Source organism: Bacillus sp. P4_D3, from assembly GCF_056401855.1.
The window spans coordinates 1-41,926 of sequence record NZ_JBFUIN010000014.1 but is presented as its reverse complement, the minus strand read 5'-3'; the positions used below and the strand labels follow the sequence as shown (position 1 = coordinate 41,926).

Genomic DNA, 41,926 nt, shown 5'->3' with positions numbered 1-41,926 from the left:
ATATATTATAGAATGGATTTTTAATACGGGTGGTATTTTTATGTTTTTGAAATCGTATGAGGGTATTAGGGTTGAGGTTTTCATCGTTAGTGTGCTGCTTATTTATATTCCAATTTTTATTTTATTTAAATTGTTTCATTACCTCATTCCAGCTGCGATGAAGGAGAGATTATAATATGTGGACGTATATAAAACGCGATAAAAGGTTTTGGATAAGCATTGGGTTTCTTCTCATATTAGTTCTTTTGAGCATCGGAAATATGATATGGAATKATGGACAGATTAAAAAAGTTACACTGCAATATGATGCGTCAGGAAACCCAGAAGTGCCACCATTTTCACCTTCATTACAATTTTTACTCGGGACAGACCGGAAAGGATATGACCTTTTACATTTAGTCATTGAAGGCGCGAAGTGGACGATTGGTATATCTATTTTAATTGCGGCACTTAGAATGGTAATAGGTGTGTTTTTCGGTGTTGTACTCGGAACATATATAAAAAGAGGCTTTTCAAAGATTGAGGCTTTTTTTGATAGTTTCACAGTTATTCCGACGGTTATGATTGCGTATTTCTTTCTTCAATCTGTGAATAGATTTGGAAGTGGAGAGGAAACAACAACTTTTTTTGAAAGGGCTTCGTTTCAAGTTGTATTACTTGTAATGCTTGTGATGCCAGTTATTGCACTGTATGTTGCGAAGGAAGTTCGTAAATTACAAACGGAAGAATTTATTGATGCCGCGCGCATATTAGGTGGATCAAGAAGACATATTGTTATAAAGCATCTTTTTCCGCACCTATATATGACGTTTATACTTGTATTTCTTCAGCAGTTTACGCAGACTCTTACTATTTTACTGCACTTAGGGTTACTGGAAGTATTCTTTGGCGGAACTGTTAAGTTTTTAGGACCGGTAGAAGAAATAGACTCTTACACACATGAATGGTCAGGTTTAATTGGAGTTTATTTTAGATCATTAACAGTGCATCCATGGATTCCTCTCGTTCCAATTACATTTTTTGGACTTACTATCTTTTCAGGAAATATGATTGTGAAAAGCATAGAAGAAGCGATGATGAAAGTAAGGTTAGGCGGTGAGATAAAGAAGACAGATGTAGAAAAGGAACAACCTGCTGTGCAGTCAAAAGAAGAGCTATTTACTTTTAAACATACGATGTGAAAATAAAAAAGAAGCAAGCATAATCAATGCTTGCTTCTTTCTATTTTGCAGAAACTTCACCTTCAGCTTCTGTTTGCGGAATAAAGTATCCGATTATACCACCGATTATTGCCGGAACGATCCAGCCGATTCCTAAGTTATAAAAAGGAATCGTGTGTACGATATTAGCGATAAAGTTTGGAATCATTCCCACATTATCAAGTGCATGAATACAGCTAATAATGAATGCCGCGATCATCGCTCCGATATAGACAGAAGGTTTACGTTTCGTATATTTATCAATAAATGATACGAAAATTAAAATGATGGTAATTGGATATAAAATAATTAATACAGGTAATGTAATTTTAATTAATAAGCTTAAGCCTAAGTTTGAAATGATGAAGCTAAAGATACAAACGTATAGTACCAGTTTCTTGTATGAAACATTCGTTAACACTGTTGCGAAATAGTTTGCGAATGCACTTACAACACCGATTGCAGTCGTTAAACAAGCAAAGATAATTGCGATACTTAATAAAACATTCCCGCTTGTCCCAAAGAATTGATACATAACAGTAGCTAATAGCTGACCGCCGTTTTCAAATTGTCCTAAGTTTCCGTTTGAAGCGCCAATATAACCGAGTAAGAAATAAACAATTGTTAAGAAAAGGGCAGCAATGCTTCCGCAAATAATTGTATATTTCGCAATGGATTTCTTATCTTGTATACCGTTTTGGCGAATTGCATTTACAACAATTGTTGATAATACGAGAGCTCCGATTGCATCTAATGTTAAAAAGCCTTCGAGAAATCCTTTGAAAAATGGGATTTCTTTATAGTCACCAACAGGTTCTGCGAACGATCCTGGTGAAAGAATCGCCTTTGTTGCCATAATTGCAATAATTCCAAGTAAAATTGGCGTTAATATTTTTCCGATATGATCTACTAGTTTGGATGGATTTAATGATAAGAAGTAGACGACTGTAAAGAAAATCGCACTAAAGACTAACATAGAGTACCATTGATCCGGGAAGAGTGGTGCGATTCCAATTTCGTAAGATACAGTTCCAGTTCGTGGAATAACAAATAGTGGGCCGATTGAAAGATAAATAATGATAGCGAATACTGCTGCGAATTTTGGATGAACACGGCTTGCTAAAGTATTAAAGCTACCACCAGCAAGGGCAACAGCCACGATAGCTAGTAAAGATAAACCGACGTCCGTAATAATAAATCCTGTAATGGAAACCCACATATTTTCTCCGGAAGAAAGACCAAGAAGGGGCGGGAAAATCATATTACCAGCACCGAAGAAAACTGCGAATAGTAGTAAACTAATCGAAAGTATTTGCGCTGGTTTTAAAGTTGTACGCATATAAAGAAAATCCTCCTAATGAGTGTTTTTGTCGAAAATTCAAATAATTTGTCGAGTAACTGTTATTATTTTAAAGGTCTGATGACTAGAAAGCAAGAGGGAATTTTAAAAATATTTTAAAATAATGCGTAAAATTGAATAAATATACTATTTGTATGTTAATGAAGGAAGGATTTGACTTTTAACGTAAAAAAACACATATCGCTAGGATATGTGTATTAAAAATAAATTTGCCTATCACGTTCTTCTTTTAAAATTTCTACAGCCTCTCGGAAACGTTGAGAATGGACAATTTCTCGTTCGCGTAAAAAGCGTAAGCTATCATTTATATCGGGATCGTCTGATAAATCAATTAGCCATTGATAAGTCGCTCGTGCTTTTTCTTCAGCTGCAATATCCTCGTATAAATCTGCGATAGGATCTCCTTTCGCTTGAATGTAAGTGGCAGTAAAAGGAACACCACCTGCATTATGATAAAACAAAGCGCTGTCATGATTCGCATAATGCGCGTCTAATCCGGCAGCTTTCATTTGTTCAGGTGTTGCATCTTTTGTTAATTTATAAATCATTGTAGCAATCATTTCTAAATGGGCGAACTCTTCTGTACCAATATCAGTTAGTAAGCCAACGACTTTGTCAGGAATAGTATAACGCTGATTTAAGTAGCGAAGAGCAGCAGCTAGTTCGCCGTCCGCACCACCGTACTGTTCAACTAATAATCTTGCGAGTGCTGGATTACAAGTACTCACTTTAACAGGATATTGTAATTTTTTTTCATAAATCCACATAGTTTCTCTCCTTTATCCCGCTATTTGCGGGCAGTAAGACTCCCCCCTCAAAATTCGGCTGGAGCAAAGAAGTTGGGTGGAAGCCCTGCTGCCCGTAAACGCTCGATTGGTGAAGGCTAATAATCAGTGGGGGATGAACAAAACCCCCACTGATTAAAGTTTCACTTTATATTTGCCATGGCCAAGGGCCTTTGCTCCATTCCCATGGAGCGTTAGAATAACTGTTTCCAAACTGCTGAAGTGGTCCGTATCTTTCTTCAATTTTTTGTTTTAATACTCTTCGTTTATAAGAAAAATCGTTGAATTGATTTATAGCTGCAGTATCCTCGGGATGCGTATCTAAATAGAGAGTAAGTTCAACTAATACAAAGTCTAATTCTTGCAGCTCTTCAATCCATTTGTAATATTCATCAGGCAATGTTTGTGTCACGTTTTTATTCACCGTCCTTTTTTGTAAGGATTTTCATAATAATCATAAAAAGCAGGCCATAAAGTCCCTTTTCTTAAAGCTTCTTTTGGTGTGAATTGGGGTAAATTAGTTGGTTGAAAACCCATATATAAGTGCGGGGGAGTTGAATAATATTTCTTTCCAATTGGAGGACAAGGATCGTTTGGACCATGATAAGGTATGTAGGATTTCATGAATTTATCCATGTTACAACCCTCCTTTATAAATGAAATATCCATTACTATGTATTGTATTCGTACATAATTGTAAATTATGACTCATATAGAAAACTAATAGAGACAGGGGGAGTTGAGGATGGAAGGCATTACAACATGTATCGTATTAGAATCAAAAAATTTAAAGGAAACATTGTATTTTTATGAAGGGATTTTAGGCTTTAAACCAAGCAAGGAGAGACCTCAACTACATGTAACAGGTGTTTGGTATGATATTGGTTCAACGAGAATTTGTTTTGTGGTAAATCGGAATTTACGAGGGCGAGAGAAGGTTGCTAATTCTTCGTGTGAATTAATAACCTTTTCAATTCTTGATATGGAAAAAGTAAAGAGAAAATTACAGTTTTACAAAATATCTTTTGCGGAAGAACAGCATGCGGATGGGGTGGTAATTACTCTTTATGATCCAGATTGCTATAAGCTTCAAATTTCATCAGAGGCATGAGTAACCATAGGGGGGATAGCGTGGATAGAATGTATGAAGAAAGCGCACTGTTTGAACATAAATTTTGGCTCAAAGTTCTCGGGGATCATGCTCAGTTTTTACTAGATGCTTTAGCTCCACAGGAGAAAGAAGATATACAGAAAGCCACCTATTTTGTAGGGAAATTCACGAACTTTTTAAATGAAATTCATACTGTAAATTTTATTGCATTTTCAAAAGATGCAGAACAAGCTGCAGAGGAGATTCGAGCATTTAAATTAAATATTATACAAAAGCAATTGGAAGGTAAAATTGTAATTCATTTTACTCCGACTTTTATTAATCATATGGTAAATGAAGTRGAGGAATATATAACAGTATTAGAATACTTAGGGAGGGGAGAAGTCCCGCCCATTTTTCATGAACTACACTATCATCTCGCGTGGTTAACGGATGCAGCAGGGCATGCTGGTTCTATTTCAGGTGGATTAGATGTTGTGGAAAAAAGATTGAAGGAGAAAAGTGATTTGTTTGCTAAACATTTTGAACAATTTTATTTAAAAGCAGTTGAAATGACAGGTTATTTACGGGCAGAACTGAAACATTTTCCAGCTTTGAAGAAGTTTACAAAAGACGTTTCACTAGAGCTAAAGTTATTCTCGCATTTCCTTCGAGAAGTAGAAGAATTAGAGTTGTCTGAGCAAATATTAAGTTCATTATCAGCCAGGATGGCGGATCATATGGCGAGGGAGGAGTGTTACTATTTATTGAAGTTAGCACAATCCTCAGGGTTAGAGATACCGAAATGTAATCCGCTTTAAAAATAGATTGTAGGGAAGACTAAGTAGACAAATTGTAACAGTGATAGAGGTATGCGAACAGGTTTCATTATGAAAAAAATATTGACAAGCCCCTCCAAATATCTTAATGTGATTGTATAAAATTGTGTATCTAAAGGGGAGTAACTTATTACAGTAAAGTCGTCATTACAGGGAGAAACCCTCGGCTTTATTGGCAACGTTTTGTTGTTAGTGAGACCTTTACCAGCAATGGTAAAGGCCCCTTATTGTCTTTTTTAGGACCCTTACCATATTTGGTAGGGTCCTTTTTGTATACAAAGAGAGGAGCTAGAAAATGAAAAAACTTTTTAGTAGATTAAGAGTTGTATTTCATGTCCGCCGTTTTGTTCCATTCTTATTTGACTTTTTTACTTCAAAAGAGGTTTCCATAAAGAAGAAAATTTTATCTATTGCTTTTTTAGTTGGGTATGTTGCGATGCCACTCGACTTCATTCCAGACTTCTTGCCGTTTATTGGTATTTTAGATGATATTGGAATTGTGTTATTCATTTTGAATCGAATCGTAAAGATGGCACCAGTTCAATTGCAAGAAAAGCATAATATAAATATAGGATAGGGGTTAAAAGTATGGAGCAAATTATTTTAGATATAATTGAGTATTTAAAGCAGTTTTCTTATTTTGGAGTTGTGTTAGCTTTAACTTTTGAGTTTATTCCAGCAGAGGTAGTTTTGCCGCTTGTTGGGTATTGGGTGTACGAGGGAGATATGAATTTTTGGCTTGCGGTGTTAGCCGGAACACTTGGTGGAACGACAGGACCATTAACGTTATATGCGCTCGGTTATTACGGCGGGCGCCCTGTATTGGTGAAATACGGTAAATATTTCTTCATTAAAGAAGAACAAATTCAAAAAGCAGATGATTTCTTTGAGAAATATGGACCGGTTGTAGCATTTGTTGGACGCTTCGTCCCGGGAGTTCGAACGCTTATTTCCATTCCATGTGGTATGGCGAAAATGAACATATGGAAATTTAGCATATATACATTTGTAGCAATGTTCCCGTTAACGACTTTGTATATTTATTTTGGAATGAAATTAGGTCCGCATTGGGAAAAAGCAGCGGGTGTTGTTGGACAATATATGTTACCTATATTAGTGGTCGTTCTTATTGTTGTAGGTAGTATCTTTATCTATAAATTTATGAAAAAACGAAACAAAACTGAATCTATCTAGTCATTAGCGCTATGGTTTGATTATTTTTTGAAAATAGATGAATAGTACAGGCAAAAGACTCTGAAGGACATACACATATAGGGAATATAAAAGAGAGAGGGGAAACAACTATGTCTTGTGAGTGCTCAGGGTCAGCGTTAACTTGCTGTCCAGATAAAAATTATGTGCAAGATAAAGTGTGTAGTCCGTGGTCTGCTACTGTAGCTACAACAGCAATTGATAATGTTCTCTATACAAATAATATTAACCAAAATGTAATTGGTACTGGCTTTGTTAAATATGATGTTGGACCAGGCCCAATTACTGTAGAAGCACTTGATTCTGCTGGGGCTACAATTGATACACAAACATTAAACCCAGGAACGAGTATCGCGTTTACGTATCGCCGCTTTGATAGTATACAAGTTGTGTTACCTGCAACACCTGCTGGAACGTATCAGGGAGAATTTTGTATTACGACACGCTATTCACTTTCGTAGAAGAATAGGAGAGGGTTGAAATGGGAATGAGAAGTTCCAGTTTGTCTTGTTGTACTAATAAAACACTTGTGCAAGATCAAGTATGTGCAGACTGGTCAATTACAGGTGCGGGTACTCAAATTGTATATACGAATAATCTTACACAAGAAATATACGGTTCAGGTTATGTAAAATATGATACAGGTGCGAATCCAATTACAGTGGATTTTTTAGTAGGTGCTACAGTAGTCGATACGATTACTGTACAACCGCAAAGTAGTGGTACTTTCACAGTGAGGCACTTTACTACTGTTCGAATTACAACGACGGGAACGACTGTTAATCAAGGAGAGTTTTGTATTACAGTACGTTACTCAATTTCATAACAAGGCATACCTTAAATGGTATGCTTTTTTGAATAGAGGGAGTAATGAAATATTTATTTTATAAGCAACATGTAAATTGGCAACAGTACTTGCCTTCTAAATATAGAGAAGGATTACTTTGTATATTAATAATACTGACGGATTGTAAATCCTTACCCATATAAGATATTGTATTACCAGGAAATACAGTGAAAATATTGGTTACTGCTCCGACGATTTGAATTGTAATTGCTTCGGTGCTGCTAGTACTATTGTAAACCGAGACAGTACCTGATATAAGTAGTATCCCATCACTTTGCCACAGTATCATTGATTGTGATGCACCTTTGGCAGAGGGAATGGTGTTATTAGTTATGAGGAAATTTCCTGCAAATTCATTTGTTACTAGCTCGCAATTTGGATTTGGAGGAGGGGGCGGTGGACAAGGGTCTGGGCAAATGATAGATAAAGGAGCGAAACAGCCAATATTTTTTTTGTTTTTCAATATAACCCCTCCCTTTTAATTTATCTTTTACTACTATTAAATGTAACAGCATGGCCGATGTGCTAAGAATGGACAAAAAAAATAAAATCGTGATAGTTTCATAGGCTCATACCTCGTAATAGTTTTTATAGGGAAAAGTTAGTTGTCTATTAGACAAAACGTGCTCGTATAAATGTGGCAGTTCACATAAAGATAACTGTATATTTACAAAAATGAAACAAATTTCATTTTTAGTTTAAACGAAGTTAATATACGTTCGATACAATAACCATTGTAATTAGTTTATTATATGAGGAGGATTTACGTGGAAAGAACTGCTTTAAGAAAAGTAAAAGGACTTATTGGATTATTAATGGTTTTTGTATTAGCATTCGTGTCATTTCCGTGGAGTGCGTCGGTTAAAGCGGAAGATAAAAAGCAAGAAAAGGCACCAAGTGAGAAGAAAATCGTTTTTCCAGTTGTAAGTGATGTGCATATTAAAGATAGTGGAACAGATGATACGTTCCGCTGGAAACGAGCGATTGAGCAATTTAATACGCTTGCACCAAAGCAAGATGCGTTTGTCATTGTAGGTGATTTTACTGATTCGGGTTCAGTAAAGCAATATGATCGTTTCATGCAAGTGTATAACGAAAATGCAAATAAAGATGCGGTACGAATGAATTCTCTTGGTAATCATGATTATTGGAACGGCTTATCTGTAGAGGGAGCACAGAAGCGTTTCTTAGAAAAGACAGGAATGGAATCGATTTATTATCATAAAGTGGTAAAAGGGTATCATTTCCTTGTTATGTCTCCAGAGGATGGTACAACACATGGCTATTATTCGGACAAGCAAATTAATTGGTTAAAAGAAGAAATGGCAAAGGCACAAAAAGATGATCCAGAAAAACCGATTTTTGTGTTTTTACATCAACATATTAAAGATACAGTGTACGGTAGTCAAGAATGGGGAACGAAAGATAGTGCAAAAATTAATGCGGTATTAAAAGAATACCCACAAGTAATTACGTTTTCAGGTCATTCACATTATCCGTTAGATGATCCGAGATCGATTCATCAAAAAGACTTTACGTCTGTTGGAACATCTTCTGTAAGCTATATGGAAGTTGAAGGCGGTAAAGTACAAGGGAATATCCCCCCAGGAGCTAGCACATTAAGTCAAGGTTTATTAGTAGAAGTAGATGATAAAGAAGTAACAATTAATCGCCGTGATTTCCATACAAATTCTTGGACAGGCGAGCCATGGAAAATTCAGTTGCCATCAAAGAAAGAAACATTTACGCATGTAGAAGATCGTGATAAAGAAAAGCCATCTTTTGCGAAAGATGCGAAATTGTCAGTATCAAATGTAACGGAAAACGCAGCAACAGTAACATTCCCACAAGCGGTGGACAACCTTCTTGTTCATTCTTATCGTGTACAAGCGAAGGATAAACAAACAGGTGAGATTAAAAATAAGTTATTAGCATTCTCAGAGTTTTATCGTGATCCAGTTCCAAAAGAACTTACATTTACACTTGCAGGATTAGATGGCGGGAAATCATATACACTTGAAGTAGTTGCGATTGATTCGTTTGGCAATGAAAGCGCGCAGCCGTTAACGGCTGAAATTACTACGAAAAAAGATAATATTGATCCGAATGTAAAAGTGCCAAAGGCAGACGTTTTTGATGTGAATTTCTTAGATGGTACATTTAAAGATAACTCACCGTTTGGAACAAAAGGTGATGTGAAAGGGAATGTATCTATTGAATATGATAAAGCGTTGAAAACAAATGTAATGAAATTAAATGGAAAAGCAAATACATTTGGGTATCTTCCATTTTCAGCAGCACAAAAAGAAAAAGTAGCAAATTCATTTACGTTAGAAACTGTATTTTCAATGAATGAAATTCGCGGACAAGGTATTTTGCAAAATACAGAGAGTGGTGGAATTGGTTTTGAGTCTACAGGAAGTGGCTATGTAGAATTATGGGCTCATATTGGCGGAAGCTATAAACGTGTTGGCGTTCAATTAGAAGCAAACAAAACGTATCATTTAACAGGAACGTATAACGGAAGTGAAGTAGCAATTTATGTAGATGGTAAAAAAGTAAATAGTCAGCCAGCTAGTGGGAAAGTGTATCATCCGAACGTGCCATTTGCACTTGGTGCAGATCCAGACAGCAACGGAAATGGCGGTATTCCGTTAAATGGACAAATTGCATTAGCAAAATTATATAGTAAAGCATTAAGTTCTTCAGAAGTAGTAGCAGCATATAACGAGTTTTCTAATCGTACAAAATTAGAGCAAGTAAATGCGTTATATGAAGAGATTGCGAAAGTGAAAGAAGTATTGGCAGGTACTTATGAATTTGGTGAAAAGCCAGGTCAATATTCACAAGAAGCTTTTAATGAATTACAAAAAAACTATGACAATGCTAAGAAAGTGTTTGGGAATATGACAAGTACAGGTGAGCAATTTGTTCAAATGTATAATGAATTAAAAACAGCAAACCAAACATTTGTACAATCAAAAGTGGCAGAAGAACAGCCAAAAACACCGAAAGAAAAATTACAAGTGAATGTTGAAGCTGCAAAAGCAGTAGTGAAAAAAGCACAAGCTGCAAATGTAACGGACGGTTCAGTGAAATCATTGAGCCAAAAAATTACAGTTGCAGAAGCTGTATTAAAAGATGTGAAAGTAAAAGATGCACAGGTAGAAACGATGAATCGTACGTTAGAGCACGCTATTTCACTTGTTGAAAAAAGCATCAACAAGTAAGGTATAAGAAAAAGAAGCTTATCATGATAGGCTTCTTTTTTGTTATACTAAAAGTAGTATAGAAAAAGGGAGCGAATAATTTGGAAGAGAAAAAGCTAAAAAGAATTCTTGAATATGTATGGATCGCCGTTGTGCTCCTTGTAGGATATTATTTATTAAAAGATAAAAGTATATGGGTTCTATTTTTAATGACATTTGTATTAGCGGGATTAGGAACGCTATTTATTAACTTTTTCTTTGATAGTTTGAATGCATGGAGAAAGAAAAAGAAAGAGGCGAAGTAAGGGAGAAGAAGTATACAAAAGTTGCAGGTTATGTACGAGCTTGCATCGGTATATTTTTCCCGCTATTAACGGGCAGTAAGACTCCCACCTCAAAATTTGGTGAATACGAGGAAGGTAGTGGGGAGACAACTGCCCGTAAGAGCCCGATTGGTGAGGGTTAATAATTAGTGGGGGATGGACAAAACCCCCACTGATTAAAGTTTCACTTTATCGTTTTACAAGCGTTAACGAAAAAACATAATAGAACGTGAAAATAGCTCGCCTTTATTATAGGCGAGCTATTTTTTATGCTTCTTTTTTCTCATCATTTGTTTTTTCAGTAGCTAAATGACTATGTTTTCTAGAGTAGAAGAAGTAGACGCATAAACCGACTATAAGCCAGACTGCAAAGCTGATCCATGTCGTTTTAGACAAATTAAGCATTAAATATAAACAACAAATAATAGCGACAACTGGTAGTGCAGGTACGAGTGGTGTACGAAAGCCTCGTTTTAAATCAGGATGAGTTTTCCGTAAAATAAGTACAGCAAAGCAAACGAATGAGAAGGCTGTTAACGTACCGATGTTTACTAAATTTGCTAGTAAATGTAGGTCTAAAAGTCCTGCTAATAAAGCTGCAAATACCCCAGTAATCCATGTGTTTAGTAAAGGGATTTTTACTTTTTTATTTACGCGTGATAACGCTTTTGGGAGCAAGCCGTCTCGGCTCATTGCATAAGAAACACGAACTTGTCCATACATAACGACTAAAAGAACGGTTGTCATTCCTGTCATCGCACCAACTGCAAGTAGCCCCGCAATAGTATCTTCGCCAACGAAATGCAGTGCAAATGCAACTGGATCAGAAACATCTAATTGCGTATAAGGAACCATACCTGTTAAAACGAAAGATACGATCATGTATAAAACCGTACAAATAAGAAGGGAACCGATAATGCCAATTGGTAAATCACGCTGCGGTTTTTTCGTTTCTTCTGCCGCAGTTGCGATTGCATMAAAACCTAAAAAGGCGAAGAAGACAGTGGCAGCACCAGTAATAATACCGTCGTACCCGAATGGAATGAACGGTGTCCAATTTTCAGGCTTTACATATTTTGCGCCTGCTACGATAAAGGCGATAATAACTGCTAATTTTATAAGGACCATAATATTATTAATGCGTGCGCTTTCGCGTATACCAAAACTTAAAAGACCAGTAATGAGAAGTAAAATACAAACAGCCGGTAAATCAATGAGACCACCTTTTCCTGTTCCAGGGGCCGAGGAAATAATGGCGGGAAGGTGTATATTGAACCCTTGAAGCAATGATTGTAAATATCCAGACCAGCCAACAGCTACCGCTGCAACTGCGAGTAAATATTCGAGCATTAAACACCAACCAACGATGAAGGCGACAACTTCTCCTACGGTCATGTATGCATAAGTATAAACACTTCCTGAGACTGGTATAGAAGAAGCGAATTCGGCATAACAAAAAGCTACACAAGCACAAGTAAATGCAGCAATAAGGAATGATAGCATAATACCAGGACCAGAATGTTTCGCCGCTACAATACCTGTTAATACAAAAATCCCTGTCCCAATTACGGCGCCGATTCCTAAAAACGTTAAATCGAGTGCCGTTAATGTTCGATCTAGCTGCCTTGGTGATTCAGTACTAAGCGCTTTTTTTCGTAATAATGACTTCACTTTGGACTCTCCCCCCGTTTTTCATTTCCATAACTGCGAATAGTAAAGAGTACGTAAGTGAATGAAGGTACAGTTATGGTATGTAGTTTTTTGAAATTTCTGGATTAATTTTAATATAATTCAGAATATTTTGTCAAACAAAACTTTAACAAATAAAATGCCAGTTGTAAGGAGAAACTATGTGCAGAAATAGATGCGGGTTAACAATCAGTAGAGATGAAGAATAATCCACGGATTAAAGTTTCACTTTATATAGTAGGAGAAGATGTTATGTTATTTTATTTCGAACTTGTTATCATTTTACTTTGTACGAAATTAGCTGGTGATATTAGTGTTAGGCTTGGCCAGCCTTCTGTACTTGGTAAATTAATCGTTGGTATTATTATCGGTCCTGCTGTGCTTGGTATTATTAATAGCTCAGAACTTATTGATGAGCTTAGTGAAATTGGTGTTTTGCTACTTATGTTTATGGCGGGACTCGAAACAGATTTAGAAGAGTTAAATCGGAATTTAAAATCATCATTTGCAGTGGCGGCTGGTGGAATTATTTTACCTTTCATCGGTGGATATGTGGCAGGGTTGTTGTTTGGATTAATGCAATCTCATGCAATTTTTATAGGGTTATTACTTTGCGCAACATCGGTTAGTATTACAGTGCAAACGTTACGTGATTTAGGGAAGATGAATACGAGAGAAAGTACTACGATTTTAGGTGCTGCCGTATTTGATGATGTGATAGTCGTTATTTTATTAGCGTTTGTAATGAGCTTTTTAGGAACGCAAGATGTGAATATAACACTTGTCATTGCAAAGAAAATTATTTTCTTTGTAAGTATCGTTTTTATCGCATGGAAAGTAGTTCCGTGGATTATGAAAATGCTCGTACCACTTCGCGTGTCGGAAGCGTTAATTAGTGCGGCTCTTATTATTTGTTTTTCATTTGCTTATTATAGTGAGCAAATGGGAATCGCAGGTATTATTGGGGCATTTGCAGCAGGGATTGCGATTTCGCAAACAGAGTACAAGCATGAAGTGGAACATAAAATTGAACCGATTGCGTATGCGATATTCGTACCGGTTTTCTTCGTAAGTATTGGAATGGAAATTACATTTCAAGGTATAGGAAGCCAACTTTGGTTCATTATCATTATGACGCTCATTGCGATTTTCACAAAGTTAATTGGATCAGGTTTAGGAGCAAGACTAACAGGATTTAACTTACAATCTTCTATTAGTATCGGTGCAGGGATGGTATCACGCGGAGAAGTAGCGCTCATTATTGCAGCAAATGGATTAACGGCAAATTTGTTAGCGAAAGAAAATTTCACAGCTATTGTCATTGTTGTTATATTGACAACGATTATTACGCCGCCACTTTTGAAGAAGTACTTTGTATAGAAAGGGCTTATCTGATGTAGGTAAGCTCTTTTTTTTATCGCAAAAAAGCAATGGTTATGCAGCATGAACAGGTTGTAATTATGGTAAAATCTACGTATATGCTAGGGTAAGGAGAGAAATAGGTGAAGATTACGAGGGGAAAAGTTATAGGTGTAGTTATACTTCTTTTACTTTGCATACCATTTATTGTAGGAAAAGAATCAAAAGTGAAAGGTTTTCCGGTTTCTATTTTTTCTTCCTATGTGGAAGGGGATAATCCGAAAGAACATAAGTACACCGCATTTTTACCTGACTTCGCAATTTGGATAGACGGATGGGAAAAACAGAGATCTGAAGGTGAAATAACTGCATATAAAAAAGGGAATCGAACTGTAATTGTTCAGCATCCTCCTGGTGATGATGGCTATTATCTCCATGAAGAAGAATATGCGAAATAAAAAGCAGCTGTAAGAAGTGGAGGTGAAATGGTGAAAGCTTCAACATTACTATTTAAAATTGAAAATAATATGGATCAATTTTCACCAGCTGAAAAGAAGGTTGCCATGTACATAATGGAGAACGCAGAGATTGTTCCAAATTTAACGACAAAAGAAGTGTCTACAAATGCGGGATCGAGTGAGGCGAGTGTTGTACGTTTTTGTAAAACAATCGGTATTGGAAGCTTTAAAGCATTTAAGATAGCGCTCGTTCGTGAATTAACAATTGTTGATTATAATATTAACGATTTTTCAGTGATGAATACAGAAGATGGACCGTACGATTTGTTTAATAAAGTTACATATGTGAATAAAGCTGCAATTGAGGCGAGTGTTACTGCGATAGATAAGAAGGAACTTGAGAAAGCTGCAGATAGTATTGTAAATGCTAATAAGATCATATTTTATGGTGTAGGTGGATCAGCTACACCGGCGATGGACGGAGCTTATAAATTTACTAGGCTTGGATTTACTGCAATGATGCTATCCGATTTTCATATGATGTTGCCACTCGTAACAAATTTAAAAGAGGGAGATATATTTGTGGCGATTTCAACTTCTGGGCGGACGAAAGATGTGCTTGAAATGGCGCAATATGCGAAAAGACAAGGTGCTACAGTTATTGCGATTACGAAGCTAGATCAATCATCTCCTCTATATAAAGCGGCAGACATTCGCCTTTGTATGCCGGATGTAGAGCAAGATCATCGCATTGCAAGTATTGCTTCACGAATGACGCAACTGAATATGATTGATGCTTTATACGTTATTACTTTTAACCGTATTGGCAATAATGTGATAGATCAATTTATGGAGACGAGAGAAGAGGCTCTGCGGTTACGGAAGTTAAAGTGAAAAGATGGGGCAACCCATCTTTTTTGTGTGGCTGGACATAAATTTGTCATGAAAAGAAATAAAATTTCATAAAATAAGAGAGTAATATTGATTTTTAATTTCTTAAAGTTATAATGAAAGTATGAAATTAAATTTCAAAGAAGGTGACAATATGTTAGAAAATTTATCTACAGAACATCGTAATGAGAAGACGATGAATTTAGATGAGATGAGCATAAAAGAAGTTTTACAAAGTATGAATCAAGAAGATCAAACTGTTGCGTTAGCAGTTGAAAATGAAATAGAAGAAATTGAAAAGGTTGTACAAATTGTTATTAAGTCTTTTGAAGAAGATGGACGATTAATTTATATTGGGGCTGGTACGAGTGGTCGTTTAGGCATTTTAGACGCAGTGGAGTGCCCGCCGACATTCGGTACAGATGACAAAATGGTGCAGGGATTTATAGCAGGTGGATTGAAAGCGTTTACCAAAGCGGTAGAAGGTGCTGAAGATCGTGAAGAGTTAGCAGAAGAAGATTTAAAAAGTATTGGATTAAACGAGAAAGATACGGTTATTGGAATTGCAGCAAGTGGTAGAACACCTTATGTAATTGGCGGATTGAAATACGCAAGTAGCGTGGGAGCGAGTACAGCTAGCATTTCCTGTAATAAAAATGCTGAAATAAGTAAATATGCAAAACTAAATGTGGAAGTGGAAACAGGCGCAGAAATATTAACAGGCTCAACACGGTTGAAGGCTGGCACAGCGCAAAAGTTAGTACTCAATATGATTTCTACAGCGTCTATGATTGGTGTAGGGAAAGTATATAAAAACTTAATGGTAGATGTTCAATCTACAAATGCAAAATTGGTAGAACGCTCAAAACGAATTATTGTGGAAGCGACAGGCGCTAGTTATGAAGTAGCTACAGAGTATTATGAGAAAGCAAATCGAAATGTGAAAGTTGCAATCGTTATGATATTACTACAGTGTGAATATGGGGAAGCACTAGAAAAATTAAAAGGTGCGAAAGGATTTGTGAAGAAGGCACTTTAAACTATGGGGAGGGGGATTCTATTATGAAGAAAGAAGAGATAATGGCGAGTAGGATTACGGAGCAACTTGGGGGAGTAAAAAATATTCGTGGCATTGCTCATTGTATGACGAGGTTACGACTAACGCTTCATGATGAAAGTAAAGTGAACATGGACCTTTTGAAAAAGGTTGAAGGCGTTATGGGTGTGATTGAAGATGAAACACTTCAAGTTGTCGTTGGTCCAGGAACGGTAAATAAAGTAGCAGCAGAAATGGAAGTTTTAACAGGACTCAGAATTGGTGAAGTGGCAGATCATCACCTTGAAGATCTTGGGCAAGAGATGAAGTCAGAGATTAAGAAGAAAAATAATACACCAGTGAAAAACTTTTTAAGAAAAATAGGAAGTATTTTCATTCCGTTAATACCTGGTCTTGTCGCATCAGGAATTATAAATGGGGTCGCTAACTTTGCGAAAAATGCAGGTGCTGACCCGAATGCAACATGGCTGCAAATGTTACTTTTAATTGGCGGCGGTATCTTTACATTCTTAGGTATTTTAGTCGGCTGGAATACAGCGAAAGAATTTGGCGGGACGCCAGTTCTTGGGGCAATTGCTGGTATTTTAATTTTCAACCCGGCGATGGCGAATGTAAAATTATTTGGTGAAGCGCTAGTACCCGGACGGGGCGGATTATTTGCAGTTATTTTTGCAGCATGGCTTATGGTTGTAGTTGAGAGACGAGTACGAAAAGCGGTGCCAAATGCAGTTGATATTATCGTAACACCACTTATTACTGTATTAGCTGTAAGTATAGTAACGATGTTAGCGATTCAGCCAGTAGCGGGATTCTTATCTGATGGTATTACGAGTGGTATTAATGCAATTTTAAATGTTGGTGGAGCGTTTGCGGGAGCTGTGCTTGCAGGAACATTTTTACCTCTCGTTATGGTCGGGTTACATCATGGTTTAACACCAATTCATATGGAATTCATTAATCAAACACATGTAACACCTTTATTACCAGTACTCGCAATGGCTGGCGCTGGGCAAGTAGGAGCAGCGATTGCGATTTATGTAAAAACAAAAAATAAACGACTTCGTAATGTGATTAAAGGTGGATTGCCAGTTGGATTTTTAGGAATTGGCGAACCGTTATTATATGGGGTTACATTACCACTTGGGAAACCATTTATTACTGCTTGTTTAGGAGCGGCTGTCGGTGGTGCATTCCAGGCAGTAATGAAAACGGCTTCACTCGGAATCGGTGTATCAGGATTATCTTTAATTCCGTTAATTGCTGATAATAAATATTTATTATATTTCTTAGGGTTAGTGATTGCATATACTTTCGGATTTATCTTTACGTACTTCTTCGGCTTTAAAGAAGAAATGGCAGAAAACATATAGAGAAAGGGATTCCTTTCTCTTTTTTTTATATTAGTAGAAGGAGAGATTTATATGTTAGGAGTTTCAATTTATCTTTCAAAAGAGCGAGTGGACAAACAAGAAGCATGGTTAAAAATAGCGAAAGAAAACGGATTTTCATCTATTTTTACATCTCTTCACATTCCAGAAGATGATCCGAATACGTATAAAGAGTTAATTCAAATACTTGGGAAACAAGCTCTCGAAAATGAAATGGAATTAATGGTCGATGTCTCTCCAAAGTCGTTACATCATTTAGGAGTAACGTATGAAAATGTGGAAGAATTATTGGAGTGGGGCATTACTGGTTTACGAATGGATTACGGCATCGCGCCCAAAGAAATTGCGAGTGTATCTCATAAGATGAAGGTAGCGTTAAACGCGAGTACGATTACAGAATCATTTTGGAAAGAGTTAATTGCGGAAAATATACGAGTAGATCGTGTAGAAGCGTGGCATAATTTTTACCCGCGTCCAGAAACAGGACTAGCAAAGTCATTTTTACAAAAACAAAATAAGTATTTACATGATTGCGGAATAAAAACGATGGCATTTATTCCGGGAGATGGTGAAAAACGAGGTCCTTTATATGAAGGTTTACCAACGTTAGAAAAGCACCGCTATATGCGTCCACTTGAAGCGTATTTAGAACTTGTTCAAGAGTGTGACGTCGATAAAGTGCTAATTGGAGACATAAGCGCGAGTCTAGAAAGTGTACAAGAAATCGCGATGGCGAGTAATGGGATTATTCCGCTGCGATATGAGCCATTTATAAATGAAATGGAAGTATTGAAAGTGGTAGAGAAAGTGCATACGAATCGGCTTGATCCAGCTCGTGATGCCATTCGTTCTGTAGAATCGCGCGAAGAAAATAAAGTTGTATTACAGCCGATGAATACAATTTCAAGAAAACGAGGCAGTATTACAATTGATAATGAATTGTACGGTAGATATGCTGGCGAAATGCAAATTGTTATAAGTGATTTACCTGAAGATGGGAAAGTGAATGTTGTTGGAATGGTGATTGAAGAAGATGTGTCTTTATTGTCTTATATAGGCGCTGGGAAAAATTTTCAACTTATTCTAAGTAATAGAGCGAAAGCTTGAATTAGCACTATTTTGTAAAAAACATTATCCGTAAAGGGGATAATGTTTTTTGGTTTCTTTAAAAAAGTATTTGACGAATGAAAAGAAATACCGTATTGTTTTGTCTTGTGAATAAATGTTCACCATAACAAAACGAAAAAGGAGAGTTCAAAATGAATCAATATATTGGGAATTTAATTATTCGTATCGTGTTAGGAGTTACGTTCTTTGCACACGGTTTAGCAAAGTTTCAATCAGGTATAGATAACGTAGCAGGATGGTTTACAAGTATCGGTTTACCAGGTGGTCTTGCATACGGCGTAGCAACAGTTGAATTAGTTGGTGGTATATTATTGATTATCGGTTTAGGCGTGAGGTATGTAGGATTGTTATTCGCTCTTATTTTGGCTGGAGCTATCGTAAAGGTAAATGGAGCAGCAGGCTTATTAGGAGATGGAAAGAATCCGGGATATGAATTAGATCTTGCATTATTATCAATGGGTGCGTATTTATTCGTTGTAAAAGCAGAAGGATATGTAGATCGTTTCTTAAAAGAGAAAGTAATGAAAACGAAGTAAATTTCATTTTTTAAGTGTTGACTTGACGACTTGGTGTAACTATAATGATTACATCAAGTCGATTAGTAATAAAATGATTCGTATATTTTTTTATTCTAGCTGTAACTAAGTTAGTTACAGCTAGAATAAAGCTTAAAGAATAAAGGAATATAAAAGAGTAAATAAAAAGTGGAGGAAATAACATGTCAAAATTACATTTAGAGGTTTTTACAGGATCTGAGCAAGCATTTCAAGTTACATCCACAATTGTATACGGAGAAAAAGATGCAATTCTTATCGATGCACAATTTTTATTAAGTGATGCACATCGTTTAGCAGCTCAAATTATTGAAACAGGAAAGAATTTAGCTCATATTTATGTAACTCATTTCCATCCAGATCATTATTTTGGATTAAATGTATTACATGAAGCATTTCCAAAAGCGAAAATTGTAGCGTTGCGAAATACAGTAGAAGATATTCGCAATACGTTTGAAAAGAAAGTGGAACAATGGAAACCATCTATTGGGCATAATGTTCCTCATCAGCCAATTGTTCCAGAAGTGTTAGAGGGAGATAAGCTTACGTTAGAGGGAAATGACTTAATCATTAAAGGTGGTCTACAAGGTGATACACCTAATAATAGTTACGTATGGATTCCGTCATTAAAAGCAGTAGTTACAGGAGATATCGTGTATAACAATACTTTCGCATGGACGTTAGAAACAGATGCTGAAGCTCGTCATAAATGGTTAGAAACATTAAGTGAACTTGAAAATCTTCACCCTGAAATTGTTGTAGCGGGTCATCGTGATTATGACGTACCAAATACAGCAGATGCGATTAAGCATACTCGTAAATATTTAGTAGCATTTGATGAAGTTCTTGCAGGAAATCCTTCAAGTGAAGAAATTCAAACGGCAATAAAGGAACGATTCCCGCACGTTAAAGCGTTAGAAATTGGACTTGTTTTAGCGGCAAACGCATTTGGGGTGAAAAAATAATGGTACAAAAAACAAATTTAGAAATTGTTCGAAGCACATATGAAGGACCATCTTCTTCAAATGCAAAACATTTAGCGGAAGCTCTCTCTGAAAAAGTAGAGTGGACAGAGGCAGCCGGTTTTCCGTACGGTGGAACGTATATTGGTACAGAAGCTATAATGGAAAATGTATTTAGTCGTTTAGGATCAGAATGGGATAATTATAAAGCGAGTGTAAATACGTACCATGAAGTAAACGGAAAAGATGTAATCATTGCTGAAGGTATGTATTCTGGAGTTTATAAAGAAACGGGAAAATCATTTGAAGCAGAATTCGTTCATATATGGCAGCTTGAAAATGGAAAAATCGTAAAATTCAAGCAATATGTGGATAGTTATATTGTGCGAGCAGCGATGAAGGTTTAAAATGAAATAAGGAAACAAATGGAATCGGCTGTGCGCAGGCGATTCCATTTGTTTATGTGATTATTAGGGGAATGGGGAATACATAATATGAAAAAATGGATTATAGGGACAATTACAATAATTGTAATTGCGATAGGAGCTGTATTCGGTGTTACTAAACTGCTTAATTATATAGAAGAAGAGGAGAAGAGTCTTAAAGCACAAAATGTAATGGGGCAACAAGGGAAGAAAGCAAAGGAAGAGAAGCAACAAGCTAGTGAAGATGAAATTATTTCTACAATGCATAGGATGGTACATCAAAAAGTGAAATCCTCTGAGAAATGGGGATTTATCGAAATGACAAATAAGGAAATTAGTAGTGCGAAGAACGCAGTAGAAAGCAGTACTAATTTTAAATATAAATCAAAGCTACTTTCTACTTTGGAGCGTTGGGAGAAAGGAGACTTTTCACAAACGGTTGAGGAGCATAACTTTTTGTGGGAAATTCAAGGTGGTGATACCGGAAAGGCAACAGAACGCTTATCGCCAGAAGAAGAAAAACAGTATGTGAAAGAAATGAAAGGTAAATAAAAACATCGCCACTCTGGTGGCGATGTTTTTTCATTAAGAATGCTTTCGCACTAAAGCTCTAGTCGTCTGAGGAGAAACAGTTTTAAAATGAGAGAATAAATAGCACCCTGTAACGACGATAATTGTCCCGAAAATTTGAATCCATGTTAGTTCTTCTCCAAGGAAAATAAATGCTAAAATAGCTGTGAAAATTGGATTGAAATTTAGAAAAATACCCGATGTAGTAGCTCCTAATTTCTGTACACCAATGTTCCAAAATACCATACAAAGGACCGTTGAAACGAGTCCTGTATATAAAAGTGATGTTATGAAGGAAGAATTAATATTGGAAACAGTGAAGTTGCCTATGTTAAATGGAAGCAATAAAATGACGCCGAAAATACCAGAATATAACGTCGCCATTAGCGGTGTAACTGTTTTTGTCGCCCATTTACTGCAAACAGAGTAAATACCCCAAATACATACTGCCGCCATCATCCATAAATCTCCGCTATTAAAATGTAGTGAAAATAAAAGTGCAAAATTTCCTTTTAAAAGGACGAGCATAACCCCGAAAAATGAAAGAATCATAGAAAGAATTTGAAGTGTATTTACTTTTTCTTTTAGAAATAGCACAGAAAATAATGCAATCGAAATAGCGTTCAATGTAGAAATAAGACCTACATTCGTTGCGGATGTTTTTTCTAGTGCTAAAAATTGAAAAATGTTAAAAAGAACGACTCCTGAAATTCCCATAAGTATTAACGGAAGTATTGCAGAGCGTGGTGGAATGATTTTCTTCTCTTTAAACCATACCATTGGTAATAAACAAATGATCGCAATTAGCCATCTTAAACTTGTCAGTGTCATCGGAGATGCATGATCGACGAGTGATTTCCCAACGACGAAATTTCCTCCCCATAATAAGCTTGTTAATAATAGTAAAAAGACATAAAAATAAGGCATGCTAAAAACCCCTTTGTTGAAATAAGAATGAACTGTAAATAATTTTAGCATTTTTCTTTATTGTCTAATATATTCTTTTGTATAATGGTAAAAATCCGATAAAATATTTCGTTAGAAATCTCATTTACAGAAAAATATTCAGTTTTATATAAGTTATGAGATGTTTCTTCGAATAATCATCGGTAAGAAAAAGGAGGAATTTTGATGGAGTCATCTGTTATTAAAGTGCTTGATGATTTGGATGTGAAAATTTTAGATATATTGCAGAAAGAGTCACAAGTAAGTAATGCAGAGTTAGCACGCCGCGTTAATTTATCACCAGCTGCTATGCATGCAAGAATAAAAAGATTAGACGGGGAAGGATTCATTGATAAGCAAGTAGCAATTTTAAATCAAGAAAAGCTTGGATTTGATTTATTATGTTTCATTTTTATGAGCACGAATATTCATCAGTCGGAAAAACTTGAAGTGTTAGAACGAGAATTAGAATCTATGCCTGAAGTGTTAGAATGTCACTGTTTAACAGGCGAATATGATTATTTATTAAAAGTTGCGAATCGTGATCGTAAGGAGTTAGAGCAGTTTATTAGAAAGTTAAATAAGCTAGGTATTACACGTATACAAACGAGTTTAGCACTTCGTGAAATTAAATATTCTACGGTATTGCCGATACGGAATGAGGAACCGAGCATCGATTAAGTTGCTTGGTTTTTTGTTTATATAAAATTCAGAAAAGTGATTGACGGAGAGAAAAGAGAGATGTATTATTATATGAAATTATGAATTAAAATTCATCTAATGTTATAAATGTTAACACTGGGGCAAGGGGATATAATATGAAAATCTTTAATGCGGTTACAAGTGATGTGAAAGAAATTTATAATCTCATTGAAATGTATGCAAAAGAAGGAGTTGTTTTGCCGCGTGCTCTTTTGTCTCTCTATCAATATTTACAATGTTTATATGTTATGAAAGAAGGAGAGGAAGTCGTTGGAGTTGCTGGTTTACATGTGTTAGGAGAGGATCTTGCAGAAGTACGATCGTTAGTAGTTTCGCATACATATGCAGGAAAAGGGATAGGGAGTAAGTTAGTGAATCATGTAATGAATGAGGCGGCAAAGATAAAAGTGAACAGGGTAATTTCTTTAACATATGAAACGGAATTTTTTCAAAAGTGCGGGTTTGATTTTGTGAATAGAGAAGCATTACCAGAAAAAGTGTGGATTGATTGTAGACATTGTCCAAAAGTTGATTATTGTGATGAGGTGGCGATGATACGGTATGTTGGGTGAAATTTTTAGAGAGAAAAAGGCCCACTATTATTTAAGAAATAGTGGGTATCTATATTTTAGTCAGAAATGAGATGTTGTTAAGAATTTGAATTCGTTTGTCTTACTGTAAAATTATAAAGCGGATCTCTAAGCTCAAAGTTATACGTAGAACCATCGACAAGTCCTACAACTTTATCGTTATCATAAAGGTCAAGCATAAATTGTGCCATTTGTTTTGCAGTATGAAATTTCGGTACAACACCATCATATTGGAACTCATCAATATTAAATGAACGTTTCGCAAATTCTGTTTCAGTTGCAGCAGGAGCTAAAACTTTTGCTTGTAGTTTTGCACCTTGTTCTTTCAGTTCGTGAGATAGTCCTTCTGTAAATGCACTTACATAAAATTTCGTAGCACAGTACGTAACAGCATTAGCCACAATCGTGTATCCACCGCCCGATGAAACGTTAATAAGCTGTGTTCCATCAACCATTGAATAATCTCGAACGAAAAGAGAAGAGAGTATTGTTAGTGCTTCTATATTTACATGCAACATCGTCTCTATTTTATTTAAATTTTGTTCAGCAATTGAGGCGAAATTACCAAAACCTGCGTTGTTAATCCACGTTTCAATTTGAAAACTTTGTAGACTTTCATAAAATTTATAAACTTCTTCAGTGACGGATAAATCAGTTCTTCGAATGACAACATCCAACTCTGGATGCATTTCGTTAATTTTTAATTTTAATCCGTCTAATTCTTCTTGTCTTCGAGCTACAAGTACTAAATTTTTTCCGCGAGATGCAAAGGCTAAAGCGGATTCATAGCCAATTCCTGAACTAGCACCAGTAATAACAGTATATTTCATATAAAAGCCTCCTAAATTCAAATTAATTTATTATGGTTAGATTCTATTTGTTAGAGTATACTCTAAGTCAAATGTTTTTTATAAAGCAGTTAAATATATGATGATAAATGGCATGTGGAGGGAGTATGAGTATGTACACAATTAGCGAGGTAGCTAAATTATTAGGAGTGAGCACACATACATTACGTTATTATGAAAAGGAGAATATATTAATTGCAAATCGCGATGCAAATGGGAATAGATTGTATGAAGAGTCACATGTAAAGTGGTTGCAGTTTGTAATGAAATTAAAACAAACACAAATGCCGATAGCAAAAATAAGAGAATACGCTAGATTATATTTAGAAGGGGAGCATACAACCGAAGCTCGTTTACAACTGTTAGAAAATCATAAAAAATCTATTCAAACTCAAAGAGAAAACTTAGTAATTACAGAGAAGATGCTTGAAAATAAAATTATTGCATACAAAGACTCGTTGGAAAGTAAATAGCGTACAAAATATTTCGTTCTTTGTTGCATGTTGAAAAGGGAGTACAGGTCTTTGTTTTGGAATTTATCTATGAGTATTTTATTATAATGTGCCGATAAATTAAAAAAGAGCAGTTAGCTAAAAGCAACTGCTCGATTCAAAGGGATCTCCAAGGGGGGAATGGAGAAAATATTATGTTACTACCATTATTGACAGATTATTAAGAAATATACACGTGGATTTAAGAAATTTAAAATATTTTTTGGTTAATAGAATCCGGGTGTTGACACTTTGTCAATTGGTCATGTAGAATGTTTATGAATGACATTCAGTCATTTTTCTATGAAAGGGTGTAGATAAGCAACTTTTATATGTAGTTAGCTTAATAACGGAACAAATATAAGGATAAATGAGGATGATATTGGTTTTTTAAATAGTAGTTAGCGTGAGATTATATTTTTTTAATTAAAAATGACTGACGGTCAGTCAGTAAATAATAGAAGGTGAGAGATATGAAAAATAAAGCTTGGTTATATGTCATATTAACATGTATTTTTGAAGTCTTTTGGGTGTTTGGTTTTAATACAGCTCATACTTGGTGGCATTGGGTCATTATTGTAGGAGTTATCGCTGTTGATTTTTACTTCCTTTCTAAAGCGTGTGAACATCTTGCGACAGGGACAGTATATGCGGTGTTTGCTGGGGCTGGTACTGTAGGAACTTTCTTAATGGATGTTTTTCTTTTCGGTGGAAGTTTTAGTTTAGGAAAATTATTCTTCATTGTGATGGTTGTAGCAGGCGTTATCGGTTTAAAATTGGCTGATAATAAAGCAGAGACTGTGGAAGAAACTATGGAAGGAGCTGCTTAAAAATGGGTTGGTTTTTCGTATTTTGTGCTGCAATTAGTGAAATAGTCGGTGTGATAGGCCTTAAGATGTATAGTAAAGATAAGACGTTAGCAAATGGAGCGATTTATATAGGTGGATTTGCAACTTCCTTCGCATTTTTATACACATCTTTCTTGTTCTTACAAGTAAGTGTGGCTTATGCGGTTTGGATTGGCATTGGAACAGCAGGCGCAGTTTTATTAAATATGTTTCTGTTTGGTGAATCGAAAAGTAAGGCACGTTTGATTAGTGTAGCTCTTATCGTATGTGGAGTTACGGGATTAAAGGCTCTTTCATAAGAAAATGATATGAAAGTTGAATCTCCTAACGATTTGTTGGGAGATTTTTATTATGAAAAGTGCACTATAATTGACAGTACAGCTAGTTATTTTATAAAATGAGTGACAGTCATTCAATACGCGTGTGAAAGGGTTTAGATGATGAATAAAAAAGAAAAAATTGTCTATGCAGCTATTGAAGTATTTCAGGAAAAGGGCGTTGAAAAAACGAAGATTTCTGATATCGTGAAATTGGCTGGCATTGCGCAAGGAACGTTCTATTTATATTTTCCTTCTAAGTTATCTGTTATGCCTGCAATAGCAGAAGTGATGGTTGAGAAGATGATATTTGCAGTGAAAGAAAAAGTACAGAACGATGCACCTTTTTCAAGTAAGGTTGAGCAGGTAATAGATGCAGTGTTTAACTTTATAGCTGAATATCGTGAAATACAAGCTTTAATGTATGCGGGTCTTGCATCTACTGAACATATAAAAGAATGGGAAGCTGTGTATGAGCCTCTTTATATGTGGCTAAGTGAATTTTTAAGTGAAGCAAAAGAAGCTGGTGAAATTCGTGATTCGGTTCATGCAGAGAGAACAGCGAAGTTATTTATTGCTCTTGTTGAATCAGCAGCGGAACAAGTTTATTTATATGATCATAAAGATGATGAGCAAGTCGAGCTACAAAAGGCAGAAGTACTAGATTTTTTAACACATGCACTACATATAAAGTGAAACTTTAATCAGTGGGAGGGTTCATCCCCACTGATTATTAGTTGAACCAATCGGGCATTTAAGGGCAGCTATCTCCCACCTAACTTCCTCGCATTCGCTGAATTTTGAGGTGGGAGTCTTACTGCCCGTTAATKCGGGATAAAGAAATAGTAAGATGAACCTGTCTGAAAAGGTAGGTTCATTTCTGCGGGAAACTGAATGATAGTCATTCACCCTGTATTTATGTATGTGTGGAAGGATAGAGTGAAATTCTAATGAGTGGGGGCATCTTCACTCATTATTAGCCCACAAATAGCAGGATAAAGAAAAAGTTTCTTGGGTATTATTTTTGAGAGGAACTTACGGGAAGAGGTGTTAAAAATTGAAGAAACCGATAAAAGAACAAAAGATGGTATTGATCATTCTTTTGAGTAATATATTTATCGCTTTTTTAGGGATTGGATTAATCATTCCGGTTATGCCATCCTTTATGAATGATATGAATTTAACAGGAAAGACGATGGGCTATCTCGTTGCAGTATTTGCAATGGCTCAGCTTATTACTTCACCTATTACGGGTCGTTGGGTCGATCTTTACGGTAGGAAGAAAATGATAATCATTGGATTATTTATTTTTGGTGTTTCAGAGCTTCTTTTTGGATTAGGAAAAGATGTGTGGATGCTTTATGCAGCGAGGGTGTTAGGCGGGATTAGTGCTGCGTTTATTATGCCGGGTGTTACGGCATATGTTGCTGATATTACCTCTATTCAGGAACGTCCAAAAGCGATGGGATATCTTTCAGCGGCTATTAGTACCGGATTTATTATAGGACCTGGAATTGGTGGGTTTATTGCAGAATATGGTATACGTGTACCATTCTTTGTCGCAGCCATTATTGCCTTTATAGCATGCGTTATGTCTATATTTATTTTGAAAGAGCCTTTAACGAAAGAGGAGCTTGCAGAGATTTCTGTTAATACGAAAGACTCAAGTTTTATCGGGGATTTAAAGAAATCTTTAAATCCAATGTATGCAATTGCATTTATTATTGTATTTGTACTCGCTTTCGGTTTATCGGCATATGAAACTGTGTTTAGCCTGTTCTCTGATCATAAATTTGGCTTCACACCGAAAGATATTGCTGCAATTATTACGATTAGCTCAATCTTTGGGGTAGTTGTGCAAGTATTTATGTTTGGTAAATTGGTCGACATATTCGGCGAAAAAGTGTTAATTCAAATATGTTTAATTGTAGGCGCAGTGTTAGCATTTGTTTCAACTATAGTCTTTAATTATTGGATTGTACTTCTTGTTACTTGTTTTATTTTCCTCGCATTTGATTTACTCCGTCCAGCTTTAACGACGTTTTTATCAAAAGCGGCTGGGAAAGAGCAAGGATTTGTTGCTGGAATGAACTCAACTTATACGAGCTTAGGGAATATTGTAGGGCCGGCGATGGGCGGAATATTATTTGATGTAAATATTAATTATCCATATGCTTTCTCAGGAGTTGTTTTAATAGTTGGTCTCGGCATTACATTTATGTGGAGAGAGAAGCAGTTAGCTGAAAGTTTAGCAAAATAATTTAATAAGTAATGAAAAATCCCTTACCGTTGTAAGGGGTTTTTATTTTATTCCCCTATTTGCGGGCTAATAATCATTTGGGGATGGACAAAACCCCAATGATTAAAGTTTCACTTTATAAACTTAATCCAAATCGCTTTAATTCAATAAATATCCCCTCTAATTGCTTTCCTTTATCCGTTAATGTGTACTCTACACGAGGCGGAACTTCTGGATACACTTTTCTCGTTATTATGCCTTGTGTTTCTAATTCTTTTAGTCGAAGTGATAATGTTTTCGGACTAATCCCGTCCATTGATTTTTGTAAATCACTAAAACGTAATGTGCCTTCGATAAGAAGGTCGCGAATGATTAAAAATGTCCATTTTGTACTAATTACGTCAAGAGTTTTAGCGATAGGACATGGGATGCCAGGTAAACCTTTCGTTAATATAACTGGATCTATATTGGTCATGGAAATAGCCTCCATAAAAATTTTTTGAATGAATTTGCTTTATCGTATCACAAAACTATCTTTTTGGTAACTATATGAAAAAAATATCACTACTTCCATAAAGGAAGTTAATACATATACAATAGCAATACGAAATACAAAGGGTTTGCAGCAGGAGGAGGTGATTTCCATAGGTATGAAAAGGTTATTTGCGTTACTTAGTTTTTTTGTCATTTGTATTGTGCTTGTAGCGTGTAGTGGGGAGGAAAAAACTGAAATCCAATTATTGAAGGAAATGCCGAAGCCAAAAACAATGACAATCGATCCTTCACTAAGCAAAAAAGAAGCGACAGAAATGGTTCATGCAGCCCAGCGCTTTTATGCATTTTGGGATACAGGTAGGGAGGRACTTATTCCGCAAACGGTTACTGAAAATTTTTTCGATAATACACTGCCGAAAGGTCGACCACAAGGCACTGAAGGATTAAAGCTTGCAGCACAAAACTTTCGTAAAGTAGTTCCAGACATACATTGTGAAGTTGAAGATTTATTAGTGGTTAGTGATAAAGTAACAGCTCGTCTTTCTTTTACAGGAACTCATAATGGTAAAAACATTCGTTTTTTTGCAATTGATATTTTACACGTGAAAGACGGAAAGATAACGGAAGATTGGCATTTAGAAGATAATCTTACGCTGAAGCAGCAACTGGGCTTAATAGCTGAAGAGTAGATCATATAAGGGAGAGAAAAGCGATGGGAAATATATTGATTATAAATGGACATGAAAAATACGGTTCAAAGGAAGGACGATTAAATAAAACGTTAGTTGATTATATGGTAACTGTATTAAGCGAAAATCATCATGTGAAAACAACAACGATTCAAGATGGATATAGTATTAAAGAAGAACAAGAGAAATTTTTATGGGCCGATGTTGTGGTTTATCAAACACCAATTTATTGGTTTAGTGTCCCGGGATTATTTAAAACGTATATGGATGAAATATATGAATACGGTTTGTTCTTTGAAGGTGCAGATGAATACGGAACAGGTGGTTTATTAAAAGAGAAGCAGTATATGTTTTCCACAACTTGGAATGCACCTGAAAAAGCATTTGGAGATAAGACGAAGTTCTTTGAAGGAGAAAGTTTAGAATCAACGCTTAGTCATTTACATCGTGTGCAGAAGTTTCTCGGTATGAGTCCATTAAAGAGTTTTGCTTGTTATGATGTGGTGAAGAATCCGGATATAGAGCAATACTTATTAAACTTGAAAAATCATTTGGATGAAGTAATTAAATAATAGTTTGCATCTTTGTGTGCAAGAAGGTTCCTCTTTAAAAATGTAAAAGAAGGTATTACTAAGGATGTAATACCTTCTTTTACATTCGTGAAAATTGCTTAATTCTTATTGGTTTAAAGTCTTCATAAGCGGAATCTAATATTTTATCCCACATACCCCCACTGATTATAGTTTCACTTTATGAAATACGTTGAAAATCTTTACTCATACAGGACTGTTTTAGTTTTTTTGATTTAATCAAATATTTAATATCAGAGATGTTATCATATGAAAGCTGAATATGATAATAGTTTATATACTCAAATAATGCAAAAACATAAACAAATAGTGCGAATGATAGCCCGATTAAAGGTAATTGAGGATACCAAATTACAAAATCAATAGTAAACATAATAAGTCCTGTGATAATCAATCCTATATTTATCCTTTTTAGTCTTTTTAAATATTTAATAATCACAATAGGTGTAACAGATGTTTTCTCTTTTTTTAGTCGTTTCCACTTTACGTACCAGTAAACAGTTCCTTGTAGTAAGAGAAACTCTAAAAGAAGAAATGAGATCCAAAAAGAGTATAGGGAATATAAATGTAGTGTAGGATAAACATAATTAATTACATAACTTGTAAAAATAAAAGTAATGACTGAAAATAACTCACCTGTGTATAGATAGGAAAGCCTTTTTTCTAGGTTGCTTTTCATGGTTTTTCTCCTTTTATAAAAAACTACACATTTTAATACGGGGATGGCTGTATCCATAACTTCGCAAAATTCGCCCAACCGAATGAATCTATTGTTACATTTTTTAGAGAAGAGGGATATGTTTTTCTTTTTAAAACGTGATAGTTAAATAAAATGATGTGTTCTGCTTGTAAAAAATCTTCGATTTCATACATGAGCTCATAGCGCTTGTCTTTATTTTCTTCTAATAAAAAGGTATCTAGCAAACAATTGATTTGTTTTTCATAGTGCGGGTCCATGAACCGATTTACGAAGCAACTTTTATTTTTAAATACATTTAAGAATGCAATTTCATGCTCGGCGGCAAACACTTCTCCCATTAAAATGATATCGGCATGTTTATCAATAGAACAGTCCATATAATCTGAAACGAGAAATGGATGAAGCTCTACTTGTATGCCTAAACGGTCGCAACATTTCTTTAGGAAGACTGTGTCATTTGCACTATCTTTAAACGCGAAGAAGTAAATATGTATCGTTTCACCTTTGTATGTGCTCTTCTTCAAATATTCTTTCGCCTTTTCTAATGAATAGGGTCTTCCCTGAGCTTGGCGACTTCTTTCAGGAAAGAAGCTTGATGCAGTGATTGTTCGATTTCCTTCTAAATCACGGAGGATCGTTTCAACGTCATATATTTCTCTCCAAGCTTTACGAAAGTAAATGTCGTGGTGGGGACCAGGTTTTGTAAAGTTGAAGCTAGCATAAATACAGCCTATTTCTTCTATTTGTATGTCATGTCTTTCATTTTCATTCTCATTTGGTAATTCATAATCAGAATGTATTTTCACATGATCTGGAATACGCCAAAACTCAATACGATCTAGTAATGCGCGTTCTTTAAAATAATGCGTGAAAGCTTCTAGTACGATATTATCTTCAGAATAATGATTAAGTTTAAAAGGTCCAGTACCTATATAGTGATGATTTTGGATTACCGTATCATAGGGCAAAATTGCGAGTTGTATTGAACTTACATAATGTAAGAAAAACAAATTCGGTTTTGCTAAATGGAACCGTACTTGCAGTGGTGACGGTGTTTCAATTTGGACAATTTCCTGTGTTAACCATGCGTAAGGAGATTGAGCTTGCTGCAATCTTTCAAATGAAAATTGAACATCTTTAGAAGTTAAAAGAGTTTCATTATGAAAATGTATATCTTTTCGTAAATAAAACGTCCACGTAAGTTGATCCTGACTTAATTCCCACGTATGAGCAATGTGCGGTTCCATTTTTTCTGTAATATCGTTATAAATGACTAATGTATCAAAAATTTGGCTAATAAGATGACCCTCTGTTGTTACAGCCACAAAAGCGGGATCTAATGGTAATATCTTTCTTGATATAGGGATCTTTAATATGTCGTACATATCATTTGAAGGTTCGTATCCAAAATGATGATGTAGTTTATTTTCTATCTTTTTTTGAAGTGCAAGAGGAAGGGGTTCTTTTAAAAGAAGAAAGATATCTTTTAATTTTTCTTGCGCTAACAGTTCATCTGTATAGCATTCAATTGATTCTACTAAACTATGTACAAATATAATTTCAGTTTTATTCCCGCGGCCTCGCCCTGGAGTCCAGTAAATTAGTTGTTCTTCGCTCATTTTCTTTAATAAAATCTTCACGTTTTTCGTACTGCAATATAAAACATCCGCTAATTCTTGTAAGCTATTTCGCATATGTTGCTGATCTTGTGAATGTAACCTTAAACGAATGTAATAGTCCATAATTTTCATATGTGTACACTTCCTTCTATATAAAAGGGGAAACTCTTTAGAATATTCTAACCTTTTTCTTCCTCTTTTTCAAAGTAAAATGAATAAGCATAAGGAGGGGAAAACGATGGGGTTTTGGAGTATGCATCGAAATATAAAAATTAGAATTATAACATCATTTTTAACACGAGCTGTATCAACGATGATTTTTCCGTTTATGGCAATTTATTTTTCAATAAAGTTAGGTAGTGCGGTTGCTGGTGCTTTACTACTAATTAATGTAATAGCTTCATTAGTAATTGGTTTATATGGCGGGTATATTGGAGATCGGCTCGGTCGTAAAAAAGTAATGATTATTGGCCAAAGTATACAAGTCGTTTCCATTGCTTGTATGGGAATTGCGAACTCAGATTATGTAGATTCACCGTGGTTAACGTTTTTATTTATGCTCGTGAACAGCTTAGGATCTGGACTTATGAATCCAGCGACCGAAGCGATGTTAATCGATGTGAGTACACCTGAAAATCGAAAAGTGATGTACAGCATTAACTACTGGGCGATTAATTTATCAATTGCTATTGGAGCGATATTTGGCGGATTACTATTTGAAAACTATAGATTACAATTGTTTATCGTATTAACGGCTGTGGCGGTCATTACTTTATATGTGATGGCTATATATATGGAAGAAGTGTATGTGGCGCGAAAAACTGTAGAGAAGAAAAACGTATTAAAGGATATGGCGGATAGTTATAAGGTTGTGATGAAAGATCGAGCGTTTTTAATTTTTTGTGCAGCAAGTATATGTACATTATCTTTAGAGTTTCAAATTAATAATTATTTAGGGATACGTTTGCAGAAGGAATTTGAAACGATTCACTTTTTCTTCGGAAATGGTTTTACGTTTGATTTAACAGGTATTCGAATGCTGAGCTGGATATCTACAGAGAATACAATTTTAATTGTATTATTTTCGGCGCTTGTTATTAAAATGTTGAAGAGCTTCAACGATTTAAAAATCTTATATGTAGGCTTATTCATTTATACAATTGGATTCACCATACTTGGAACGAGCAATAGCTTATGGATTTTATTAATTGCGGGGCTTTTCCAAACTGTAGGAGAGATGATGTATGTGCCGGTTCGTCAATCTATAATGGCGGATATGGTGCCAAATGAGGCGCGAGGTTCTTATATGGCGATTAACGGAATGGTATTTCAAGTGGCGAAAATGAACGGTGCATTAGGTGTTATGTTAGGTTCATTTATTGCATCTTGGGGAATGAGTGCGCTGTATTTTATCGTTGGTATGAGCAGTATTTTATTATTTATGAAGGCGATTGGAAAAGAGAAGTATCAAGATGAACGAAACGTTTCTAAGATTGGATAAAGCTATCTAAAAAGCGAACCGGTTATGCTGGGACTCGCTTTTTAGATAGCTTCTAAAATGGATCAACTTCAGCTAAATTAGGATTGGCATTTGGATTTGTTAATAAGGTTTTTAGTTCACCCACTTCTGAGAGAGCGACGAGAATATAACCACTAATGAGGACGATGAGTCCGATGACTCGTAATGTTTGCAATTTAATGTCACGGCTATTTTCCTCTGAGGTGTTTTGGGGCGTTGCAGGCGGATTGTTGTTCATAATAGAGCTCCTATCTTTTTTATTTATATGTGCGAAATCATTATTTAACGTATGGATAGGAATTGTATAGTCATTTTCACTATATGAAAAATGCCTACGAAAAGTGATTAGAAATTTTAGGACGAGAAAAGAGGCTGCTATGTACAGCCTCTTTTTCGTTAAAATGAAGAAATCCTCTTCTTCGTTTTCGGTACGATAACAAATTTAACCCAGAGCATCCCAATGACTGCAATGATCAAACTATGTAGTAATTGTCCTGTAGCAATGAGTATAACACTTGAAAATACAATGAGTTGAATGCTTAGCAATATAAAGATTAAGCGGAGAAATTGATTCATTCGTTTTTCAGTATCAATTGGATATAATGCTACAATAATATTTCCCGAAAAATATTTCCACAGAGAACGAAGCTGCATAGAAATCATATATAGGACGATATAAGCGATAGCGCCTTTTACATATATATTCGGAATAAAATATAGAGCGAAAGCACCGATCAACCCCAAGCGAATATATATACCAAAATAATCATTCCCACGTAAAAACGATAGTGTATGTAAATAGAAGAACGAAGCTTGTTTTTTATGTAGTAACGGTTCAATCCAATTTGTAAGCCATTTTCTGCCGTTCACTTGTTTTTTTAGCTGCGGAACATCAGTGAAGATGCTAGCGAATTGATAAAAGCGAATGTCCATTTTTTCTTCTTGCTCGATTATGTATTCCCACGGTATTCGTTTTATTGGTTGTTTCTTCGTATATAGAAGTAGGAAAGTGAGAAGTAAGAGTAATCCGCCTAATATAATCACATTTGCAGTATAAAACAGCATGTAAATGATCAGGGCGTTACAAGCAATGCGAATGATAAACCATATGCTTTTTTCATAACTATCACGCCATATCCAATGTATGTATATGTTCCAAGCTTTCGTAATCATTAAAACGATAAAGATTGTACATAAAAAAGGTACGGTTAATTGTAATGATTGCATGGCAAGCGGTACGATAATAAGGAACATAAATACAAGCGGGAAAAGTTGAATGATGTAATTATATAGAAGAGATTTTTTAAAATAAGATGTTAATTTCTCTTCTAGCGCCAGTAAATAGACAGCATCAGGTTTTTGAATAAATGTGCGAATTGGGCATCTCGTTATAATGAGTGTAAGTACGATTGTGATGAGTAATAAAGATATTCCTTTAGAAGGATCCGTTTTAAGAAACTTGGCGTAATAATATGCACCTACACATGAGACGAAGATGAAGCTATATAGCAAACCGTTAATCATACGTGCAAAGTATGTGATGGCATTTTGAATATGTTGTTGAAAGCGAGAGCTCCATAGTGATTCGATTGACATGTTTTTCACCTCTTTTTTCTATTATATATGTTTTATTAAGCAAAAAACGAGCAAATTGCGTTATGCAACTTGCTCGTTTTTCTTTTCGTTATTTTTTTTCTGATCACGATTCATTAATGGATAGAAGGCAAAGCCAATTACGAATAAACCAATCCCGAGAAGGAATGTTTTTATATCGGATGCGCCTGTTTTAATAACCCATAGTGCATAGCAAAGTGCGATCGCTGCGACTATGCCATCTGTAATTCTTGCCCGCATTTCATTTTTGTATGTTTCACCAGTTGCGACTAGCTTTAACTGGAAGATTGGTGAAACGAGATATGGAATGAGGTAGGCTAAAGTTGATACTGTAATAACGAATGTATAAGCTTCCGCAATTGTTCCTGATAATGTTGAGAATAAGAACACTTGCGACATAATGTTTGTTAATCGTAGTGAATGAATTGGACTTCCTTTTTTATTTGTTTTTGCGAAGAAGGAAGGGAAGAAACCTTCTTTTGCTGCTTGATAAGGTACTTCTGAGCTTAATAAAATCCAGCCTAATATGGAACCGAATAGGGAAGTAAGAGCAAGTAATGCCATAAGTTTCCCGCCGCCGTGACCCATTGCAGCGTTTAATGCATCTGCTAATGGACGTTCAGAAGCTTGTAATTTATCAACGTGAAGTACACCCATTGTTAAAATTGTAATTCCTAAGTAAATTGCAACTGTTATTAGTAAACCGGCAACTGTTGCACGTTTTACCGTTTTGGGAGAAGTAGCTCGGTTTGATAAAAGAACGGCTGATTCAATCCCGATAAATGCCCAAAGTGTTGTAAGAGCAGCTAAATTTACTTGTGAAAGGAGACCGTGTGATACGCCTTCTTTATCGATCATTGGTGTGTACCATTGTCCAAATTTTGAAGCTTCGAACGCAAATAACGTAACAATGATGAATAGAAGGAATCCAGTCACTTTCGTTGTTGTTGCTAAGAAGTTAAGTTTCCCAGCTCCGCTTACACCGTTTGTTAAAATTAAATGAGTGCCCCATAGTAAGACAGAACAAATAGTAAATGTAAGTAGTTTTCCAACTTCTATATTGAAAGAGCCGATTGAAAACAATAGTCGTGTATCTTTCATAATCGGGAAGAAGAGCGATAAATATCCCGCGAAAGATGTAATGATGGCAACGTTACTTGCCCAGTTTGCAACCCAATATCCCCATACTATGCTGAAACCAGCCATTTTTTTCTTTTTTGGTGATGAGAATAAAGCATATGCATGACTTTGTGGTCCTGTCGTTAAATCAGGACGACGAATTGCTAAATTACCGAAAACAAGAGCTAGCATTAAAACACCAAACCCTGTTGTTAACCAAGCTAAAGTGACACCGAGAGGGCTAGCTGTTTGTGCCAACGTACTTGGCACCATGAAAATACCAGCGCCAACCATGTTACCGACAACGAAAGCTGTTAGTACCCAAAAGCCCCATTTTTTTTGTTGCATAGAAAATACCTCCAAAGTTAGTATAACCAAGTCAAGCGAGGAGATATGTATGTCTTCCTAAGTAAGGAAGAGAAGTCCCAAACAAAACAAAAAAAGCACGTAATTTGCCGCTACATGCTTTCTATCTTATAAGAAACCCACGACATACCTCTCGATAGCTCTCCACAAACGAAACGTTTGTGACAGTTCTGCACTTATTAAATGCAGACCCAGCAAGCGCGCATGGTGGGCACGTCTTACTTCGGCAACCATTCCTTTCTCATTCCTTCATCAATGCCACTACATCTCCTGAAATGATACTTTTAATGATTGCAACCTCTACCTCACCGAGATACGAATGAGGATTTAAATATTAAATTAACGTATTTAAGAGTAACAAATGTATTTTTATACGTCAATGGATATGGTAATAATCAGATTATGGAGAAGAGTTTGTGATTAAAAGCGAGAGGGATTGTTATACAATATTTGAATTTTCGTAATATAATACATGTTATTAGCGCTAGAAGATTGAGAAGGGGATGAAGTATATGTCTGTATGTAATAAAAATTCCGTAATAGGTGTACTAGATTCAGGGGTCGGGGGATTAACAGTTGCTAGTGAGATTATGCGTCAATTGCCTAAAGAGAGCATTTACTATATTGGTGATAATGAGCGTTGTCCGTATGGGCCAAGAAGTGTAGAGGAGGTACAATCTTTCATATTTGAAATGGTTGAGTTCCTCAAACAGTTTCCATTAAAAGCTCTAGTGGTAGCATGTAATACTGGTGCAGCTGCTGCATTGACTGATTTGCAAGAAGCACTTTCCATTCCAGTTATTGGCGTTATACATCCGGGAGCAAGAGCTGCAATTAAAGTGACAAAGAAAGGTAAAATAGGGGTAATTGGAACTGTAGGTACGATAAAATCTAACATGTACGAAAAAGCATTACACGAGCTTGATACATATTTGGAAGTGCATAGTCATGCGTGTCCGACTTTAGCTACAGTTGTAGAAAATCACTTAGAAGATACAGCATATGTAACGCAGCAAGTGAAACAAGCTTTACTGCCATTAACGAAAGAAGATATAGATACGTTAATTCTTGGGTGTACGCATTATCCACTTTTAGAGTCCTATATAAAAAAGGAGTTAGGAGAGGCTGTGACAATTATTAGCTCTGCAGAAGAAACAGCGATAGAGTTAAGTACCATTTTACAGCACAAAGGAATTTTGTCTGACAATCTTAATCCGAAGCATCGATTTTTTACAACAGGCTCTGTTTTATCGTTTGAACATATTGCTGAGCGTTGGCTAGGGTATCAAATTTCTGTAGAATGTGTGAATTTACCTACGGAAAAACAACTCGTGAACTAAATTGTATAAAAAGAAGCTGATCTAAATTTTAGATCAGCTTCTACATATAAGATTAAACTAAGTTTAATACAGTTACTTTTTCACGTGTCATAGACTCAAGGCTCTTATGAATACCTTGTGCGCCCATACCTGAACCTTTTATACCGATGAATGGGAAGTGGTCAGGGCCGCGCTCTGTGCGTCCGTTAATTTGAACAGAACCAGTTTCGATTTTGTTAGCAATTGCAAACGCTTTGTTAATGTCTTTCGTGAAGACACTTGCTTGCAGACCGAAGTCTGATTTGTTAGCAATTTCAATCGCTTGTTCGTCAGAAGAAACACGGATGATTGGAAGGATTGGGCCGAATGGCTCTTCCCAAGCAACTTTCATTTCTTCTGTTACGTGGTCGATTAATGTTGGGTAAATTAAGTTGCGCTCACGTTTGTTACCGATAACGATTGTTGCACCTTTTTCTACAGCATCATCAACTAAACCTTGAACGAAGTCAGCAGATTTGTCGTCGATTAATGGGACGATTGTGCTGTCTTGTTCTGGAGATCCAACTGATAATTTAGCTACTTGCTCTTTTAATAAGCCAACAAGCTCGTCTGCTACATTTTCGTGTACAAGTACACGTTTAATAGCTGTACAACGTTGACCAGAGTAAGAGAATGCACCGCTTACGATATGATTTGCAGCATCTTGTAAGTCAGCATCTTCACGAACGATACCAGGGTCTTTACCACCAAGTTCTAATACAAGTGGAATCATTGCAGCTTTTTTCGCTAAATGTTTACCTGTGTTTGTACCACCTGTGAACGATACCATATTGATGCCAGGATGTTCTACTAAGTAGTCACCAATTACAGAACCGCGTCCTGTAGCTACGTTTACAAGACCTTTTGGAAGGCCAGCTTTATGAAGTGCTTCAACCATTTTAACACCGCTAATTGCACCTTGAGTTGCTGGTTTGAAGATAACAGCGTTACCCATAATAAGTGCTGGTGCAAGTTTTGCAGCAGATAAGTTTACTGGGTAGTTAAATGGTGCGATTGCTAATACAACACCAAGTGGTGCGCGTTGGATAATCGCAAGTTTAGATTTGGTTCCGCCAGGGAAGCTATCGCCCATCATGCTTTCTCCGTGCATATGAAGAGCTTCTTCAATAGTGTAACGAATGAAGTCAGCTGTACGAACAACTTCTTTTTTCGCATCTTTATATCCTTTACCGACTTCTTTCATAATGATATCGGCAATTTCATCTTGCATATTTACGAGCTCATCAGCCCATTTATATAAATATTTTGCGCGATCTTGTAGAGAAGCTTCAGCCCATGATTTTTGAGCTTCTTTTGCAGATGCAATTGCTTCATCTACTTCTCCTTGAGTAATTGCTTGTACTTGCCCAATTACTTCGTGTAAGTATGGAGATGGAATGTCGATTGTTTGACCAGAAGAGCTTTCTCTCCATTCTCCGTTTAAATAAAATTTGTACGTATTGCTAGTTGTCATGATTAGTCCTCCTAAAATAGCAACTTGTAAGAGTGAGTATAAGGTGATTGTAGGTGGTTTGATAATATTTTTCAAATGAAATGTTTGTGAAAACGATTTCTTATTATTTTTTTATTTTGTATGCCCTTTCTTACAGAAGATTCTCTTATTTCAAACTGAATTATAAGTAGAATGCATCACTTTCATTTTTTGTGATAAAAGATTATTTTATTCTAAACCGAAAAAAATAATTGACAGAATACTCAATAAAGTTGTAAGATTATAAATGGAAAATAAATGAAGGGGGTGTGCGTAATGATTGTAATCGTAAATGTAATGGGCTTAGCTCTGTTAAATGGCGGAAAACATTCATATCATTACGCAACCCGTGCGGATATATAGGACCTTTTTGTCTTATGAGAAGCGTACGTTGCGTATATCGTAACGTACGCTTTTATGCATTCTATTGCATATCGTCAAGCGGCGGTATGCTTTTTTTTGTTTATTTTCCTCGTTACTATAAAAAATCAGAATTTGGAAGGTGGAAAAATGTGATGAAATACTGTGGTTTTCAAAATGTAAATGTGATGGATTTGGATAGCGGATAAAGAAATGTGAATCAAATGAGAACGAGAAAGGAGAGGTTATATTGTTTTCAGTATTACTAAAGTTAAGCTGGTTTTTTAGGGAGCATTGGAAAAGGTATAGTATCGCAATTGGGGTACTTTTAATTGTAAACGTGATAGAGGTAATTCCTCCGAAAGTGTTAGGAATTACAATTGATAATATTAAAACAGGAGCCTTAACGAACGAGGCAATTATGCAATATATTTTTATTTTATTTGGGGTAACGATTGGTGGGTATGTGCTTACTTTCATTTGGCAGCACCAACTATTTGGCGGTGCGTTCGTACTGGAGAAAACGATGCGTTCAAAATTTATGGGGCATTTACTCAAGATGACACCGACGTTTTATCAAAAAAACCGTACTGGCGATTTAATGGCGAGAGCGACAAATGATTTAAAAGCAATCTCCATGACAGCTGGTTTTGGTATATTAACGCTCGTTGATTCTAGTCTATATATGCTTACAATCGTTTGTATGATGGGCTTTTCAATTAGTTGGCAGTTAACATTTGCTGCGCTTATACCGCTTCCGATTATGGCGTATGCGATGAATAGGTACGGAAAGAAATTGCATGAAAGATTTACTGTCGCACAAGATGCGTTCGGAGATATGAACGATAAAGTGCTGGAATCAATTGCGGGTGTACGCGTGATTCGTGCATACGTACAGGAGAATGCTGATCAAGAAAGGTTCCATCATTTAGGAGATGACGTATACGAGAAAAATATGAGAGTAGCAAGAATCGATGCATTATTCCAGCCGACTGTGAAAATGCTCGTCGGTCTTAGTTATTTAATTGGTTTAGTGTACGGTGCATATCTCGTATTCCAATCAAAGGTGACACTTGGTGAGCTCGTTTCTTTTAACGTCTATTTAGGGATGATGATTTGGCCGATGTTTGCAATTGGTGAATTGATTAATGTTATGCAAAGAGGAAATGCTTCGCTCGATCGTGTAAATGAAACGTTAGCTTATGAACCAGATGTAAAGAATCCGAAAGATCCAAAGGTTGTACAAGAGCCAGATTACATTCAATTTGATAACGTTACTTTTTCATATCCTTCATCAATTGAAACAAATTTAAAAAATGTTTCGTTCTCATTAAAACAAGGAGAGACACTTGGAGTTGTTGGGAAAACAGGAAGCGGGAAAACGACGCTTGTACGTCAGCTTCTTCGTCAATATCCACTTGGAGAAGGGGATATTGCAGTTTCTGATGTGAAGCTAGATAAAATTCCGAATGATAACGTACTTGGCTGGATTGGGTACGTACCTCAGGAACACATTTTATTTTCAAAAACAGCGAAGGAAAATATTTTATTCGGAAACAGAGAAGCGACTGAAGAAGAACTTGAAAAAGCGATTGAAATAGCTGCGTTTAAAAAGGATTTAGAGTTTTTACCAGAAGGTTTAGAAACGCTCGTTGGGGAAAAAGGTGTTTCTTTATCAGG

47 protein-coding genes, 1 pseudogene and 1 riboswitch are annotated in these 41,926 nt (G+C 35.9%); of the genes and pseudogenes, 33 read left to right on the top strand and 15 right to left on the bottom strand.

What is annotated here, in order from left to right:
* Together AC1DTM_RS04910 and AC1DTM_RS04905 are read left to right on the top strand one after the other, a co-directional pair.
* A pseudogene (locus AC1DTM_RS04910) lies at positions 1-175 on the top strand (ABC transporter permease subunit); the annotation flags it as partial.
* Between the two features lies 1 nt (position 176).
* Positions 177-1,181, top strand: coding sequence for an ABC transporter permease (locus AC1DTM_RS04905; RefSeq protein WP_477000059.1), 1,005 nt, complete (start codon positions 177-179; stop codon positions 1,179-1,181).
* Positions 1,182-1,221: 40 nt separating this feature from the next.
* Here the strand turns inward: AC1DTM_RS04905 and brnQ2 are convergent, their stop codons facing one another.
* From brnQ2 to AC1DTM_RS04885, 4 genes are all read right to left on the bottom strand, one after another.
* Positions 1,222-2,538 (bottom strand): branched-chain amino acid transport system II carrier protein BrnQ2, encoded by a 1,317-nt coding sequence (gene brnQ2, locus AC1DTM_RS04900; RefSeq protein WP_002159172.1) that lies wholly within the window; start codon positions 2,536-2,538, stop codon positions 1,222-1,224.
* Between the two features lie 218 nt (positions 2,539-2,756).
* Positions 2,757-3,326 (bottom strand): spore coat protein CotJC, encoded by a 570-nt coding sequence (gene cotJC / locus AC1DTM_RS04895; protein ID WP_002140479.1) that lies wholly within the window; start codon positions 3,324-3,326, stop codon positions 2,757-2,759.
* A gap of 166 nt (positions 3,327-3,492) precedes the next feature.
* Positions 3,493-3,756, bottom strand: a complete 264-nt coding sequence (locus AC1DTM_RS04890) for a spore coat protein CotJB (RefSeq protein ID WP_033714627.1) — start codon at positions 3,754-3,756, stop codon at positions 3,493-3,495.
* A gap of 8 nt (positions 3,757-3,764) precedes the next feature.
* A complete protein-coding gene (locus AC1DTM_RS04885) occupies positions 3,765-3,980 on the bottom strand; it encodes a spore coat associated protein CotJA (RefSeq protein WP_000357172.1) in 216 nt (71 codons plus the stop codon).
* A gap of 109 nt (positions 3,981-4,089) precedes the next feature.
* Here AC1DTM_RS04885 and AC1DTM_RS04880 point away from each other — a divergent pair, with 109 nt between their 5' ends.
* The 6 genes from AC1DTM_RS04880 (at position 4,090) to AC1DTM_RS04855 (ending at position 7,311) form a co-directional block, all read left to right on the top strand.
* Positions 4,090-4,455: a VOC family protein gene (locus AC1DTM_RS04880; RefSeq protein WP_088098706.1), complete on the top strand. Its 366-nt coding sequence runs from the start codon at positions 4,090-4,092 to the stop codon at positions 4,453-4,455.
* A 20-nt stretch (positions 4,456-4,475) separates the two neighbouring features.
* Positions 4,476-5,255, top strand: a complete 780-nt coding sequence (locus AC1DTM_RS04875; RefSeq protein WP_033710462.1) for a DUF2935 domain-containing protein — start codon at positions 4,476-4,478, stop codon at positions 5,253-5,255.
* Positions 5,256-5,568: 313 nt separating this feature from the next.
* On the top strand, positions 5,569-5,850 hold the full coding sequence (locus tag AC1DTM_RS04870; protein WP_016103810.1) for a YkvA family protein: 282 nt from the start codon (positions 5,569-5,571) through the stop codon (positions 5,848-5,850).
* A gap of 11 nt (positions 5,851-5,861) precedes the next feature.
* Positions 5,862-6,467 (top strand): DedA family protein, encoded by a 606-nt coding sequence (locus tag AC1DTM_RS04865; RefSeq protein WP_002203339.1) that lies wholly within the window; start codon positions 5,862-5,864, stop codon positions 6,465-6,467.
* 110 nt (positions 6,468-6,577) lie between these two features.
* Positions 6,578-6,946: a DUF3992 domain-containing protein gene (locus AC1DTM_RS04860; RefSeq protein ID WP_002203338.1), complete on the top strand. Its 369-nt coding sequence runs from the start codon at positions 6,578-6,580 to the stop codon at positions 6,944-6,946.
* A gap of 20 nt (positions 6,947-6,966) precedes the next feature.
* Positions 6,967-7,311, top strand: a complete 345-nt coding sequence (locus AC1DTM_RS04855) for a DUF3992 domain-containing protein (protein ID WP_002159166.1) — start codon at positions 6,967-6,969, stop codon at positions 7,309-7,311.
* Positions 7,312-7,369: 58 nt separating this feature from the next.
* Here the strand turns inward: AC1DTM_RS04855 and AC1DTM_RS04850 are convergent, their stop codons facing one another.
* A complete protein-coding gene (locus AC1DTM_RS04850) occupies positions 7,370-7,795 on the bottom strand; it encodes an S-Ena type endospore appendage (RefSeq protein ID WP_002159165.1) in 426 nt (141 codons plus the stop codon).
* Between the two features lie 304 nt (positions 7,796-8,099).
* On the opposite strand from AC1DTM_RS04850, the gene AC1DTM_RS04845 reads away from it, so the two are divergent.
* From AC1DTM_RS04845 to AC1DTM_RS04835, 3 genes are all read left to right on the top strand, one after another.
* Positions 8,100-10,562 carry a LamG-like jellyroll fold domain-containing protein gene (locus AC1DTM_RS04845; protein WP_016103811.1) on the top strand — a complete coding sequence of 821 codons (2,463 nt, stop codon included), beginning with the start codon at positions 8,100-8,102 and terminating at the stop codon, positions 10,560-10,562.
* 80 nt (positions 10,563-10,642) lie between these two features.
* Entirely contained in the window at positions 10,643-10,846 is a 204-nt protein-coding gene (locus AC1DTM_RS04840) for a hypothetical protein (protein WP_002159163.1), read from the top strand.
* On the top strand, positions 10,816-11,007 hold the full coding sequence (locus AC1DTM_RS04835; protein WP_477000058.1) for a hypothetical protein: 192 nt from the start codon (positions 10,816-10,818) through the stop codon (positions 11,005-11,007). The genes AC1DTM_RS04840 and AC1DTM_RS04835 overlap by 31 nt, the downstream gene beginning before the upstream one ends.
* 124 nt (positions 11,008-11,131) lie before the next feature.
* Here the strand turns inward: AC1DTM_RS04835 and AC1DTM_RS04830 are convergent, their stop codons facing one another.
* On the bottom strand, positions 11,132-12,535 hold the full coding sequence (locus tag AC1DTM_RS04830; protein WP_477000057.1) for an amino acid permease: 1,404 nt from the start codon (positions 12,533-12,535) through the stop codon (positions 11,132-11,134).
* A gap of 216 nt (positions 12,536-12,751) precedes the next feature.
* On the opposite strand from AC1DTM_RS04830, the gene AC1DTM_RS04825 reads away from it, so the two are divergent.
* The 10 genes from AC1DTM_RS04825 to AC1DTM_RS04780 all read left to right on the top strand — a co-directional run bounded on the left by AC1DTM_RS04825 (position 12,752) and on the right by AC1DTM_RS04780 (position 21,327).
* The gene (locus AC1DTM_RS04825; protein WP_088098708.1) at positions 12,752-13,933 is read left to right on the top strand and encodes a cation:proton antiporter; all 1,182 of its coding nucleotides are present in this window, start codon (positions 12,752-12,754) and stop codon (positions 13,931-13,933) included.
* 122 nt (positions 13,934-14,055) lie between these two features.
* Positions 14,056-14,370 (top strand): hypothetical protein, encoded by a 315-nt coding sequence (locus AC1DTM_RS04820; RefSeq protein WP_002203333.1) that lies wholly within the window; start codon positions 14,056-14,058, stop codon positions 14,368-14,370.
* A 30-nt stretch (positions 14,371-14,400) separates the two neighbouring features.
* Positions 14,401-15,264, top strand: a complete 864-nt coding sequence (locus tag AC1DTM_RS04815; protein ID WP_033710460.1) for a MurR/RpiR family transcriptional regulator — start codon at positions 14,401-14,403, stop codon at positions 15,262-15,264.
* Positions 15,265-15,415: 151 nt separating this feature from the next.
* Positions 15,416-16,300 (top strand): N-acetylmuramic acid 6-phosphate etherase, encoded by an 885-nt coding sequence (gene murQ / locus AC1DTM_RS04810; protein ID WP_016103813.1) that lies wholly within the window; start codon positions 15,416-15,418, stop codon positions 16,298-16,300.
* A gap of 23 nt (positions 16,301-16,323) precedes the next feature.
* Positions 16,324-17,688, top strand: coding sequence for a PTS transporter subunit EIIC (locus AC1DTM_RS04805; protein ID WP_016103814.1), 1,365 nt, complete (start codon positions 16,324-16,326; stop codon positions 17,686-17,688).
* Positions 17,689-17,739: 51 nt separating this feature from the next.
* Positions 17,740-18,813 carry a DUF871 domain-containing protein gene (locus AC1DTM_RS04800; protein WP_016103815.1) on the top strand — a complete coding sequence of 358 codons (1,074 nt, stop codon included), beginning with the start codon at positions 17,740-17,742 and terminating at the stop codon, positions 18,811-18,813.
* Between the two features lie 152 nt (positions 18,814-18,965).
* Positions 18,966-19,370, top strand: coding sequence for a DoxX family protein (locus tag AC1DTM_RS04795; protein ID WP_001077751.1), 405 nt, complete (start codon positions 18,966-18,968; stop codon positions 19,368-19,370).
* A gap of 182 nt (positions 19,371-19,552) precedes the next feature.
* Positions 19,553-20,353 (top strand): MBL fold metallo-hydrolase, encoded by an 801-nt coding sequence (locus tag AC1DTM_RS04790; protein WP_016103816.1) that lies wholly within the window; start codon positions 19,553-19,555, stop codon positions 20,351-20,353.
* On the top strand, positions 20,353-20,757 hold the full coding sequence (locus AC1DTM_RS04785; RefSeq protein ID WP_016103817.1) for a nuclear transport factor 2 family protein: 405 nt from the start codon (positions 20,353-20,355) through the stop codon (positions 20,755-20,757). The genes AC1DTM_RS04790 and AC1DTM_RS04785 overlap by 1 nt, the downstream gene beginning before the upstream one ends.
* Before the next feature lie 87 nt (positions 20,758-20,844).
* Entirely contained in the window at positions 20,845-21,327 is a 483-nt protein-coding gene (locus AC1DTM_RS04780) for a DUF6241 domain-containing protein (RefSeq protein WP_016103818.1), read from the top strand.
* A gap of 33 nt (positions 21,328-21,360) precedes the next feature.
* Here AC1DTM_RS04780 and AC1DTM_RS04775 read toward each other — a convergent pair whose 3' ends face one another.
* Entirely contained in the window at positions 21,361-22,272 is a 912-nt protein-coding gene (locus AC1DTM_RS04775) for a DMT family transporter (RefSeq protein WP_016103819.1), read from the bottom strand.
* Positions 22,273-22,476: 204 nt separating this feature from the next.
* Between AC1DTM_RS04775 and AC1DTM_RS04770 the strand changes: the two genes are divergently transcribed.
* Positions 22,477-22,971 (top strand): Lrp/AsnC family transcriptional regulator, encoded by a 495-nt coding sequence (locus tag AC1DTM_RS04770; RefSeq protein WP_016103820.1) that lies wholly within the window; start codon positions 22,477-22,479, stop codon positions 22,969-22,971.
* 137 nt (positions 22,972-23,108) lie between these two features.
* Positions 23,109-23,564 (top strand): N-acetyltransferase, encoded by a 456-nt coding sequence (locus AC1DTM_RS04765; RefSeq protein ID WP_002159150.1) that lies wholly within the window; start codon positions 23,109-23,111, stop codon positions 23,562-23,564.
* A 77-nt stretch (positions 23,565-23,641) separates the two neighbouring features.
* On the opposite strand, the gene AC1DTM_RS04760 is transcribed toward AC1DTM_RS04765, so the two are convergent.
* Positions 23,642-24,412 carry an SDR family NAD(P)-dependent oxidoreductase gene (locus tag AC1DTM_RS04760; protein WP_002159149.1) on the bottom strand — a complete coding sequence of 257 codons (771 nt, stop codon included), beginning with the start codon at positions 24,410-24,412 and terminating at the stop codon, positions 23,642-23,644.
* Between the two features lie 131 nt (positions 24,413-24,543).
* On the opposite strand from AC1DTM_RS04760, the gene AC1DTM_RS04755 reads away from it, so the two are divergent.
* The 5 genes from AC1DTM_RS04755 to AC1DTM_RS04735 all read left to right on the top strand — a co-directional run bounded on the left by AC1DTM_RS04755 (position 24,544) and on the right by AC1DTM_RS04735 (position 28,346).
* Positions 24,544-24,903, top strand: coding sequence for a MerR family transcriptional regulator (locus AC1DTM_RS04755; RefSeq protein WP_016103821.1), 360 nt, complete (start codon positions 24,544-24,546; stop codon positions 24,901-24,903).
* 491 nt (positions 24,904-25,394) lie between these two features.
* Complete coding sequence (locus AC1DTM_RS04750; protein WP_002159147.1) at positions 25,395-25,751, top strand: DMT family transporter; 357 nt, start codon at positions 25,395-25,397, stop codon at positions 25,749-25,751.
* Between the two features lie 2 nt (positions 25,752-25,753).
* A complete protein-coding gene (locus AC1DTM_RS04745) occupies positions 25,754-26,068 on the top strand; it encodes a DMT family transporter (protein WP_000539672.1) in 315 nt (104 codons plus the stop codon).
* A 138-nt stretch (positions 26,069-26,206) separates the two neighbouring features.
* Positions 26,207-26,782, top strand: coding sequence for a TetR/AcrR family transcriptional regulator (locus AC1DTM_RS04740; RefSeq protein ID WP_016103822.1), 576 nt, complete (start codon positions 26,207-26,209; stop codon positions 26,780-26,782).
* Between the two features lie 361 nt (positions 26,783-27,143).
* The gene (locus AC1DTM_RS04735; protein WP_002159145.1) at positions 27,144-28,346 is read left to right on the top strand and encodes an MFS transporter; all 1,203 of its coding nucleotides are present in this window, start codon (positions 27,144-27,146) and stop codon (positions 28,344-28,346) included.
* A gap of 115 nt (positions 28,347-28,461) precedes the next feature.
* Here the strand turns inward: AC1DTM_RS04735 and AC1DTM_RS04730 are convergent, their stop codons facing one another.
* Entirely contained in the window at positions 28,462-28,800 is a 339-nt protein-coding gene (locus AC1DTM_RS04730) for a winged helix-turn-helix transcriptional regulator (RefSeq protein WP_002201642.1), read from the bottom strand.
* 169 nt (positions 28,801-28,969) lie between these two features.
* Between AC1DTM_RS04730 and AC1DTM_RS04725 the strand changes: the two genes are divergently transcribed.
* Positions 28,970-29,509 carry an ester cyclase gene (locus AC1DTM_RS04725; protein ID WP_477000060.1) on the top strand — a complete coding sequence of 180 codons (540 nt, stop codon included), beginning with the start codon at positions 28,970-28,972 and terminating at the stop codon, positions 29,507-29,509.
* A 23-nt stretch (positions 29,510-29,532) separates the two neighbouring features.
* Entirely contained in the window at positions 29,533-30,081 is a 549-nt protein-coding gene (locus AC1DTM_RS04720) for an NAD(P)H-dependent oxidoreductase (protein ID WP_016103824.1), read from the top strand.
* A 178-nt stretch (positions 30,082-30,259) separates the two neighbouring features.
* Here AC1DTM_RS04720 and AC1DTM_RS04715 read toward each other — a convergent pair whose 3' ends face one another.
* Complete coding sequence (locus tag AC1DTM_RS04715; RefSeq protein ID WP_016103825.1) at positions 30,260-30,778, bottom strand: hypothetical protein; 519 nt, start codon at positions 30,776-30,778, stop codon at positions 30,260-30,262.
* 32 nt (positions 30,779-30,810) lie between these two features.
* Positions 30,811-32,550: an ABC transporter substrate-binding protein gene (locus AC1DTM_RS04710; RefSeq protein WP_477000056.1), complete on the bottom strand. Its 1,740-nt coding sequence runs from the start codon at positions 32,548-32,550 to the stop codon at positions 30,811-30,813.
* Between the two features lie 106 nt (positions 32,551-32,656).
* Here AC1DTM_RS04710 and AC1DTM_RS04705 point away from each other — a divergent pair, with 106 nt between their 5' ends.
* Positions 32,657-33,919, top strand: a complete 1,263-nt coding sequence (locus AC1DTM_RS04705) for an MDR family MFS transporter (RefSeq protein ID WP_016103827.1) — start codon at positions 32,657-32,659, stop codon at positions 33,917-33,919.
* Between the two features lie 52 nt (positions 33,920-33,971).
* On the opposite strand, the gene AC1DTM_RS04700 is transcribed toward AC1DTM_RS04705, so the two are convergent.
* The 3 genes from AC1DTM_RS04700 to AC1DTM_RS04690 all read right to left on the bottom strand — a co-directional run bounded on the left by AC1DTM_RS04700 (position 33,972) and on the right by AC1DTM_RS04690 (position 37,018).
* The gene (locus tag AC1DTM_RS04700) at positions 33,972-34,175 is read right to left on the bottom strand and encodes a hypothetical protein (protein WP_002114883.1); all 204 of its coding nucleotides are present in this window, start codon (positions 34,173-34,175) and stop codon (positions 33,972-33,974) included.
* 158 nt (positions 34,176-34,333) lie between these two features.
* Positions 34,334-35,533, bottom strand: a complete 1,200-nt coding sequence (locus tag AC1DTM_RS04695) for an ABC transporter permease (RefSeq protein WP_016103828.1) — start codon at positions 35,531-35,533, stop codon at positions 34,334-34,336.
* A 60-nt stretch (positions 35,534-35,593) separates the two neighbouring features.
* The gene (locus AC1DTM_RS04690; RefSeq protein WP_002114879.1) at positions 35,594-37,018 is read right to left on the bottom strand and encodes an amino acid permease; all 1,425 of its coding nucleotides are present in this window, start codon (positions 37,016-37,018) and stop codon (positions 35,594-35,596) included.
* Between the two features lie 147 nt (positions 37,019-37,165).
* Positions 37,166-37,347: riboswitch (Lysine riboswitch) on the bottom strand.
* Between the two features lie 201 nt (positions 37,348-37,548).
* Between AC1DTM_RS04690 and racE the strand changes: the two genes are divergently transcribed.
* Positions 37,549-38,376 (top strand): glutamate racemase, encoded by an 828-nt coding sequence (racE, locus tag AC1DTM_RS04685; RefSeq protein ID WP_016103829.1) that lies wholly within the window; start codon positions 37,549-37,551, stop codon positions 38,374-38,376.
* A gap of 52 nt (positions 38,377-38,428) precedes the next feature.
* Here the strand turns inward: racE and gapN are convergent, their stop codons facing one another.
* The gene (gene gapN, locus AC1DTM_RS04680; protein WP_002159137.1) at positions 38,429-39,868 is read right to left on the bottom strand and encodes an NADP-dependent glyceraldehyde-3-phosphate dehydrogenase; all 1,440 of its coding nucleotides are present in this window, start codon (positions 39,866-39,868) and stop codon (positions 38,429-38,431) included.
* Between the two features lie 628 nt (positions 39,869-40,496).
* Here gapN and AC1DTM_RS04675 point away from each other — a divergent pair.
* The coding region (locus AC1DTM_RS04675; protein ID WP_477000055.1) for an ABC transporter ATP-binding protein at positions 40,497-41,926 on the top strand (1,430 nt) is incomplete at its 3' end.

What these genes read in the sequence shown, in the direction of transcription:
- AC1DTM_RS04690 (WP_002114879.1), bottom strand. Translation starts at nt 37,018, where the DNA reads ATGCAACAAAAAAAATGGGGCTTTTGGGTACTAACAGCTTTCGTTGTC.
- AC1DTM_RS04835 (WP_477000058.1), top strand. Translation starts at nt 10,816, where the DNA reads ATGGAGAAAGAAAAAGAAAGAGGCGAAGTAAGGGAGAAGAAGTATACA.
- AC1DTM_RS04705 (WP_016103827.1), top strand. Translation starts at nt 32,657, where the DNA reads ATGGGGTTTTGGAGTATGCATCGAAATATAAAAATTAGAATTATAACA.
- AC1DTM_RS04755 (WP_016103821.1), top strand. Translation starts at nt 24,544, where the DNA reads ATGTACACAATTAGCGAGGTAGCTAAATTATTAGGAGTGAGCACACAT.
- AC1DTM_RS04730 (WP_002201642.1), bottom strand. Translation starts at nt 28,800, where the DNA reads ATGACCAATATAGATCCAGTTATATTAACGAAAGGTTTACCTGGCATC.
- AC1DTM_RS04750 (WP_002159147.1), top strand. Translation starts at nt 25,395, where the DNA reads ATGAAAAATAAAGCTTGGTTATATGTCATATTAACATGTATTTTTGAA.
- AC1DTM_RS04880 (WP_088098706.1), top strand. Translation starts at nt 4,090, where the DNA reads ATGGAAGGCATTACAACATGTATCGTATTAGAATCAAAAAATTTAAAG.
- AC1DTM_RS04780 (WP_016103818.1), top strand. Translation starts at nt 20,845, where the DNA reads ATGAAAAAATGGATTATAGGGACAATTACAATAATTGTAATTGCGATA.
- AC1DTM_RS04800 (WP_016103815.1), top strand. Translation starts at nt 17,740, where the DNA reads ATGTTAGGAGTTTCAATTTATCTTTCAAAAGAGCGAGTGGACAAACAA.
- AC1DTM_RS04860 (WP_002203338.1), top strand. Translation starts at nt 6,578, where the DNA reads ATGTCTTGTGAGTGCTCAGGGTCAGCGTTAACTTGCTGTCCAGATAAA.
- AC1DTM_RS04885 (WP_000357172.1), bottom strand. Translation starts at nt 3,980, where the DNA reads ATGGATAAATTCATGAAATCCTACATACCTTATCATGGTCCAAACGAT.
- AC1DTM_RS04740 (WP_016103822.1), top strand. Translation starts at nt 26,207, where the DNA reads ATGATGAATAAAAAAGAAAAAATTGTCTATGCAGCTATTGAAGTATTT.
- AC1DTM_RS04795 (WP_001077751.1), top strand. Translation starts at nt 18,966, where the DNA reads ATGAATCAATATATTGGGAATTTAATTATTCGTATCGTGTTAGGAGTT.
- AC1DTM_RS04805 (WP_016103814.1), top strand. Translation starts at nt 16,324, where the DNA reads ATGAAGAAAGAAGAGATAATGGCGAGTAGGATTACGGAGCAACTTGGG.
- AC1DTM_RS04765 (WP_002159150.1), top strand. Translation starts at nt 23,109, where the DNA reads ATGAAAATCTTTAATGCGGTTACAAGTGATGTGAAAGAAATTTATAAT.
- cotJC (WP_002140479.1), bottom strand. Translation starts at nt 3,326, where the DNA reads ATGTGGATTTATGAAAAAAAATTACAATATCCTGTTAAAGTGAGTACT.
- AC1DTM_RS04700 (WP_002114883.1), bottom strand. Translation starts at nt 34,175, where the DNA reads ATGAACAACAATCCGCCTGCAACGCCCCAAAACACCTCAGAGGAAAAT.
- gapN (WP_002159137.1), bottom strand. Translation starts at nt 39,868, where the DNA reads ATGACAACTAGCAATACGTACAAATTTTATTTAAACGGAGAATGGAGA.
- AC1DTM_RS04775 (WP_016103819.1), bottom strand. Translation starts at nt 22,272, where the DNA reads ATGCCTTATTTTTATGTCTTTTTACTATTATTAACAAGCTTATTATGG.
- AC1DTM_RS04720 (WP_016103824.1), top strand. Translation starts at nt 29,533, where the DNA reads ATGGGAAATATATTGATTATAAATGGACATGAAAAATACGGTTCAAAG.
- AC1DTM_RS04760 (WP_002159149.1), bottom strand. Translation starts at nt 24,412, where the DNA reads ATGAAATATACTGTTATTACTGGTGCTAGTTCAGGAATTGGCTATGAA.
- AC1DTM_RS04825 (WP_088098708.1), top strand. Translation starts at nt 12,752, where the DNA reads ATGAAGAATAATCCACGGATTAAAGTTTCACTTTATATAGTAGGAGAA.
- brnQ2 (WP_002159172.1), bottom strand. Translation starts at nt 2,538, where the DNA reads ATGCGTACAACTTTAAAACCAGCGCAAATACTTTCGATTAGTTTACTA.
- AC1DTM_RS04770 (WP_016103820.1), top strand. Translation starts at nt 22,477, where the DNA reads ATGGAGTCATCTGTTATTAAAGTGCTTGATGATTTGGATGTGAAAATT.
- AC1DTM_RS04715 (WP_016103825.1), bottom strand. Translation starts at nt 30,778, where the DNA reads ATGAAAAGCAACCTAGAAAAAAGGCTTTCCTATCTATACACAGGTGAG.
- murQ (WP_016103813.1), top strand. Translation starts at nt 15,416, where the DNA reads ATGTTAGAAAATTTATCTACAGAACATCGTAATGAGAAGACGATGAAT.
- AC1DTM_RS04865 (WP_002203339.1), top strand. Translation starts at nt 5,862, where the DNA reads ATGGAGCAAATTATTTTAGATATAATTGAGTATTTAAAGCAGTTTTCT.
- AC1DTM_RS04855 (WP_002159166.1), top strand. Translation starts at nt 6,967, where the DNA reads ATGGGAATGAGAAGTTCCAGTTTGTCTTGTTGTACTAATAAAACACTT.
- AC1DTM_RS04745 (WP_000539672.1), top strand. Translation starts at nt 25,754, where the DNA reads ATGGGTTGGTTTTTCGTATTTTGTGCTGCAATTAGTGAAATAGTCGGT.
- AC1DTM_RS04870 (WP_016103810.1), top strand. Translation starts at nt 5,569, where the DNA reads ATGAAAAAACTTTTTAGTAGATTAAGAGTTGTATTTCATGTCCGCCGT.
- AC1DTM_RS04710 (WP_477000056.1), bottom strand. Translation starts at nt 32,550, where the DNA reads ATGAAAATTATGGACTATTACATTCGTTTAAGGTTACATTCACAAGAT.
- AC1DTM_RS04790 (WP_016103816.1), top strand. Translation starts at nt 19,553, where the DNA reads ATGTCAAAATTACATTTAGAGGTTTTTACAGGATCTGAGCAAGCATTT.
- AC1DTM_RS04785 (WP_016103817.1), top strand. Translation starts at nt 20,353, where the DNA reads ATGGTACAAAAAACAAATTTAGAAATTGTTCGAAGCACATATGAAGGA.
- AC1DTM_RS04695 (WP_016103828.1), bottom strand. Translation starts at nt 35,533, where the DNA reads ATGTCAATCGAATCACTATGGAGCTCTCGCTTTCAACAACATATTCAA.
- racE (WP_016103829.1), top strand. Translation starts at nt 37,549, where the DNA reads ATGTCTGTATGTAATAAAAATTCCGTAATAGGTGTACTAGATTCAGGG.